The organism is Aliivibrio fischeri, assembly GCF_009727955.1.
GTDB lineage: Bacteria > Pseudomonadota > Gammaproteobacteria > Enterobacterales > Vibrionaceae > Aliivibrio > Aliivibrio fischeri_A.
The window spans coordinates 173,014-230,684 of record NZ_WOBR01000004.1; the positions used below are offsets into that span (position 1 = coordinate 173,014).

Annotated in this window: 51 protein-coding genes and 2 pseudogenes (2 of these 53 only partly in view); 36 read left to right on the forward strand and 17 right to left on the reverse strand. The window is 39.0% G+C overall.

Going from position 1 to position 57,671, the window contains the following annotated elements; all coding sequences use genetic code 11:
* On the reverse strand, nucleotides 1-676 hold the 5' end (the start) of the coding sequence (locus GNP81_RS04290; RefSeq protein ID WP_155673615.1) for a sodium-dependent transporter. It extends 791 nt beyond the left edge of the window; 676 of the gene's 1,467 nt are visible here — the first part of the coding sequence; the start codon lies at nucleotides 674-676; the stop codon falls past the left edge of the window.
* Nucleotides 677-1,047: 371 nt separating this feature from the next.
* Nucleotides 1,048-1,629, reverse strand: a complete 582-nt coding sequence (locus GNP81_RS04295) for an outer membrane beta-barrel protein (RefSeq protein ID WP_155671525.1) — start codon at nucleotides 1,627-1,629, stop codon at nucleotides 1,048-1,050.
* Between the two features lie 196 nt (nucleotides 1,630-1,825).
* On the opposite strand from GNP81_RS04295, the gene cydH reads away from it, so the two are divergent.
* Entirely contained in the window at nucleotides 1,826-1,915 is a 90-nt protein-coding gene (gene cydH, locus GNP81_RS04300; protein WP_005420101.1) for a cytochrome bd-I oxidase subunit CydH, read from the forward strand.
* 68 nt (nucleotides 1,916-1,983) lie between these two features.
* Here the strand turns inward: cydH and GNP81_RS04305 are convergent, their stop codons facing one another.
* A complete protein-coding gene (locus GNP81_RS04305; protein ID WP_155671526.1) occupies nucleotides 1,984-2,754 on the reverse strand; it encodes a phosphoribosylglycinamide formyltransferase in 771 nt (256 codons plus the stop codon).
* Between the two features lie 288 nt (nucleotides 2,755-3,042).
* Here GNP81_RS04305 and tyrS point away from each other — a divergent pair, with 288 nt between their 5' ends.
* Nucleotides 3,043-4,323 carry a tyrosine--tRNA ligase gene (gene tyrS, locus GNP81_RS04310; RefSeq protein WP_072054891.1) on the forward strand — a complete coding sequence of 427 codons (1,281 nt, stop codon included), beginning with the start codon at nucleotides 3,043-3,045 and terminating at the stop codon, nucleotides 4,321-4,323.
* A 133-nt stretch (nucleotides 4,324-4,456) separates the two neighbouring features.
* Here tyrS and GNP81_RS04315 read toward each other — a convergent pair whose 3' ends face one another.
* Nucleotides 4,457-6,787, reverse strand: coding sequence for a YgiQ family radical SAM protein (locus GNP81_RS04315; protein WP_155673616.1), 2,331 nt, complete (start codon nucleotides 6,785-6,787; stop codon nucleotides 4,457-4,459).
* 367 nt (nucleotides 6,788-7,154) lie between these two features.
* Nucleotides 7,155-8,354: pseudogene (dcuC, locus tag GNP81_RS04320) on the reverse strand (anaerobic C4-dicarboxylate transporter DcuC); the annotation flags it as partial.
* A 168-nt stretch (nucleotides 8,355-8,522) separates the two neighbouring features.
* On the opposite strand from dcuC, the gene GNP81_RS04325 reads away from it, so the two are divergent.
* Together GNP81_RS04325 and GNP81_RS04330 are read left to right on the forward strand one after the other, a co-directional pair.
* Complete coding sequence (locus tag GNP81_RS04325) at nucleotides 8,523-9,230, forward strand: hypothetical protein (protein ID WP_065624127.1); 708 nt, start codon at nucleotides 8,523-8,525, stop codon at nucleotides 9,228-9,230.
* Between the two features lie 67 nt (nucleotides 9,231-9,297).
* A complete protein-coding gene (locus tag GNP81_RS04330; protein ID WP_005420090.1) occupies nucleotides 9,298-9,492 on the forward strand; it encodes a DUF4250 domain-containing protein in 195 nt (64 codons plus the stop codon).
* On the opposite strand, the gene GNP81_RS04335 is transcribed toward GNP81_RS04330, so the two are convergent.
* Nucleotides 9,479-10,390, reverse strand: a complete 912-nt coding sequence (locus tag GNP81_RS04335) for a LysR substrate-binding domain-containing protein (RefSeq protein WP_155671532.1) — start codon at nucleotides 10,388-10,390, stop codon at nucleotides 9,479-9,481. The genes GNP81_RS04330 and GNP81_RS04335 overlap by 14 nt on opposite strands.
* 220 nt (nucleotides 10,391-10,610) lie before the next feature.
* Between GNP81_RS04335 and metE the strand changes: the two genes are divergently transcribed.
* Nucleotides 10,611-12,935 carry a 5-methyltetrahydropteroyltriglutamate--homocysteine S-methyltransferase gene (metE, locus tag GNP81_RS04340; RefSeq protein ID WP_155673617.1) on the forward strand — a complete coding sequence of 775 codons (2,325 nt, stop codon included), beginning with the start codon at nucleotides 10,611-10,613 and terminating at the stop codon, nucleotides 12,933-12,935.
* Nucleotides 12,936-12,998: 63 nt separating this feature from the next.
* On the opposite strand, the gene GNP81_RS04345 is transcribed toward metE, so the two are convergent.
* Both GNP81_RS04345 and GNP81_RS04350 read right to left on the reverse strand, forming a co-directional pair.
* Nucleotides 12,999-13,157 carry a YqaE/Pmp3 family membrane protein gene (locus tag GNP81_RS04345; RefSeq protein WP_155671536.1) on the reverse strand — a complete coding sequence of 53 codons (159 nt, stop codon included), beginning with the start codon at nucleotides 13,155-13,157 and terminating at the stop codon, nucleotides 12,999-13,001.
* A 120-nt stretch (nucleotides 13,158-13,277) separates the two neighbouring features.
* Nucleotides 13,278-14,300 (reverse strand): Mal regulon transcriptional regulator MalI, encoded by a 1,023-nt coding sequence (locus tag GNP81_RS04350; RefSeq protein ID WP_017020108.1) that lies wholly within the window; start codon nucleotides 14,298-14,300, stop codon nucleotides 13,278-13,280.
* Between the two features lie 248 nt (nucleotides 14,301-14,548).
* On the opposite strand from GNP81_RS04350, the gene malX reads away from it, so the two are divergent.
* Entirely contained in the window at nucleotides 14,549-16,126 is a 1,578-nt protein-coding gene (gene malX / locus GNP81_RS04355; protein ID WP_155671540.1) for a maltose/glucose-specific PTS transporter subunit IIBC, read from the forward strand.
* Between the two features lie 127 nt (nucleotides 16,127-16,253).
* Complete coding sequence (locus GNP81_RS04360) at nucleotides 16,254-17,426, forward strand: MalY/PatB family protein (protein ID WP_155673618.1); 1,173 nt, start codon at nucleotides 16,254-16,256, stop codon at nucleotides 17,424-17,426.
* A gap of 63 nt (nucleotides 17,427-17,489) precedes the next feature.
* Here GNP81_RS04360 and GNP81_RS04365 read toward each other — a convergent pair whose 3' ends face one another.
* Complete coding sequence (locus GNP81_RS04365) at nucleotides 17,490-18,383, reverse strand: DMT family transporter (RefSeq protein ID WP_155673619.1); 894 nt, start codon at nucleotides 18,381-18,383, stop codon at nucleotides 17,490-17,492.
* 58 nt (nucleotides 18,384-18,441) lie between these two features.
* Here GNP81_RS04365 and GNP81_RS04370 point away from each other — a divergent pair, with 58 nt between their 5' ends.
* Both GNP81_RS04370 and GNP81_RS04375 read left to right on the forward strand, forming a co-directional pair.
* Nucleotides 18,442-19,257, forward strand: a complete 816-nt coding sequence (locus GNP81_RS04370) for an AraC family transcriptional regulator (protein WP_155671546.1) — start codon at nucleotides 18,442-18,444, stop codon at nucleotides 19,255-19,257.
* A 167-nt stretch (nucleotides 19,258-19,424) separates the two neighbouring features.
* On the forward strand, nucleotides 19,425-20,222 hold the full coding sequence (locus GNP81_RS04375; RefSeq protein WP_155671548.1) for an alpha/beta fold hydrolase: 798 nt from the start codon (nucleotides 19,425-19,427) through the stop codon (nucleotides 20,220-20,222).
* Between the two features lie 55 nt (nucleotides 20,223-20,277).
* On the opposite strand, the gene purU is transcribed toward GNP81_RS04375, so the two are convergent.
* Complete coding sequence (purU, locus tag GNP81_RS04380; RefSeq protein ID WP_005420068.1) at nucleotides 20,278-21,111, reverse strand: formyltetrahydrofolate deformylase; 834 nt, start codon at nucleotides 21,109-21,111, stop codon at nucleotides 20,278-20,280.
* A gap of 235 nt (nucleotides 21,112-21,346) precedes the next feature.
* Between purU and GNP81_RS04385 the strand changes: the two genes are divergently transcribed.
* The 7 genes from GNP81_RS04385 (at nucleotide 21,347) to rnd (ending at nucleotide 28,989) form a co-directional block, all read left to right on the forward strand.
* A complete protein-coding gene (locus GNP81_RS04385; RefSeq protein WP_155673620.1) occupies nucleotides 21,347-23,305 on the forward strand; it encodes a DNA repair helicase YoaA in 1,959 nt (652 codons plus the stop codon).
* 7 nt (nucleotides 23,306-23,312) lie between these two features.
* Complete coding sequence (gene tsaB, locus GNP81_RS04390) at nucleotides 23,313-24,014, forward strand: tRNA (adenosine(37)-N6)-threonylcarbamoyltransferase complex dimerization subunit type 1 TsaB (protein WP_065598268.1); 702 nt, start codon at nucleotides 23,313-23,315, stop codon at nucleotides 24,012-24,014.
* A gap of 58 nt (nucleotides 24,015-24,072) precedes the next feature.
* Complete coding sequence (locus GNP81_RS04395) at nucleotides 24,073-24,372, forward strand: chromosome partitioning protein ParA (RefSeq protein WP_155671550.1); 300 nt, start codon at nucleotides 24,073-24,075, stop codon at nucleotides 24,370-24,372.
* Nucleotides 24,373-24,443: 71 nt separating this feature from the next.
* The gene (locus GNP81_RS04400) at nucleotides 24,444-24,995 is read left to right on the forward strand and encodes a Slp family lipoprotein (protein WP_155671552.1); all 552 of its coding nucleotides are present in this window, start codon (nucleotides 24,444-24,446) and stop codon (nucleotides 24,993-24,995) included.
* Nucleotides 24,996-25,001: 6 nt separating this feature from the next.
* Entirely contained in the window at nucleotides 25,002-25,871 is an 870-nt protein-coding gene (locus GNP81_RS04405; RefSeq protein ID WP_155673621.1) for an alpha/beta fold hydrolase, read from the forward strand.
* Between the two features lie 185 nt (nucleotides 25,872-26,056).
* A complete protein-coding gene (fadD, locus tag GNP81_RS04410) occupies nucleotides 26,057-27,739 on the forward strand; it encodes a long-chain-fatty-acid--CoA ligase FadD (protein WP_336495440.1) in 1,683 nt (560 codons plus the stop codon).
* Nucleotides 27,740-27,867: 128 nt separating this feature from the next.
* Complete coding sequence (gene rnd / locus GNP81_RS04415; RefSeq protein ID WP_336495441.1) at nucleotides 27,868-28,989, forward strand: ribonuclease D; 1,122 nt, start codon at nucleotides 27,868-27,870, stop codon at nucleotides 28,987-28,989.
* Nucleotides 28,990-29,060: 71 nt separating this feature from the next.
* On the opposite strand, the gene minE is transcribed toward rnd, so the two are convergent.
* The 3 genes from minE to minC are packed head-to-tail and all read right to left on the reverse strand — an operon-like array spanning nucleotide 29,061 to nucleotide 30,830.
* Entirely contained in the window at nucleotides 29,061-29,324 is a 264-nt protein-coding gene (minE, locus tag GNP81_RS04420; protein ID WP_005420052.1) for a cell division topological specificity factor MinE, read from the reverse strand.
* A 2-nt stretch (nucleotides 29,325-29,326) separates the two neighbouring features.
* Nucleotides 29,327-30,139, reverse strand: a complete 813-nt coding sequence (minD, locus tag GNP81_RS04425; protein WP_005420047.1) for a septum site-determining protein MinD — start codon at nucleotides 30,137-30,139, stop codon at nucleotides 29,327-29,329.
* Nucleotides 30,140-30,164: 25 nt separating this feature from the next.
* Nucleotides 30,165-30,830 (reverse strand): septum site-determining protein MinC, encoded by a 666-nt coding sequence (gene minC / locus GNP81_RS04430; protein ID WP_146861967.1) that lies wholly within the window; start codon nucleotides 30,828-30,830, stop codon nucleotides 30,165-30,167.
* 184 nt (nucleotides 30,831-31,014) lie between these two features.
* Between minC and GNP81_RS04435 the strand changes: the two genes are divergently transcribed.
* Entirely contained in the window at nucleotides 31,015-31,296 is a 282-nt protein-coding gene (locus GNP81_RS04435) for a YcgL domain-containing protein (protein ID WP_005420040.1), read from the forward strand.
* 4 nt (nucleotides 31,297-31,300) lie between these two features.
* Nucleotides 31,301-32,272, forward strand: a complete 972-nt coding sequence (locus tag GNP81_RS04440; RefSeq protein ID WP_155671556.1) for a lytic murein transglycosylase — start codon at nucleotides 31,301-31,303, stop codon at nucleotides 32,270-32,272.
* Nucleotides 32,273-32,402: 130 nt separating this feature from the next.
* On the opposite strand, the gene mnmC is transcribed toward GNP81_RS04440, so the two are convergent.
* On the reverse strand, nucleotides 32,403-34,442 hold the full coding sequence (gene mnmC / locus GNP81_RS04445) for a bifunctional tRNA (5-methylaminomethyl-2-thiouridine)(34)-methyltransferase MnmC2/FAD-dependent 5-carboxymethylaminomethyl-2-thiouridine(34) oxidoreductase MnmC1 (RefSeq protein WP_155673622.1): 2,040 nt from the start codon (nucleotides 34,440-34,442) through the stop codon (nucleotides 32,403-32,405).
* A gap of 120 nt (nucleotides 34,443-34,562) precedes the next feature.
* Between mnmC and fabB the strand changes: the two genes are divergently transcribed.
* From fabB to purF, 11 genes and pseudogenes are all read left to right on the forward strand, one after another.
* Nucleotides 34,563-35,774: a beta-ketoacyl-ACP synthase I gene (fabB, locus tag GNP81_RS04450; RefSeq protein WP_005420034.1), complete on the forward strand. Its 1,212-nt coding sequence runs from the start codon at nucleotides 34,563-34,565 to the stop codon at nucleotides 35,772-35,774.
* A 160-nt stretch (nucleotides 35,775-35,934) separates the two neighbouring features.
* Entirely contained in the window at nucleotides 35,935-37,065 is a 1,131-nt protein-coding gene (locus GNP81_RS04455) for a 4-phosphoerythronate dehydrogenase (protein WP_155673623.1), read from the forward strand.
* Nucleotides 37,065-38,078 carry an aspartate-semialdehyde dehydrogenase gene (locus GNP81_RS04460; protein ID WP_063655663.1) on the forward strand — a complete coding sequence of 338 codons (1,014 nt, stop codon included), beginning with the start codon at nucleotides 37,065-37,067 and terminating at the stop codon, nucleotides 38,076-38,078. Before GNP81_RS04455 ends, GNP81_RS04460 begins: the two co-directional genes overlap by 1 nt.
* A gap of 190 nt (nucleotides 38,079-38,268) precedes the next feature.
* Nucleotides 38,269-38,724: pseudogene (locus GNP81_RS19525) on the forward strand (FimV/HubP family polar landmark protein); the annotation flags it as partial.
* Between the two features lie 3,480 nt (nucleotides 38,725-42,204).
* Entirely contained in the window at nucleotides 42,205-42,393 is a 189-nt protein-coding gene (locus tag GNP81_RS19530; protein WP_371968083.1) for a FimV/HubP family polar landmark protein, read from the forward strand.
* 86 nt (nucleotides 42,394-42,479) lie between these two features.
* Nucleotides 42,480-43,268: a tRNA pseudouridine(38-40) synthase TruA gene (gene truA, locus GNP81_RS04470; RefSeq protein WP_011262251.1), complete on the forward strand. Its 789-nt coding sequence runs from the start codon at nucleotides 42,480-42,482 to the stop codon at nucleotides 43,266-43,268.
* Nucleotides 43,269-43,420: 152 nt separating this feature from the next.
* Nucleotides 43,421-44,305, forward strand: coding sequence for an acetyl-CoA carboxylase, carboxyltransferase subunit beta (gene accD / locus GNP81_RS04480; RefSeq protein WP_005420025.1), 885 nt, complete (start codon nucleotides 43,421-43,423; stop codon nucleotides 44,303-44,305).
* A gap of 100 nt (nucleotides 44,306-44,405) precedes the next feature.
* Nucleotides 44,406-45,686: a bifunctional tetrahydrofolate synthase/dihydrofolate synthase gene (gene folC / locus GNP81_RS04485; RefSeq protein ID WP_155673624.1), complete on the forward strand. Its 1,281-nt coding sequence runs from the start codon at nucleotides 44,406-44,408 to the stop codon at nucleotides 45,684-45,686.
* A gap of 9 nt (nucleotides 45,687-45,695) precedes the next feature.
* The gene (locus tag GNP81_RS04490; RefSeq protein WP_336495443.1) at nucleotides 45,696-46,253 is read left to right on the forward strand and encodes an SPOR domain-containing protein; all 558 of its coding nucleotides are present in this window, start codon (nucleotides 45,696-45,698) and stop codon (nucleotides 46,251-46,253) included.
* Between the two features lie 61 nt (nucleotides 46,254-46,314).
* Nucleotides 46,315-46,806: a colicin V production protein gene (cvpA, locus tag GNP81_RS04495; RefSeq protein ID WP_005420022.1), complete on the forward strand. Its 492-nt coding sequence runs from the start codon at nucleotides 46,315-46,317 to the stop codon at nucleotides 46,804-46,806.
* Between the two features lie 34 nt (nucleotides 46,807-46,840).
* On the forward strand, nucleotides 46,841-48,355 hold the full coding sequence (gene purF / locus GNP81_RS04500) for an amidophosphoribosyltransferase (protein ID WP_155673625.1): 1,515 nt from the start codon (nucleotides 46,841-46,843) through the stop codon (nucleotides 48,353-48,355).
* Between the two features lie 57 nt (nucleotides 48,356-48,412).
* Here the strand turns inward: purF and GNP81_RS04505 are convergent, their stop codons facing one another.
* On the reverse strand, nucleotides 48,413-49,288 hold the full coding sequence (locus GNP81_RS04505) for a LysR family transcriptional regulator (RefSeq protein WP_005420019.1): 876 nt from the start codon (nucleotides 49,286-49,288) through the stop codon (nucleotides 48,413-48,415).
* Nucleotides 49,289-49,529: 241 nt separating this feature from the next.
* Here GNP81_RS04505 and GNP81_RS04510 point away from each other — a divergent pair, with 241 nt between their 5' ends.
* The 6 genes from GNP81_RS04510 (at nucleotide 49,530) to recR (ending at nucleotide 55,123) form a co-directional block, all read left to right on the forward strand.
* The gene (locus GNP81_RS04510) at nucleotides 49,530-50,642 is read left to right on the forward strand and encodes a response regulator (protein WP_155671566.1); all 1,113 of its coding nucleotides are present in this window, start codon (nucleotides 49,530-49,532) and stop codon (nucleotides 50,640-50,642) included.
* Nucleotides 50,643-50,704: 62 nt separating this feature from the next.
* Nucleotides 50,705-51,073, forward strand: coding sequence for a YbaN family protein (locus GNP81_RS04515; RefSeq protein ID WP_155671568.1), 369 nt, complete (start codon nucleotides 50,705-50,707; stop codon nucleotides 51,071-51,073).
* Nucleotides 51,074-51,202: 129 nt separating this feature from the next.
* A complete protein-coding gene (gene apt, locus GNP81_RS04520) occupies nucleotides 51,203-51,748 on the forward strand; it encodes an adenine phosphoribosyltransferase (protein ID WP_155673626.1) in 546 nt (181 codons plus the stop codon).
* 103 nt (nucleotides 51,749-51,851) lie between these two features.
* Nucleotides 51,852-53,978 carry a DNA polymerase III subunit gamma/tau gene (gene dnaX, locus GNP81_RS04525; RefSeq protein ID WP_155673627.1) on the forward strand — a complete coding sequence of 709 codons (2,127 nt, stop codon included), beginning with the start codon at nucleotides 51,852-51,854 and terminating at the stop codon, nucleotides 53,976-53,978.
* 105 nt (nucleotides 53,979-54,083) lie between these two features.
* Complete coding sequence (locus GNP81_RS04530; protein WP_005420010.1) at nucleotides 54,084-54,419, forward strand: YbaB/EbfC family nucleoid-associated protein; 336 nt, start codon at nucleotides 54,084-54,086, stop codon at nucleotides 54,417-54,419.
* Nucleotides 54,420-54,520: 101 nt separating this feature from the next.
* On the forward strand, nucleotides 54,521-55,123 hold the full coding sequence (gene recR / locus GNP81_RS04535) for a recombination mediator RecR (RefSeq protein WP_011262239.1): 603 nt from the start codon (nucleotides 54,521-54,523) through the stop codon (nucleotides 55,121-55,123).
* On the opposite strand, the gene rrtA is transcribed toward recR, so the two are convergent.
* Nucleotides 55,095-55,658, reverse strand: a complete 564-nt coding sequence (gene rrtA / locus GNP81_RS04540) for a rhombosortase (protein ID WP_155673628.1) — start codon at nucleotides 55,656-55,658, stop codon at nucleotides 55,095-55,097. The genes recR and rrtA overlap by 29 nt on opposite strands.
* A gap of 13 nt (nucleotides 55,659-55,671) precedes the next feature.
* Here rrtA and GNP81_RS04545 point away from each other — a divergent pair, with 13 nt between their 5' ends.
* Nucleotides 55,672-56,295 carry a tRNA-uridine aminocarboxypropyltransferase gene (locus GNP81_RS04545; RefSeq protein ID WP_336495444.1) on the forward strand — a complete coding sequence of 208 codons (624 nt, stop codon included), beginning with the start codon at nucleotides 55,672-55,674 and terminating at the stop codon, nucleotides 56,293-56,295.
* Nucleotides 56,296-56,356: 61 nt separating this feature from the next.
* On the opposite strand, the gene GNP81_RS04550 is transcribed toward GNP81_RS04545, so the two are convergent.
* Nucleotides 56,357-57,671, reverse strand: the 3' portion of a protein-coding gene (locus tag GNP81_RS04550; RefSeq protein WP_155673629.1) for an anti-phage deoxyguanosine triphosphatase. Its footprint extends 32 nt past the window's final position; the window shows 1,315 of its 1,347 coding nt (coding positions 33-1,347); the start codon falls outside the window, past its right edge; the stop codon is at nucleotides 56,357-56,359.

Genomic DNA, 57,671 nt, shown 5'->3' on the forward strand with positions numbered 1-57,671 from the left:
CATAAGCAGCTGACCATACTTTTGGATCGGTAATTTTACTAAAGTCCGGTTGGAACAAATAGTTTAGGCCATCCAATGCCCCTGGTAAGAAAACCATTCGGCCAATAAGAGCAATAACCATGATAAACAATAAAGGCATCATAATTTTACTTGCTCGCTCAATACCGCTTTTTACACCACCGAAAATGGCAGCAAAAGTAATGGCCCAAGCAAGAAGCATAGGAATAGCGATATGCCACTGAATACTACCTAGCTTACTTGGCGAGTTGTCGCCTAACTGTAGATATTCACTGAAAAAGTATGCATTAGTATCTTGCCCCCAACTTTGTGAGAAAGACATGCTGAAATAAGAGATTGCCCAGCCAATAACAGCAACATAATAAACGGCGATAACGGCTGCGATCATGACTTGAAACCAACCTAACCATTCATATTTTTGGTTGAGCTTGGCAAAGGTACGTGGTGCTGACCCTCTATATTTATGACCCATACCAAATTCCATGATCATAAATGGAATACCAGCAGTGATCATGGCAAATAAATAAGGAATGAAAAAAGCACCGCCACCATTTTCATATGCCATATATGGAAAGCGCCAGATATTACCTAAACCGATAGCAGATCCTACTGCTGCAAGAATAAATCCTGCACGAGAACCCCATTGTTCACGCTTCATAAATTACTCCTTTAAAAAACTTTTCCCTGAGAATTGAAGCTTAATTGGTATCATTCTCTAATAAGTTGAAATTGATTTTGCTTAAATTGGATGTATTCCCTAAGCATTAAAGTCAGATTACCTATTTATATATGTTAACGCAATATGACAAAAAGGTAGGTTTATATGTTTCAAATAGTGTTTTATTCTGATTTATGAGGTTTTATTGGATATGGTTATTGATGATGAGTAGCTATGCGGGGCTATTTGTTGTTAAATAAAGGTTACATAATCAATTGTGTTATTTATAAAATAGTGATTAAGTGTTGTAAATTTAGGCATTTTCATTGTTTTGAAAATGCCTAATCTTTCTTTTCATAAATAAAGTGGGATTAAAAACTGAATCTGAGTCCTAGATTCGCTTGTAATTGATTGACCCAGCTTCCTTCATATTTAATCGCACAAGAGTTTTTATTTGGTGTAGAAACACAACTGCTGTCAAAGTTGCTATCAACAGATGTGCCTAGCCAGCGCCCTTCTAGTTGTAATGCAAAATTATCAGTAAAGTGATATTGGAAACCACCAAAAGCACCAGCTGAAAATCGAATGTTTTCATCTATCCAATCAACATCAGCATAAGTACCACCAATACTTAAACCGAAAAATGAAGTGATATTTTTAGTTAATTGGTAGTCTAGGGCGCTTTGAAAGTGAAGGTAATGCATGTTTGAGGTTTGGTTAAGACCTTCAATGTCATTGCTCTGATTACTATAAAATAGACCGATACGTCCTGCATCGTAATCGGTTTCAATAGCTAATGAATAAGCGGTATTCCCTTTTAAATCGTATATTTCTCCTTCTGCATCTTCAATCTCACCACCTGAAGCGTAGCCAATTGAAGGAGTAATATGGATTTGGGCGAGAGAGGGTAAGGGAGCTAATATTAACAGCCCTAATAGTGATAAACGCTTCATGTTTTCTCCTAGAATTCCTTTTCATAAAAACCACAAATTTTATTCTATTATGCTGACATTGTGATGCTTATACCAACTTGCTGATTGAATAAGATCAATTCCTTGAAGATACTTCAAATTACTGTTAATTTTTTGTAAACAGATAATGCAATCGTTTTTATTAATTGTCTGTATATGGAAATAACAAGGAGTCGTTATGGATCACGATTTTAAATTTGCTCTTATTACTACCATTGCTGTTTTTTCAGGATTAGCTTTTTTTGGGGCTCTGGTATTAATGGCGTAAGAAAGTGATGAGAGAGTATGAAAAGAAGAGCAATAAGGTTAAGCCTATTGCTCTTTTTAGTATTTATTCTACGCAAAAGCTTGTGTAGGGAGGTAAGACTGCCATGCGTTGGTGTATAAAGATTGAGAAAGACCTCTTAACTTAGTGAATCGAGCTTCTTCAAATTCTGTAAACTCGCGATCTTCGATAAAAGCAAGACGCTCCATACTTTGAATTTCTTCATAAATTTTATGTTCAACACCATTTTTAACATCTGCGATGTCTTTTAAGTGAAGTTGTATTTCTGCAATTAATTTTGTTTTAGGTAATTCAACTAGCAGCTTAATATCTCTGTATCCTGATTTTGCTGGTTGCGAAAAGCGGTTAGTAACACTAACGACAGTTGTTTCTCTATTTAGCGCTTCATAAGCGGTAACTAAATCAGGAATGGAGTCAGCTACAACGGTCGCTCTTGCTATATCTGTCAGTTGATTAACCTGACCATTTAATTCTTGCTCAATTTTAATTTTTGCTCGCTCGTTGTTTTTTACTCCCGCAAATTGAGTCTGGCTATTGGAAATAAGAGCGGTTTGCTTACAGATATTTTCTAACTCATGCTGAGCTTGATGCGCTTTAGAGCTTAAAATATCAAAGTCATTGTAAGGTTGATGCGAGAAATGGTTCCAACTATCAATGGATAGAAGACCATTTAGGCTATGAAGTACATGATGGTGGTCGATCTCAGATTGGTTGGATTCTTGGTAATCTGGCTCTATATGTTCAAGTAAAGAGGCAGCTTGTGCTTGAGGTCGTCCAAAGACTAAAACCATTAAGACTGCAGCACGGGCAAACTTTTTCATTCTGTTTCCTTTATGAAGTAGAAAGAAATAGCAACTAAGAGGACTATATCTTAGCAACACCTACTTAAGAAATATGGGCATAGATAGCAGTTTCAAGGCTGGAAAATTAATGTTGTTCGACTTTGCGCTAACGGTCACAAAAGCCGTTTTTCTGACAATAATTTGATAATTTACTTATTGCGAGGCTAGTTAATTCTTTTTACTCACAAACTCTGTTATTTAGCCGCTAAATGTGTAAAATCGAGTATTCTTTTTTATACCTAAATTTAGAGTACAAGTAGGTTATCTATGACAGCAACAAACGAATTATTGCAAGACTTAAAAGCTCGTGGGCTTATTGCACAGTGCACAGCAGATGAAGAATTAGCTGAGCACCTTTCAACTGACTGTCGTACTCTCTATTGTGGCTTCGATCCGACAGCAGATAGCTTACATATTGGTAGCCTAGTACCACTATTAGTTCTTAAACGTTTCCAACAAGCTGGTCATAAACCATTAGCTCTTGTTGGTGGTGCAACTGGCTTAATTGGTGATCCAAGCTTTAAAGCTGCTGAGCGTCAACTTAACACAAATGAAGTAGTTGGCGATTGGGTTAACAAAATTAAAGCACAGGTTTCTGCTTTTGTTGATTTTACAGAAGAGAAAAATGGTGCAGAAGTAGTAAACAACTTAGATTGGATCGGCCAAATTAACGTAATTGAATTTATGCGTGATGTGGGCAAACACTTCAGTGTAAATGCGATGATCCAAAAAGAATCAGTAAAACAACGTATCGACCGTGAAGGTTCTGGTATTTCGTTTACTGAATTCAGCTATATGCTACTTCAATCATATGACTTTGCTGCATTGAATAAAGCAAAAGAGTGTACATTACAAATTGGTGGCTCAGATCAGTGGGGTAATATCACTGGTGGTATCGATCTTACTCGTCGTATGAACCGCAATAAAGTATTTGGTTTAACACTTCCTTTAGTAACAAAATCAGATGGTACTAAATTCGGTAAAACTGAATCAGGTACAATTTGGTTAGACTCAAGTAAAACATCACCATACGCTTTCTACCAATTCTGGTTAGGTACTGCGGATGCTGACGTATATAACTTCCTACGTTTCTTCACTTTCTTAACAGTAGAAGAAATTGCAGCTATTGAAGAGAGCGATAAGAGTGTTCAAGGCCGTCCTGAAGGTCAAGGCATCCTAGCTCGTGAAGTCACTCGTCTAGTTCACGGTGAAGAAGGTTTAGCGTCTGCTGAACGTATCACTAAAGCGCTTTTCTCTGGTGATCTTTCTTCACTAACAGAAACTGACTTAGCACAACTTGCTTTAGATGGTCTTCCATCAACAGAATTAGACGCTTCTGAACAAACGATTGTTGAAGTTCTAACTCAATCTGAACTAGCTAAATCAAACAAAATGGCGCGTGAATTCATCGGTAACGGTGCAGTATCGGTAAACGGCGAGAAAGTTGCTGATACTGAAGCGGTACTTAAGAAAGAAGATGCACTGTTTGGTAAATACAGCGTAATCAAACGCGGTAAGAAGCTATTTAACCTATACATCTGGAAATAATCATCCCATCGTGGTGGAGTAGGGAAATGATACTCTAGTCCATCATAATATGATTAATATACTAGATAATAAAAAGCGAACCTCATTATTGGGTTCGCTTTTTTTATGTTTGCTACTTTTTCTATTTTAGCCGTTAACGATGTTTTGGTTTACGTTTAGGGCCTGAGCCTGAAGGCTTATTTGCTGATGGTTTATTGCCGCTTGGTTTGCCATTATTGTTAGGCTTTCCATTAGAGTAACCGTTGCGAACCCCATTTTTCTTGCCGCTTGATGTCGGCTTTTCTGAATGTGCGTTCCCATTGCGATTACTATTTCCGTTACGATTGTTATTATTGCTCGTACGCGGATCACCATCAAATTGGCCTTTCGTATGTTTAGTCGCAAAGCGTTTGGCACCATGACGTCCAGTTTGACGACGTTCTGCCGGTGTTTGCGCATCTAAATCTTCTTCAGGAACAAGACAGTTAGGCTTATCACCAATTAAGTGTTTTTTACCCATATTGATAAGCGCTTCACGGATCAATTTCCAGTTTTTAGGATCATGATAACGTAATAACGCTTTATGTAATCGGCGTTGACGTTCACCTTTGGCTACTGGTACATCTTCACGCTTTTTGTATTTTACGCGTTTTAATGGGTTCGTTTCTGAATAATACATGGATGTTGCATTACACATAGGCGATGGATAGAAGTTCTGAACTTGGTCACATTCAAAATTATTCTTCTTAAGCCAAAGAGCAAGGTTAAGCATATCCTCATCTTCTGTTCCCGGGTGAGCTGAGATGAAGTAAGGAATTAAATATTGTTTCTTGCCTGCTTCTTGGCTGTATTTTTCAAACATGGTTTTAAAACGATCGTACGTTCCCATGCCCGGCTTCATCATTAAATCTAATGGGCCTTTTTCGGTGTGCTCTGGTGCAATTTTTAAATAACCACCAACGTGATGTGTCACTAATTCGCGCACGTATTCAGGAGACTCAATCGCTAAATCATAACGTACACCTGATGCGATTAAGACTTTTTTCACGCCTTTTACTTTTCGTGCTTCACGATATAAATCAATTGTATGCTTATGATCAGTATTCAGCTTTTCACAGATCTTAGGGAACACGCATGATGGACGACGACACGTTGCTTCTGCTTTAGGTACCGAACAGCCTAAACGATACATGTTGGCTGTTGGACCACCAAGATCTGAAATCGTGCCCGTAAATCCAGGTACTTTGTCGCGAATTTCTTCTAACTCGTTCAGAATAGATTCTTTTGAACGGTTTTGAATGATACGTCCTTCGTGTTCTGTAATACTACAGAAGGAACAACCACCAAAACAGCCACGCATAATATTGACCGATGTTTTAATCATGTCATATGCAGGGATTTTTGCTTTGCCGTACATTGGATGAGGAACACGAGCAAAAGGCAAATCAAACACAAAATCCATCTCTTCTGTTGTGAGTGGAATAGGTGCTTGGTTTACCCATAATTCACGGTCACCGTGGCGTTGGATAAGCGCACGACCAGAGTATGGGTTAGTTTCTAAATGCATAACACGACTAGCATGAGCATAAAGAATGCGGTCATTATTTAACTTCTCAAATGGAGGAAGTCGAACGGCTGTCGTTTTTGCATCATGTCGTGACGGACGAACGGTAATAACTTGCGGTTTGTCTTCTTTAGCGTCCGCTTTATTGCTCTCGCATTGTTCTTCAGTTTCGTAAGGATTTTGGGGAACAAAGACCGCTTGGCTTGGTTTTTCAATGCGCGATGAATCTATGATTTTAAAACCTTCAGGTTCAGCAGGTAAATTCACTGCGGTACCACGAATGTTTGTCATTGTCTTTACATCTTCGCCATTAGCAAGACGATGAGCAACTTCCACTAATGCACGCTCTGCATTACCAAAAAGAAGAATATCGCCCTTTGCATCAAATAATACAGAGCGACGAACTTTATCAGACCAGTAATCATAGTGTGCTAAACGACGTAAGCTTGCTTCAATACCACCTAAAACGATAGGGGTATCTTTAAAAGCTTCACGACAACGCTGCGAATACACTAGCACAGCACGATCAGGACGTTTTCCGCCTTCGTTATTTGGTGTATAGGCGTCATCGTGGCGAAGTTTTTTATCAGATGTATAGCGGTTGATCATTGAGTCCATGTTGCCAGCAGTAATACCAAAAAATAAATTTGGTTTTCCTAGCTTCATGAAAGCATCTTTATTGTCCCATTTAGGCTGAGCAATAATACCAACACGGAAACCTTGAGACTCAAGTAAGCGTCCAATAATCGCCATACCAAAGCTTGGATGGTCAACATACGCATCTCCGGTAACAATAATGATGTCACAGCTATCCCATCCTAGTTGTTCCATCTCTTTACGAGAGGTAGGTAGAAACGGAGCCGTTCCATAGCATTCTGCCCAGAATTTCGGGTATTGATTAATTGGAGTTACGTTGTGCATTAGTTCACCTCAGAATTTGGAGGCCGAATTATACCGATTTGAGGTGGGATTAACCAGAAAAGAAAGCCCTCATTATAAGTAAGGGAGTTCTCGTGGTCGTTGAACTACATGTATAAACGACATAAATAGGTGATAGAAATGGCTAAAAAGGAAAGTGCGAAAATGATAGCCGTATCTTTAATCATTAGTACGTGTCCGTTTGGTTGCTAATATTGATAAGCTAAATGTATCGTTAATTTATAAGATTTGCGTGAGCATTAGGTAAATTGTTTGTAAGGAAAATGCCTACCAGGTTATTTATCATCAAAGATAAAAAACGCCAGTAACGTGAATTACTGGCGTTTCAATAAGTTATCGATTTAAAGCATTATGCGTACATTGGAACAAGAACCATAGTACCGATAATAACTGTGATTAAACCACAGATAACTGGAACAGATGTACGTTTTACCACTTCAAATGGGCTGATTTTTGCCATACCAGATGTCGCAACGATAACGCCAGATACTGGTGAAATAGTACGACCAAGGTTAGATGCTTGAAGCATTGGAATGATAAGGAATGCAGGGCTAAGACCCATTTTACCAGCAAGCTGAGGAGCAAGCTCTACGAATGCGTAGAAAGGGGCATTACCAGAACCTGTTGCGATAGCAGCAGCAACGGTTAAACCGGTTAGTAGAAGCATTAGAGCCATACCACCCGCGCCTGCTTTATCAGCTAAGTGAAGTAGGTTATCAATTGCGCCAACAGACATTAGGCCTTGAGCAAATACACCAGCAGCAACTAATAGCATAACTACGCCTTTAAATGCATCAGCCATACCTTCATAACAAGATTCTAAATCTTCTAATGTTTTTTTACCGTTCAATTTATTGGTCGTAAAGTTAACTAACGCGCCAATAAAGATAGAACCAACAACGATAGTGTAAATATCTAAAGATAGACCTGGGATTGTCTCGCCGTTAAACAGGAAAACACCTACGATTGGTAGGAAAGGAAGAATCGCGTAGTAAGATGGTGCGTTTACTTCCATTGCAGAAATATCTACTTTCTCCATTGGTGTGTTTTCTTTCTTATCAAGATACTTATTCCAGAAGAAAGCGGCTGCTGCCATCACGATGATTGCACAAATTGATACAGGAAGTACGGTTTCAACTGCGAAAACATGAAGAGGTAAACCTGATTTTTCTGCAGCAACAATGACATCACCTGATGTAGGTGAAAGGATGATTGCTGCTGGTGATGCACACACTGCAACCGCTGCAGGGCGTGAGATACCCATTGCCGTCATCATAGGGAATAGGGTTGCCATTAATAGAACACCAAGGCCTGTTGCAGAACTTACAGCAAGAGACATTAGACACGCTACGATGTATGCAGCAACTAATAGAATGTAAGGTGATTTAATGAATGCCAATGGTTTCGAAAATTGCTTAACAACCACATTATTTGCACCGATGTGAGTCATGTAAGAGGCAAAACCACAAAGTAGCATGATTTGCATACCTAAGCCGCCGCCACGGTATTGAAGCATGTATTTCACATACTCAAGCGCATCTGTTAATAGTGCGATGAATAATTGTTATTTTTATTGTAACAAAAGGATAAGAACTTGAAATTAACCAAGGTGTTTTTGAGATCTTAATAAGAATAGGTTGTTTTTTGACCGTGACTAGACGAAGGGAAAATAGCGTTTATACTAGCCTGATTCAAATTCCGTAAATAGAACTTCATTATGTTATTTCAAACTATGCAATATATCCTTATTCCTGCTTTGCTTGGTGCTCAAATCATTTTGACCATCATTTTGCATAAAGGGGATATTTGTCCTGGTCAACGTGGTCGCGTACATAAGTGGTTACCTGCACTCATTTTAGGTTGGTGTGCGATTGCTGGTTTTGGCATGACTTATGCGCCGATATTTGCAATGAATTTTATTCCTGCAATTGCAATTACTGGTTTTTATTTAAGCGTAAAAACAGGAAAAACACGAGATAAAGGCCCATTAATCGTGTTGGCATTAGCCAATGGTTTTGCTGCTGCAAGTTTTGTTAATTTAGCGCTTGGGTCAGGTTCATTTACGCAATTATTTTATGCGTTAGTTGGTCCATTTATTTTTGGTGCTCTATTTGCTCATCTTCTGTTAACTCTTGCTCGTACTCGCCTACAAGCATTCCATAAAATTTTACCAATTAGTGGTATCGTTGGCGGTATCATTATGGCTGTGATTCTACTTTGCCAAACATTAAGTGTTCATGAGATCTTTCTAGATCGTATGGCTGTGAAGTTAGCGATTGCTTTAGGGTTAATGCTATTAAGTATTGGCTTTTGGACTTATCACCTATTTAAACAGCAAGCGATTAAGTGGCAGTTTCTACTGCTGGCAAATGTGATTATGGCTATTTCTGGTTATTATCAATTTCAGTTGTTTTTTGTGAGATAGAGCAAACATTCTGTTCGAAAATTGGTCTACTCTAAGTTTGTCTCTTAAGCAACATGGAGGGTATAGATTGGATTTAAGCAATGCACATGGCCTAGAAAGTGGAATTCTACTCGGCATCATAAATGAAAAATTGCGCTTGGAATGCCACAGTCTAGAAGAGTTATCCAGCATGTATGAGCTTGATACACAAGGAGTTCAAGACAAGCTCAGTAGTTTGGGTTATCAATATGACCCATTAACAAATCAATTTAAGTCATTTTAATCCCAACTAAATGACTCTGGCTCTGCTGTTTCGCAGTAGAGAAAAATGCTTGTAAATATTTTTTATCGTGTTCGCTGTCTCTAACGGCAGCGAACAATCTTCGCCACAACCCTTTCCCTAATGGTTTACTCTCAATTAACCCTTGTCGTGAAAATTCGCTGATAGCCCAATTTGGTAGTGCGGCAACACCTAAACCTGCTGATACCATTTGAACTAGCATGAGTGTGTTTTCTGCTTGTTTCCATTTTGCAGGCTCTACATGATTAGGTGATAAAAAATGTTTCACAACATCTAATCGTTGCTTTTGCACTGGATAAGTTAACATGGTTTGATCTAATAAATCTTTTGGTTCAATACTGTCTTTATTAGCGAGTGGGTGATTGGTTGCCATGACTAAACGCATCTCAAAATCAAATAATGGTTCATAATGCACTTCACTACGTGGCTGAATATCTGAGGTGATAACTAAGTCTAAATCACCATTAACTAATGCAGGTAGTGGTTCAAAGCCAAAACCCGATGAGAAATCTAATTCTACCTCTGGCCAACTGATTTGATACTCTTTAATTGCTGGCATTAGCCATTGAAAGCAGGAGTGACATTCAATCGCCATATGTAATCGTCCATGTAGATCTTCTTTCAAACTGGCAATTTCGTATTCAGCTTTTGCTAACTTAGGTAACAGATCATCGGCGAGTTTTAATAGGATTTCGCCTTCAGAGGTGAACTTTACTGGGCGTGTTTTTCGTAAAAATACGCTGCTGCCTAAACGAGTTTCAAAATCTTTAAGCTGATGTGATAAAGCTGATTGAGTGAGATGAAGGGAGTTTGCTGTTGCGGTTAACGATCCCGTATCACGCAATGTGGTTAAGGTTTTTAGATGTTTTAATTCAATCATTACTGCTCCTCAAGTTCCGTTTGAGTAAGTTCAATTATCTTCACAGTAAAGTGAAAAGACAACAAAGTAAACATCTAGACGGCTAAATAAAATTAATCGATTTAAATAGAGATTTGTTTAGTTGAATATAATTCATAATCAAAGTGAAAGATTAGAAATTGTACAGTTAGAAAAAAAACGTCATTGTTTAGCCATCCAAACGGCTAAAGGAATTAGACAAATGACAACAGAATTGAAGACAAAAACCGTAACTCATATTTTAGGTTATCCACGAGTTGGTGCTCAGCGAGAATTAAAGTTTGCTCAGGAAAAATATTGGCGTGGTGAGATAGAACAGAAAGAACTTTTGGCCGTAGGCCGTGAATTACGCCAACGTCACTGGAAAGATCAATCCGCTTCAGGACTGGATTTTGTGACTGCAGGTGATTTTGCTTGGTACGATCATGTATTAACCACAAGTTTACTTTTAGGGCATGTGCCAGCTCGTCACAATAACGGTTTCCCAGATTTAGATACGTTATTTAAAGTAGGTCGTGGTCAATCTCAAAACAGCTGTGGTTGTGGTGAAGCCGCATCGGATATGACCAAGTGGTTTAATACCAATTATCACTACATCGTGCCTGAGTTTTCTAAAAACGATAAATTCAATGTGAGTTGGTCACAACTTTTTGATGAGATTGCAGAGGCACAAAAGCAAGGGCATAACGTTAAGCCTGTTTTATTAGGCCCACTTAGTTACCTTTGGTTAGGGAAAGAAGTGAATGATGAAGAGGTTGAACAAGGATTTGATCGCTTGTCATTATTGCCTCGTTTATTGACTGCTTATCAAGCTATTTTCTCTAAGCTTAGTGCGTTAGGTGTTGAGTGGGTTCAAATTGATGAGCCAATCCTGGCACTAGAGTTGCCAAAAGCATGGGCTGATTCTTTTAAATTAGCTTATCAAGTGATTCAAAGTGATGTGAAATTACTATTAACAACGTATTTTGACGGCGTTGAGCATCATTTAGATAAAATTACCCAACTCGCTGTTAATGGTTTACATATTGATGTTTCTGCGGCCCCTGACCAATTAGATGCGATTGTGAATGCATTGCCAAAAGAGTGGGTATTATCCGTCGGTGCCGTTAATGGTCGTAATGTATGGCGTGCTGATTTAGAACGCTTGCATGAAAAACTGCAACCAGTAAAAGATGCGTTGGGTGAGAAGTTATGGATAGCAAGTTCATGTTCATTATTGCATAGCCCTGTCGATTTAGATCAAGAGACGGAATTATCAAAAGAAACGTTGCAATGGTTTGCGTTTGCTAAGCAAAAATTAAGAGAAGTGACCCTGTTAGCAGATGCGTTAGACGGTAACCAAAATGCAATTTTAGCCTGTTATCAATACAGTCAACCACTGCGTGAACGCGAAAGTGCTGATCACATTAATAAGCCTGCGGTACAGCAACGCCTAGCAGCTATCACTCCAGCATTAGCGGAGCGTGCAGAAGCGTATTCTGTTCGAGCGTTACACCAAGCTGAAAAGTTGGGTTTACCATTATTACCAACCACTACGATTGGCTCTTTTCCACAAACGTCAGATATTCGTCAGCAACGCAGTGCATATCGAACGGGTAAGTTGAATGAACAAGATTATGTTACCGCAATGAAGGGGCATATTGCTGATGCGGTAGAACGTCAGGAGCGTTTGGATCTGGATGTGCTGGTACATGGAGAGGCTGAGCGTAATGACATGGTTGAATATTTCGCTGAGAATCTAAATGGATTTCAAGCAACACGATTTGGCTGGGTGCAAAGTTATGGCTCTCGTTGTGTAAAACCAGCAATCGTGGTGGCTGATATTGAGCGTGAAGCTCCTATTACTGTGAGTTGGACGCAATACGCTCAGTCGTTAACGACCAAACAAATGAAAGGAATGTTAACTGGCCCGGTAACCATTCTTGGTTGGACGTTCCCTCGTGAAGACATTACTCGTAAAGAGATTGCACAGCAGTTAGCTTTGGTATTACGAGATGAGGTTTCTGATCTTCAGCAAGCGGGCATTAATATTATTCAAATTGATGAACCTGCGATTCGTGAAGGATTGCCAATTAAGAAAAGCGATCAAAAAGCGTATTTAGATTGGGCAGTAGAAGCGTTTAAGATTTCAGCGGCCAGTGCTAAATCAGAAACACAAATCCATACTCACATGTGTTATAGCGAGTTTAATGAAATCATTGAATCAGTAGCGGCGTTAGATGCGGATGTGATTACGATTGAAACCTCTCGTTCAAATATGGAGTTACTGAAAGCGTTTGAAGATTTTAATTATCCAAATGAAATTGGACCGGGTGTATATGATATTCATTCGCCCAATATTCCAAGCCAAGAATGGATTGTTGACCTCATTGAAACCGCGGCAGCAAAAATACCAGTAGAGCGTTTGTGGGTTAATCCTGATTGCGGTCTGAAAACCCGAAATTGGAAAGAGACAGAAGCGGCGCTTGAAAACATGGTGAATGCGGCAAAAATATTGCGTAAGAAATGGCAATCAAACGCGGCTTAATTTGCAATAATACATTTTTAAGTAAGAGCGAAGCCAATCATAGGCTTCGCTTTTTATTTTGTGTTATCGAGTTGTGACCCACAGTGCGTGGATCATTCCAGGAATCCAGAATAAAAGCGTCAATATGATATTAATAAGAAGATCTTTTCCTACATCTTTGGCAAAGAAAACACCTAGTGGTGGCAGTAATACACATAAAATAATTAAAACCAGTTTGTTCATATATTATCCTTAATAAAATGAAGTTGAGATTTCACGTTAGTTTGTTATTACATTAATATCAATATATTTGTTTGGTTATTAATACTATTCCCATTAATAACCCAAGTTATGCCTTTTTAGTTATGCAGAATTACGAGCAATTAACTCAGGGCTTAAAATTAAGCTTTGAGGCACGCTGTCTTTATCATTGATTTGATTAATTAAACGATGACCTGCTTGGCGTCCAATATCTCGAATTGGAGAAGATACAAAGGTAAGTGATGGTTGAATTAGTTCAGCTTCAGGCACATCATCAAATCCAATAATCGCAACTTGTTGTCCAATGTAGTTATCTTTACCTACACTGCGATTCGCTCGGTTAACGCCATATACTGCACCAAAAGCTGTTGATGAATAATGACAAAGTATAGCGGTAATTTTAGGGTTCTTATTCATTAATTGATTAACGGCTTCTGCTGATGCGGTTTGGCTTTTATCGCATTCAACAACCCATTCTGGTTTAAAAGGTAAACCAAACTGCATTAGGGTGCTGCAATAGCCACCTAAACGCTCGGCACGGCTTAAAGAATCACTTTGTCCACCAACATAAGCAATTTGTCGATGACCTTGTTTAATAAGGTATTCAGTAGCAATTTTAGCCGCTTGCATGTTGTCAGGACCAACGAAATCGATCTGTTGATTTATTTTAGCTCGAGCCACACAAACAATAGGAAGGCCTACGTTTTTAACTTTATCAAGGTTTGGGATCCCTGAATCACGAATAGGGCAGAAGATGATGCCACCAATATCTTGAGCAATCATGGTTGCTAAACATTGGTCAAATTTTTCTTGGCTTGTGCCTGATTGAGCAAGAAAAAGCATATAGCCTTTTTCTTCTAAGACTTCACTTATTCCTGCGGCAACTTCCGCATAATAAGGATCACTGATGTCGCGTAAGATTAAGCCGATTAAAGTCGACTTTTGTGATCGTAGGTTAGAGGCTGTGCGGTTTTTTATATAACCCAAATCTTGTACGGCTTGATTCACTTTATCAATCGTATCAGAAGATATACGTCCTTTTTCGCTTAGTACCATCGAAACAGTGGTTACAGAAACCCCTGCACGTTCAGCGACATCCTTTATATTTGCTTTTTTATTTATCATGATTCTTCTTTTAGTTGTCTTTGATAAAACGTTTCACCTAACAAAACCTTCTTTAGATTCCCCATTCTATAGCATTTATATATAAATTGAAAAATTATATCGATCGTGATCACAGGAAAAGTGGTAAAACGTTTTACCAAGTCTTTATCATGTGTATTGTGTCGATAAATACGAAAGCGTACTCAACAAATTTAAAGCTGTTGAATTACCTCCTGTTGTCTATTTGATTTATTTAATGGAGAAATCCTATGCAACAAAAAGCTAATAAAACTACTCTGTGGGAGTTCTTACAGAGTTTAGGTAAGACCTTTATGGTTCCTGTCGCTTTGCTCGCTTTTTCGGGTATTCTTCTTGGTATCGGGAGCTCTTTTTCTAGTGCAGCGTTAAAAGAGGCAATGCCTTTTTTTGATAACGTTATTCTTCAATATATTTTTATTTGGATGACAAAAATTGGTTTAGTGGCTTTTATCTACTTACCAGTGATGTTTGCTATTGCGATTCCAATGGGATTAGCTCGTGAAGAAAAAGGGGTTGCAGCATTTTCAGGTCTAGTTGGTTACGCCGCGCTTAACCTTTCAATCAATTTCTATTTAACCGTAACAGGAGCGCTAGATAGTGAAGCTCTGCGTCAGTCATACGGCGTAACATCTATTCTTGGTACCGAATCCATTGATACGGGTATTTTAGGTGCCGTTATCGTTGGTATTATTGTTGCTAAACTGCATACTCGTTTCTACACATTTAAAATGCCAGATGCGTTAGCTTTCTTTGGTGGCGCTCGTTTTGTTCCAATTATCTCTTCAATTACACTTGGCGTTGTTGGTCTGCTTGTTCCTTTTATTTGGCCTTATTTTGCAGCTGGCATTAACGGTATTGGTTATGCGATAGCCGGTGCGGGAGATTTCGGACCTTTCTTATTTGGTGCTGGTGAGCGTTTACTACTTCCTATTGGTCTTCATCATATTTTGGTTGCGCTGATTCGATTCACTGAAGCGGGCGGCACGATGGAAGTGTGTGGTGACACGGTATCTGGTGCTCTTAATATTTTCTACTCAGAATTATCTTGTCCAGACACTCAAGGTTTTACGCCATCTGTAACTGCATTCCTATCTCAAGGCAAGATGCCAGCGTTCTTAGGTGGTCTTCCTGGTGCAGCTTTGGCAATGTACCACTGTTCTAAAATTGAAAATCGAAGCAAAATTAAAGCGTTATTAATTTCTGGTGTTGTGGCTTGTATCGTTGGCGGTATTACCGAACCTCTTGAATTCTTATTCCTATTTGTTGCACCTGTGCTGTACTTTATTCATGCGATGCTAACTGGTTTAGGTTTCATGGTAATGGGGATGTTAGATGTCACTATCGGTAATACTGATGGCAACATTATTGATTTCTTAGTCTTTGGTGTACTTCAAGGTACAGCAACGAAATGGTATTTGGTTCCTGTTGTAGCTGGTGTTTGGTTTACTATTTACTACTTCGTATTTAAGTTTGCGATTCTTAAGTTCAACTTGAAAACACCTGGACGTGAAACAAACGAAGTTCCTGTATCGGCTGAAGCTGAAACGATTCTAGCGACTGAAGGTGGTAAAGGGGCGTTAATCCTTGCTGCTCTTGGTGGTGCAGAAAACATTACTTCACTTGATAACTGTATTACACGCTTACGTTTAACCGTTGCTGATATGAGACTGGTAAATGATGCAGAGCTAAAGGCTTACGGTGCTCTTGGTGTTGTGAAACTTGATGAACACAGTTTACAAGTGGTTATTGGTACTCAAGTTCATATGGTTAAAAATGAAATTCAATCACTAATGGCAACACCAGCCTAGTACGATACCAATCTAAATAAGTCGTTAATCTATGTTTAGATTGGTTTTCATTGCGGAGTTTATTTAACTCCGCTTTTTCTTTTCTTTTTGTTTCTATTTCTGGTTTGTTTTTTGGGAGTATTTATCTATGTTCAATTTCTCTGAACAAATTAATCGTAAAGGCAGTTACTGCACTCAATGGGACTATGTTGAGGACCGATTTGGGGAGGCGGATTTGCTTCCATTTACTATTTCGGATATGGATTTTGCCGCACCCCCTGCTGTGATTGAAGCCTTAAACTCTCGTATTAATCACCCTGTGTTTGGCTATAGTCGATGGAATCACAGTGATTTTAAAAATGCGGTTACTCATTGGTTTAAGAGTCGTTTTGATGCTGAATTTAATGATGAGCATCTAGTGTATGGGCCTTCCGTAATTTATATTGTCTCTCAATTAATACGTGAATGGAGTCAACCGAATCAAGGGGTGATTATCCATACTCCTGCTTATGATGCTTTTGACAAAATGATTCTAGGGTTAGGGCGTACAATCGTCGCTAATAAGTTACAAGCTACAGACTCTGGTTATCAGATTAATTGGGAACAATTTGAAGTACAGTTAGCGGATCCAAATAATTCAATTTTGCTTTTATGTAGCCCACATAATCCAACGGGAAGAGTTTGGACACCTACAGAATTAACTCGTATGGCTTCGTTGTGTCAAAAGCATAATGTGGCTGTGATTAGTGATGAGATCCACATGGATGTGTCATTTAAGCCTCATACGCCTTGGCAGGGTTTTAATGCAGGAGAGCGTTGGGCGTTAGTCAGTTCAGCATCAAAATCATTTAATATCCCAGCACTAAATGGGGCTTACGCATTTATTGCAGAAGAGTCAACACGAGATAATTACCTGTTTAATCTTAAACAAGTGGATGGCTTATCATCACCCTCGATTTTAGGTGTTATTGGTTTAATGTCGGCGTATCAAAAAGGAGCACCTTGGCTAGATGAATTAAAAACCTATCTTTATGAGAATCATCATTATGTTCAACAGACATTAGCAGCTCAGTTACCAAGTATTGGTTACCAAATTCCAGATGCAACTTATCTTGCTTGGATTGATCTCTCTTCGCTTTCTATTGATATGGATAAATTAAATCAGTGTCTTATCAAGAAACATAAGGTAGCGATAATGCAAGGGAGTACTTATGGTGAAGTTGGAAAATATTTTGTTCGTTTGAATTTAGGTTGCCCAAGAGAAAAAGTAGAAAAAGGACTGGTGGCGCTGATTTCTGCGGTTAAAGAATTGGCGGAATAAAAGTGATGCACCTCTTGATATAAGAGGTGCATATTTTTTTATGATTGCTTGTGTCATCTGACATTAAATGGTTTTTACTGAGAGTTCTGTTTGCATCGATTTGATTTTTACTTGAGCTACGAGCAAGCCAATTAATACCGCACTTCCTCCTATTAGGTGATACCAAGTAGGAACTTTGCCTAGAAAAATAAAGCTGATTACTACAGTAAATACAGGAACTAAATTCATAAATAATGTGGCTTGGGAAGAACCGATCCTTTGTACTCCTTGCAGCCAACACCAAGGTGCGATAACAGAGGCAAACGCTGCCGCGAATAAAACCATAGGTAGGGCGGAGTGGCTGATCATATAAGAGTCACTTGTTAGCAATAAAGGTAACTGAAGTACAGCACCAATAACGACTTGGCAAAAAACGGAAGTCCAAGGTGCCAACGGTAGTTTCCATTTATTAAGCAAAACGGAATATAAAGCGTAAGCCAAACTTGAGATAAACATTAAGCCATCACCTTGTTTTATTCCATTTGATAATAAGCTCATTGGGTTTCCTTCACTTAGCATATAAATAAGCCCTGAAAACGAAATGATAGCGCCAATTAACGCTTGTTTTTTAAGTTTATTACCTAATAAAGGAACGGCTAGGAATAATCCAAATAAAGGCATCAGTGATAAAAAGACAGCGATGTTGGTTGCGCTTGTTGTATGAGCGGCGTAGTAAGCAAGGCATTGGTTTAGCACCATACCTAATGAAGCCAATATGGTTAACTTACCTAAGTGAGCTTTAATTTGTTGCCTTTGTTGCCATACCGGATTTATACAAAAAGGCAGCAAGATAAATATAGCAAAAAACCAGCGATAGAATGCGATAGCACCAGGTTCGATTGCCTCTGTAGCGAGTTTACTTATCACGGCATTCGTCGCCCAGATAAATACGGCTGTAATAGGGAAGAAGATAGTCATAAAAACCTCTATCAGAAATAATTGATAGAATTATCACATCAATAGCGAGCAGAGTTGTATGCCATTTAGGACACCTAACATAGCGAACATGACAGATAAAAAATTCCTGCCTCAATTAGATGAAAGCCTGCCGACGGATGTGTTTTTTCATTATTTTTTTCTTGAGGCAAAAACAGAAACGTTATCGCATTCACACCCTTGGGGTCAGTTACATTTGATTAAGCAAGGACGACTTGAAATGGAAGTGGATAAGCAAAAAATGTTTTGTCCTGCTAATTATGCGATTTGGACGCCAGCGCATTTATCGCATCGTGCGTTTAATCATAATGATGTTGAATACTGTGCGATAAATATTGAGTTTGAGTTAAGTCAGAAACTGCCTGCGAATGCCTGTATGTTTCCTTTAACGCCATTATTAAGAGCAATCATTGATGATCTTGTCGCGCGTCAAACCACAGAAGTTCTTAGCACAGAAGATAAATATTTAAGTCATGTTCTGATAGAGCGTTTATCAAAAACCAATCCAATAGAAAATTACCTTCCTTTTACGGATGATAAGTTATTGGTTCCAATTTTAATGCAGTTACAAGATAACCCTGCAGATGATTCAAGTTTAGAGGTATGGGCTAAGCGAGTGTTTAGTACCGAAAGAACATTAGCAAGACGTTTTCAAAAAGAGTTGAAAATGAGTTTTAATGATTGGCGCCAGAGGGCTAAATTGGCTAAGGCTATGGTTTTGTTAAAAGATGCTATATCAATCAATGAAATTGCATATCAATTAGGCTATAGCCAAGGTTCCTCTTTTATTAAAATGTTTCGTAAACATACGGGAGTAACTCCTGAACAGTTTAGAAAAGAGCAGCAGGGTAAATAGGTAAACGATAGAGTAATTACTCTTTTTTGGGGTTTTAAAATCAGATGGTTAGATTATTTTTGTATGAATATATTAATGCTGTGATGGGAAATGCAGTGTGAAGTATTCATCTTCTATTTGAAATGCTATAGTCAATGTTAATGTAAATTTTGAATGAAGTTGAAAGGATGTCTGAGTCTTTATTATTCCATAGAACCTATGAGCATGAATCGAGCGCTAAATGGGTAGTATTTGTTCATGGTGCGGGTGGAAGCTCAACAACATGGTTTAAGCAAATTGCTGCTTTTAGAAAGAACTTTAATGTATTGCTCATTGATTTACGTGGTCATGGACGTTCGAACCACTTCTCTCAGATCAAAGAATTCATCAATAAACAGTACTCTTTTAAAGTGGTGAGTCAGGATATTCTAGATGTACTTGATCATCTTAATATCAAATCTGCGCACTTTGTTGGTATGTCTCTTGGTACGATTATTATCCGAAACTTGGCTGAATTAGCACAAGATCGTGTGAGTTCTATGGTGTTAGCTGGAGCGATTACTCGTTTTAATTTCCGTTCTCAGTTTTTGATTAAAATGGGTGATATGACAAAGAATATCATGCCTTATATGTGGCTTTATAAGTTGTTTTCTTATGTGGTGATGCCGCAAAAAAGCCAAAAAGAATCTCGACATGTGTTTACTCGTGAAGCTAAAAAATTGTGTCAAAAAGAGTTTAAGCGTTGGTTTAAATTAGCTGCTGATGTCAATCCGCTCATGCGTTACTTCAAAGATAAAGAGTTAGCGATCCCAACACTTTATTTGATGGGGGCAAATGATTATTTGTTTATGAAACCAGTGGAAGAGATGGTGGCAGTACATCAACACAGCCAGCTATTACAAATCCCTGAATGTGGACATGTATGTAATATTGATAGGCCAAAAGAATTTAATAAATACGCAATAGAGTTTATTGCGGCTCAATAACAATGAACTAAAAATAAAACGGCGATCATCATGATCGCCGTTTTTATTTTAGTCGTTAAAGAATAACGGTTTTATTGCCGTAAACAAAAACGTGATCGTTCAGTACTTTTGTTAGCGCTTTACTTAATACCGATTTTTCTACGTCACGACCAGCCATTGCCATATCTTCAGCACTAAAGTTGTGATCTACAGGAATAACGTCTTGTTTAATGATTGGGCCTTCATCTAAATCATTTGTCACAAAGTGTGCGGTAGCACCAATGATTTTTACGCCGCGGTCATACGCTTGTTGGTAAGGTTTTGCACCAATGAAAGCAGGTAAGAAACTGTGATGAATATTAATGATTTTCTTAGGGAATTGAGCAACAAAATTGGGCGTTAATACACGCATATATTTTGCTAATACAACGTATTCTGGTTCATAAGAGTTAATCACTTCAAGCATTTTTTCTTCATGCTCTTCGCGTGATAGTCCTTCATGAGAGACATAATGAAAAGGGATATCGAACTTTTCAATGAGTCCGCCTAAGACATCGTGATTACCTACAACTGCTGCGATATCGATATTCATAGCACCAGAGTAGGCCTTTATAAGAATATCACCAATGCAGTGTGCTTCTTTAGTAACGAGAATAACCACTTTTTTGCGTGGTTCAGTCACCAATTTACGATGACTTCCTGTTGGAAGTGCTTCATCAATATCAGCTAGAAAAGTGACATCATTAAAAATGCCCTCTAGCTCAGTTCTCATAAAAAACTGACCTGTTACGTTATCAACGTATTCATTGTTATGAACAATGTTTAGCTGATGTTTGTAACAAATGTTGGTGATTTTTGCTATTAGCCCACGAGAATCAGGGCAATCCGTTAATAGTATTTTCTTTTCCATTTTATCTCTCGTGCTTACATAGTGTAATTATTAATTTTATTCACCTTATTCTTTTACCGATAAAAGAAGGGAGCGTAAAGGAGTTTTTACCATATCAAATCAAAACGCTAAGTGAATTTAGTATTATTAGGAGGAGCCAATTAGCTTCGATTCAATACAAACTTCCCGTTTAGTTTCTTCTGGTTTCTTGGCATAATCTCTTTCTCTTTTTTATTCACGATGGATATCGGTTGATATGATTGCCAAGATTTTTTCGTCATCAGGTGCATTAGGTAAAGCCATTCCCGGTTTTCAACCTCGTCAACCCCAGTTGGATATGGCTCATGCTGTTCATGATGCAATTAAAAATGGTACTCAATTAGTCGTTGAAGCTGGAACGGGGACGGGTAAAACGTTCGCTTATCTTGCGCCTGCTCTGGTTAGTGGTAAAAAAACCATCATTAGTACTGGATCTAAAAACCTTCAAGAACAACTTTTCCATCGTGATTTACCCTTAATGGTGTCATCGCTTGGTTTTTATGGTCAAGTGGCTTTGCTAAAAGGTCGTTCAAACTATTTATGTCCTGAACGATTGAATCGCCAATTAATTGAAAGTCATACCCCTCAAGCGGATCCAGGGTTACTGACGCAATTAGTTAAAGTGAGAACTTGGTCTTCTGAAACCAAGACGGGAGATTTAGGTGATTGTGAAGCGATTGCCGAAGATAGCCCAATCATTCCTTCTATCACATCAACTAACGATAACTGTTTAGGTAAAGAGTGCCCAAGTTTTGAAGAGTGCTTTGTTGTTAAAGCGCGTAAAAAAGCCCTTGATGCGGATGTCGTGGTCGTTAACCATCATTTATTTCTTGCTGATTTAGCAATTAAAGAAACAGGGTTTGGTGAGTTGATCCCCGAGGCGGATATTTTTATTTTTGATGAGGCCCATCAGTTACCTGATATTGCGAGTCAATATTTTGGGCAAAGTTTATCAAGTCGCCAATTAACGGAATTAGCAAAAGACATTGAAATAGGTTATCGCACTGAAGCGAGAGATATGCGTCAATTGCAAAAAGTGGCAGAACGCTTAGCTGGTTCAGCAATGGATTTGCGTATTATTTTAGGGGATACCAGCTTTAGAGGTAATTGGCGAGAGGCAATAAAATCACAAGCGGTTCAACGTGAAATTTTGCGCATCAATGATGCCTTTGAACTTGCTTATGATGTATTAAAATTGGCCTTAGGTCGCAGTCAATTATTGGATGCTGCTTTTGAGCGATGCACGTTATTGAAAAATCGTTTAGAGCGTGTATGTGATACGACAATAAGTGGCTACTCATATTGGTATGAATGTACCCCAAGACATTTTAGTTTACATATAACACCACTGTCGGTTGCAGATAAGTTCAAAGAGCAAGTGGCAGAAAAAGAGGGCGCGTGGATTTTTACGTCGGCAACGTTAGCGGTTAATGATGATTTCTCACATTTTACGCAACGTTTGGGGTTAGAGCCGACAAAACAGTTTTCGCTACCAAGCCCATTTGATTATCAATCTCAGGCTTTATTGTGCGTACCACGATTTTTACCTGAGCCAAATAGCTATGGTGTTGCTCCTAAGTTGGTTGAATTAGTGGAACCCGTTATTAAGCAAAACCAAGGTCGCTGTTTCTTTTTATGTACATCACATCAAATGATGAGAGACTTAGCTGAACTCTTTAGGCAAACACTTGATTTACCAGTATTAGTTCAAGGTGAAACCACTAAGCAAAAGTTACTTACAGAGTTTATGGAACTGGGTAATGCATTGTTGGTTGCGACTGGGGCTTTCTGGGAAGGTATTGATGTTAGAGGTGATGCCTTAAGCTGTGTTATCATTGATAAATTACCTTTTACGGCACCGGACGATCCGCTATTAAAAGCGCGTATTGAAGATTGTCAATTAAGCGGTGGGGATGCCTTTTCTCAGGTGCAGATCCCTGATGCGGTGATAACCTTAAAACAGGGTGTTGGGCGTCTTATTCGAGATACCAAAGATAAAGGGGTATTGGTGATTTGTGACAATCGTTTAGTAACTCGTCCTTATGGTTCGACTTTTTTACAAAGTTTGCCACCAATACCAAGAACACGAGATTTGAAAAAAGTGTCTGAATTTTTAGCACAAACGAATCAGACAGAAATAGAACAAGTAGAACAAAAAGCCATTTTAGAAAATTGAGGCATTAATGAGCGCAAAAATTTTAGCGGTTGATACCGCCACTGAAAACTGTTCTGTCGCACTGATTGTTGACGGAAAAGTCTATTCTCGACGTGCAGTGGCACCGCGTGAACACACCATTAAAATTCTTCCTTTTGTGGATGAAGTATTAAAAGAAGCGGGTGTGCGCTTACAAGATTTAGATGCATTAGCATTTGGCCAGGGCCCTGGTAGTTTTACTGGTGTGCGTATTGGTATCGGTATTGCTCAAGGTTTAGCGTTTGGTGCCGATTTACCTATGGTAGGCATTTCAACACTAGAAGCAATGGCACAAGCGGGTTACCGATTACACGGAGCTACTCAAGTTGCAGCTTCAATTGATGCGCGAATGGGTGAAGTGTACTTTGGTATGTACCAACGTAATCAAGATGGTACTTGGACTTATGAAGTTGCTGAAACTGTGTCTGCACCAGAGGCATTATCAACGTATTTACCAGAACAATCAGGTGAATGGTTAACGGTTGGTACAGGTTGGGATGCTTATACAGAAGCGTTGGCAACATTACCTTTAGAGCGTAAAGCCTCTGATGTGCTTTATCCTGATGCTGAAGATATGGCATTACTTGCACAGCAAAAATTTGAACAAGGCTTGGCGCTTCCTGCGGAAGAATCGAGTCCTGTTTATGTTCGTGATACGGTGACGTGGAAAAAATTACCGGGACGCGAATAGTTTTTAATATCCAAGCGAGGAGTAAAGCCTCGCTTAGTTGTTTATTCAAAAGGTCATTATGGTATCGATTCAAGGGTTGCCACCTGCGCTGGTGCAAAAACAGCAAGCAGTAGGTAAAAAGAGCCAAGTTAAAAAGACGACTGGAAGTAAATCTCTAGTTGCTCAGCCATCAAAAGTGGCGACTGCTGTAACGACACAAGTTAAACAACTGAATGCATCTGAATATGCGAACTCTCGTGTTCAGTATGACTTACCTGAAGGGCGTAATCGTCATGCCATGGAAGAATATATGGAAGTCATGCTTCAAAAGCGTAGAGAGGAACTTGCTCAATTAGTCGGTGTCGATCTCTATATATAACGCTAACCCATACCTTTATGTAGTTCACTACTTATCTTAATTGGTATGATTTCAATCGTGAGAGGTTCAATATGAAACAAGTTATTTTTTTTCTTTCTGCATTATTACTTGTAGGGTGCAGCTCTCTTCCTCAAGAACTTAAATCAACTCAAGCAACGACTCTGGTTGAATATAGTGCTTTCTCTGATGCGGCAAATGCAGGGGAAAAAGCAGAAGTACGATTAGGTGGTGTGATTGCTCGCCTTGATAACTTGTCGGATCAAACTCGAATTGAAATTGTAAATCTTCCAATTTCTTCTGTTGGAAAGCCAGATATTTCCGAAGAACCTAATGGTCGTTTTGTTGTGTATGTAAAAGGGTTTATTGATCCTGTTACCTATGCCAATGGTCGACTAATTACAGTAATTGGCGATGCTGACGGTATTGAAAAAGCCAATGTTGGTGAGTTTGTCTATCCATTCCCTGTTATTCAAGCATCGGCTATTCATTTATGGCAAGTGCAAGAGTATGTAGTGACTAATGATTTAGATATGAGCTACATGCCATGTACAGGAGCTCGTTGTTTGCATCAACGAAGTCATCTTGAAACTCGTCGTGGAAAAGTTGTGCAGGAAGTGAAGTAACCTCTGATGTCATTGTTTCATGAAAGATCACTGCCTCTTTATCATGGTGAAATAGCCTTACTTGAAGTTAAACCAGAACAGGTCGAACAAACGATTCTGTTTTTACATGGTTGGCAAGATAATGCAGCGACGTTTCTTACCACAATGGAATCGTACACAAAGGCGAATCCAACCCACCATTTGATTGCGTTTGACTGGTTTGGGCATGGGTTATCCTCTCATAAAGGCGGGGATAATTTTTATCACTTTTTTGATTATATTGATGATCTTCACCAAGTTATCCTACATTTAAATCAACAATCCGTTATTTTGGTTGGACACTCTTTAGGTGGCTTAATTGCTAGTGCTTATTGTGCTGCTTTCCCCGAAAAAGTATCAGCTCTAATGATGATAGAAGCGTTAGGGCCTTTGAGTGAAGATGAGAGCCAAATAACAGATAGATTGCGTCAAGGTATATTAAGTCGTCAGCGTTACCGAAATAAACCGCAAAGAAGATTAAAAGACGCTCAATCAGCTTTAGAACTAAGAGCCAAAGTCAATCAGTTGCCTCAGTCTCTTATTGAGCCAATGGTTTTACGTTCATTAAGAGCAGAACCTGAACATGTTCAATGGACCACAGATGCAAAAGTAAAGTGTGATTCTTTATATCGAATGTCGGAAACACACGCTTTAGCACTATTAGATAAAATTGAATGTCCAGTGTTTGCAGTAGTTGGGCAGAATGGTTATGGTCATTTAAAACAGAAAGAACACAGATATAAATTTATTTCGGATTTTACCTGTTATTACATTAAAGGTGGTCACCATTGTCATTTGGAAAACCCAAATTTAATAAGTGAGCACTTAACCACATTAATTAACACTATTACTACATAAATACTTCACATCTTTAAAAAAAGCCCTCATTCTTGTTTAAAAAAACATCGAATGAATAATTGTGAATAAAAATAGTTGACTAAAATTGTAGAGTAAATAGTCTACACCACAAAAGTGATAGTGATCACTGTCATAGAGTTATTGTCGTACTAGCAATAAGTCACATATAAGAATAGGAGAAAAGCGTGGATAAAGTTTGGCTTTCACGTTACCCAAAAGACGTACCAGCAGAAATTAACCCAGATGAATACACCTCATTAGTGGATATGTTTGAGAAATCGGTTCATAAATATGCCGATCAACCAGCATTCATTAATATGGGTTCAGTAATGACATTCCGTAAGCTAGAAGAGCGTAGCCGTGCTTTTGCTGCCTACTTACAAAATGAACTGAAGCTTAAAAAAGGTGATCGTGTTGCGTTAATGATGCCAAACTTACTGCAATACCCAATTGCATTATTTGGTGTACTTCGTGCAGGTATGGTTGCGGTGAACGTTAACCCACTTTACACACCACGTGAATTAGAGCATCAACTGAATGATTCAGGCGCTGCTGCTATTGTTATCGTTTCAAACTTCGCTAGTACGCTAGAAGAGGTGGTTGATAACACACCTGTTAAACACGTTATTTTAACGAATTTAGGTGAGCAACTTCCTCGAGCGAAAGGCACCATCGTTAACTTCGTTGTTAAGTACGTGAAGAAGATGGTACCAAAGTACGATCTTCCACATGCGACATCTATGCGTAATGCACTGCGTAAAGGTCGTAGAATGCAGTACATTAAGCCATTTATTGAAAGTGAAGACTTAGCTTTCCTACAATACACTGGCGGTACTACAGGCGTTGCAAAAGGCGCAATGCTAACTCACCGCAATATGATCGCAAACGTAATGCAAGCAAAAGGCGCTTATGGCCCTGTATTGACAGAAGGCCGTGAACTGATTGTTACTGCGCTTCCTCTTTACCATGTATTTGCGTTAACGGTTAACTGTTTACTGTTTATTGAAATGGGTGGCCGTAACCTACTTATCACTAACCCTCGTGATATCCCAGGTTTCATTAAAGAGCTTCAAAAATACCCATTCACGGCGATTACTGGTGTAAATACATTATTCAATGCATTAGTAAATAATGAAGATTTCCATGAGTTAGACTTTAGTAATTTACGTCTGGCTGTTGGTGGTGGTATGGCTGTGCAACGTGCTGTTGCAGAAAAATGGCAACAACACACAGGTTGTTACTTATTAGAAGGCTACGGTTTAACTGAGTGTTCACCACTGGTAGCGGCATACCCACATGATTTAACGTCATACAATGGTTCAATTGGTTTACCAGTTCCATCAACAGAAGTTCGTATGATTGATGATGAAGGTAACGTACTAGCTAACGATCAAGTTGGTGAGCTTCAAGTTCGTGGACCACAAGTCATGAAAGGCTACTGGAACCGTGCAGAAGCAACAAAAGATATGATTTGTGAAGACGGTTGGGTGAGTACGGGTGATATCGTTAAATTTGACGATGAAGGTTTCTTACATATCGTTGATCGTAAAAAAGACATGATTCTAGTATCTGGCTTTAACGTTTATCCAAATGAAATTGAAGATGTTGTAGCGCTTCATGGAAAAGTTCTAGAAGTGGCGGCGGTAGGTAAACCGCATCCAACTTCAGGTGAAGTGGTTCGTATTTGTGTGGTTAAACGCGATCCTAGCTTAACTAAAGATGAGTTAGTGGCACACTGTCGTAAACACCTTACAGGTTACAAAATCCCTCGTATTGTTGAGTTCAGAGATGATCTACCAAAAACAAACGTAGGTAAGATTTTGCGTCGTGAACTGCGTGATGAATATAAAGCAGAAGAAAACGCATAATTTAGGTACAATATAGAAATACGATAATGCCAGCCTAATCGCTGGCATTATTTTTATTTATAGAGACAAGATAGCTTAGTTTTACTGAAATTAAGCTATCTTGCCTTGGCATCAATTAAGGAAATACTGTGGAATTTGAAATCGTTACCCAGAGTCAGCGCTTAGCTGAGATCTGTCAGCAGGCAAGCACTAAACCATTTTTAATGTTGGATACTGAGTTTGTAAGAACCCGAACGTTATATGCACGTTTAGGTTTAATTCAAATGTTTGATGGTGAGACATTAGCGCTTGTTGATCCGGTTGAGATTGATGATCTAACGCCTCTTTGGGATTTATTGAAAAACGAATCAGTGACGAAAGTGCTTCATGCTTGTGGTGAAGATTTAGAGGTCTTCCAACATTACGCGGGTTGTATGCCAACACCTATGATTGATACACAAATTATGGCGGCATTTTTAGGTTATGGACTTTCCACAGGGTTTGCTAAGCTGGTTTCTGATTACTTAGGTATTGAATTAGATAAAGGCGAAGCAAGAACGGATTGGATGGCTCGTCCATTATCAGATAAACAACTTCACTATGCAGCGGCAGATGTGCATTATTTATTGCCATTATTTGAAAAGCTTCAAGCTGAGTTATCTCAAACTCAATGGGAAGATGCGGCTTATCAAGAATCAGCACTTGCTGTTAAAAAGCGTGAAAAGCAACCTGATGCAGAGAAGGCCTATTTAGATATTAAAAATGCGTGGCAGCTCAACCCTAAACAGTTAGCTATTTTAAAAATGGCTGCAAAGTGGCGTTTAGAAGAAGCGAGAAAGCGTGATTTAGCGGTTAACTTTGTTGTAAAAGAGCTGAGTCTTTGGAAACTGGCTCGTTTTGGGCTTCGTAGCAAAGAGCAGATGCTTAAAGAAGAATTTGATCCAAGAGAAGTTCAACGTCATGGTGGTAAATTATTGCGTTTTACTTATTTAGCCGATGATTTAAATCCAAACGAATACCCAGAGCAAGTAACACGATTAATGGATTATCCAGGCTATAAACAAATCTTTAAATTATTAAAAGATGAAGTGAAAGTCGCTTCGGATAAATCTGGTTTAATGCCTGAGTTTTTAGCATCGAAAAAACAGCTAAATCAATTGTTATCTTGGAAATGGAAAAAGAACGCAGCACCAGAGCTAAAACCTGATGTATTAAAAGGTTGGCGTGGTGAACTATTAGAAGCGCGTTTTATGTCTGTGATAGAGAAATAACAGCCTAAAAATAAAAAAAGGTGACTCATGAGTCACCTTTTTTAATGCGCGTTTAAAACTGTATTTTCAGTTTAATGATCGTCTTCGTCAGGAAGAGTGACATTCAATTCTAAAACAGATAAATCTTCTTCTTTTTGTTCTAAAGAAACAGTAACCATATCAGGATTTACTTCAACATATTTGCTGATCACTTTAAGAATATCTTCTTTAAGTTGAGGCAAATACGATGGTGCAGGGCCGCCATTTCGACGTTCTGCAACAATAATCTGTAGCCTTTCCTTAGCTATGTTAGCAGTGGCTTTTTTCTGTGGTCTAAAAAACTCAAGCAATGCCATGCTTAACCTCCAAATAGTCGTTTAAAGATGCCTTTTTTCTCTTCTTCTAAGAAACGGAATGATACTTCTTTACCTAATAAGCGATCGACAGCATCTTGATATGCTGCACCAGCGTTAGACTCTTCATCAAAAATTACTGGAACACCTTTGTTTGATGCATTTAGTACTGATTGACTCTCTGGAATTACACCTAAAAGTGGAATGTTTAAAATTTCTTCAACATCACCCACACTTAACATCTCGCCTTGGTTTACTCGAGCAGGGCAGTAGCGTGTTAGTAGTAGATGTTGTTTTACAGGTTCTAATGAGTCTTCAGCTCGGCGTGATTTAGAATCTAAAATGCCAAGAATTCGGTCAGAGTCACGAACTGAAGAAACTTCAGGGTTCGTGGTAATAATCGCTTCATCTGCAAAGTACAGTGCCATTAAAGCACCCGCTTCGATACCCGCTGGAGAATCACAAATAATGAAATCAAAGTTCATTTCGATCAGTTCATCAAGAACGCGACGAACACCATCTTTGGTTAGTGCATCTTTATCACGAGTTTGAGAAGCCGGTAGGATAAATAGATTACCTACACGCTTATCTTTAATTAACGCTTGGTTTAGAGTTGCTTCGCCGTTAATAACGTTTACAAAATCGTAAACAACACGACGCTCACAACCCATAATTAGGTCAAGGTTACGTAAACCAATATCAAAATCGATTACCGCAGTTTTTTTGCCAGCCAGTGCAAGACCCGATGCAATTGCAGAGCTAGAAGTAGTCTTACCTACGCCACCTTTGCCTGAAGTCACAACGACAATACGTGCCATTTTTATTATTCCTTTTTCTATTGTGCTATAACGTTAGGGTATCGATCTGAATACGGTCTTCAACCATAGTGATCATGACATTTTGATGCCAATACTCTTTGTCAATTTGATCGCTTAGCCAATAATTACCTGCGATGGAAATTAGCTCAGCTTGTAAGTTTTTACAGAAGACTTTTGCTTCCGCTTGGCCACTCGCACCAGCAATTGCTCTGCCGCGTAATGTGCCATGAATATGTATACTGCCATCTGCTATCACTTCAGCACCTGGACTTACATGATTTAAGATCACAAGATCCGCATCTTTTGCATATATTTGTTGGCCTGAACGAATGGGTGTTTTTACCACTTTCGTTGGCTGCATATTTGCTTTTTGCGTTACTTGTTGAGGTGTAAAAGACGTCATTACTGCAAAGCCAGCAGCAGTTGCTTGAGCTTGCTTTTCTTTATCTTTACAACCTGTGATTCCAACAGGAATCATGCCGGTACGTTCGACACCAGATTTTAGCTCAACAAAGTTAATTTCATTCGATACATTTTCAATGTTAACGACAACGGGAGCTGAAGCAAAAAAAGAAGGCGCTTGTGCCACTTTTTGCTCAAGCATACTTAATGCTAAGGCAACGTCATCATTAGGCAAATGTAATACTGAAAGGGTGAAATTACTGCCCTTTAAATCGGCTGTTTTTGTCATACTATTCTGTATCTTGATAATTTTAATACCACAAATCTGATACCATGTTATAGTCACTTCGACTGTACAGCAAGTTATCTTATTGTCAGAAGTCTACTTTTTAGCAAGCCTCTCACCAAATAGACATTAATCATTTGAAATAAGTTGAGAGCAAGATCAATCCTTTCAAAAAATAGGTTATAAAATGTTCTGTTCTATTTATAAAAGCACGAAAAAACAAGGTGCTTATCTTTATATTGAGAAAAAAGATGATTTTGCCCCTGTACCGCAAGAACTTATGTCGATGTTCGGTACTCCAACCATGGTAATGGTGGTAAATTTAGAAGGCAGAAAACTGGCTTCAGTTGATGTAGAAAAAGTAAAAACAGCAATAAAAGAAAATGGATTCTTTTTGCAGTTACCACCACCACCAGAAAACCTGCTTGAAAAATACAAAAAAGATAAAGCAGCAAGAGAAGAGAATTAATTTTATGAAGAGAAAATTACTGCTAGGGATAGTCAGTTTATTTTTGGCAACATCAGCATCAGCAACTCCTGAAGGAGATTTTCAAGATTACATTGTTGGGTTGAAAAATGAGGCGCGGGAAATTGGGATCTCAGAACCGATTTTAGAACGTGCATTTAAAAACGTTGCATTTAAAGAGAAAGCAGTAAAATCAGATCGTAATCAACCAGAGAAGAAATTAACTCTGGATGAGTATATTCCACGAGCTGTGCCAAAATGGAAAATTAAGCAAGCGAACGATTTATATAAAAAGCACTATAAAGAGTTAAATCGAATTGGTGAAGAGTATGGTGTTCAACCACGATTTATTGTCGCGTTATGGGGTGTTGAAAGTAACTTTGGTAAATTAACCGGTGGTTATAACGTTATTGAAGCATTAACAACGTTGGCTTATGACGGTCGTCGTGAAGCGTTCTTCAAAAAACAAACCATGGCAGCATTAACCATTTTACAGCAAGGTCACATTACACCTGAAAACATGAAAGGTTCATGGGCTGGTGCAATGGGTCAGTGCCAATTTATGCCAACATCATTTTTATCTTATGCGGTTGATGGAAATGGTGACGGAAGAAAAGACATTTGGAATACGCATGCCGATGTATTTGCTTCAGCCGCTAACTACCTAAAACAAGTGGGTTGGGACGATACCTATACGTGGGGACGTCAAGTGCAATTACCTGAATCTTTGGATACAGAGAGCCTAAAAGGGTTGTCTGAAGAAAAAGGTAAGACGTTAGCTCAATGGCAAGAACTTGGTGTTCGTCGTTTGACTGGTAAAGCGTTACCTGATGCAGATATTAAAGCATGGTTAGTTCAACCTGATGATAAAGATGGTCGAGCGTACCTTGTATATAATAACTACCAAGTATTAATGGATTGGAACCGTTCACATTACTTTGCGTTAGCGGTAAGTCACTTAGCTGATTCGATTAAGTAACCGAGCAGGGTTCAGATCGCTTTGCTCAAAGGATTCAGGGGAGTTTGTTGTGAGTTAATCGCTTACAACGAGCCCCCTGAAACCTGAGAAGGGAGCTGGCGACCGACCTAGTCCCTGCTCTTACTTTTTCTTAAATATCCAACGGTTTTCCTTTCAACAATCTTCTCACCCATAATCTTCCAGGATGTAACCCTTCAAGCACTGAATTTGGTAATGGAATTGGATCACCCATAATTTGTGATGCTAAGGTCTCAGCCAATAATGGTGCTGAGCTTAATCCTCTTGATCCCAGTGTTAACATGCAGAACAAGCCATCATAAACAGGGATATCTTTAGCTTCACGCAACCAGTGGCGCTTCTTATAGATGTTTTTGTATTCTTCTTGCACCTCTTCAAAACGCACCACATTTCCGATAAATGGTAGGTGATCACGACTAGCACATCGAATGCCTACACGAGCTTGGTTATCGCTAGTATCAATGTCGTTTGGCCACGCTTCGTTTGGAATACATTTTCGTAATCTCTCGCCATTTTCGATTTGATCTGACTCTTTAAATGCGAGATCCAAATCACGACGATCATAACTCGCCCCAATACAATGAGTTTGATGTTTGCTATTTTCAGGTGTTAAGTAACCGTCATAACATAATACGGTTTTCAGATTTTTTAGTGATTCTGTCGTTGGAACATGACTGACTTGTCCACGAACAGGGGTCGCTGGAATGTCTTTAGTTTGCTCAAAATCAGTAAACCTGTGCCCATTTGCAACCACAACGGCTTGATGTTGGTAAGCGTTGCTATCTGTTGATAGAAGCCATTGTTGTTCGTTCTGTGTTAATGCGGTTATTTCTGAATCACAATGTAGAGTGAACAGTGGATTATTTGATAAATGTTGAAATAATCCACGAGTTAATTGTTTTGGACATAACCAGCCACCTAATGGATAGTGGACGCTTTCCATATTAATCGGTAAGCCAACCATTTGATTGGTTTTATCAATATCAAAAGAAGAAACAAGCTCATCAGGGAAATTCCCCTCAAGCATTTTATTGAGCTTGTTAGCGGATTTTTCATCCCATTTTAACTGGGTAACACCACACCAATCATGATCAAATTCTACGTGTTTAGCGGCTTGGTCGATAAACTGACGAGCAAAAATAAATCCTGGAGCAAAAAAACGAGAAAGGGAATTGAATTTCTCATTAAGCAGTGGATATACAGCACCTTGTTTATTACCTGATGCCCCTTGTGCGGATTTCTCATCTTTGCAGTAAACACTTACTTTTACGCCACGTCTAATTAAGGTTGTCGCTAATGCAGCACTAGCAACACCTCCCCCGATAATAGCAACGTCAGTGATGTTTTCTTTGGTTGAGCGGGCATACCATACTTCGTGGTTTGCTTTGGTTGTACGCTCCGTTAATGTGCCTGCAATCATTTCGCGTTTATGCCCAAAGCCTTTGACTTTCTTCATATCAAAGCCAGCTTCAATTAGGCCTCTACGAACAAATCCCGCTGCAGTAAACGTTGCACAGGTGCAGCCTTTTTTAGCTAGGCTTGCCATGTTATTAAACAGAGTTTGATTCCACATCTCAGGGTTTTTACTTGGTGCAAAACCATCGAGGAACCATGCATCAATTAACCCTTTATCGTCCATCCAGATCTGAGGCATGCAATCTTTTATGTCACCAAACCAGAGATCAAGTGTTATCATGCCGTCTTCTAGTACTAAACGATGGCAATCAGGTACGGCAGCTGGATAGTGTTCTTGTAACTGTTCAGCAAATTGAGCCAATTCTGGCCACGCTTGATGAGCTTTAATTAAATCAGATTTAGTAACTGGGAATTTTTCAAAGCTAACAAAGTGAAGCTCTTTTAAAGGAGCATCAGGATATTGTGAGCGGAATTCTTTGAACCATTGCCATACAGCAAGAAAGTTTAATCCAGTCCCAAATCCTGTTTCACCAATCACAAAACGACGCTGGTCATATTCTTGCCATCTTTGTGGAAGATGATTTTGTTGTAAGAAAACATAACGTGTTTCTTCTAACCCATTATCGTTAGAAAAATACACGTCATCAAAATCATTTGAGACGGGTGTTCCAGACTCATTCCATTCAAGGACTGCATTAGTGATGCTGTTTTGTGGTAAAATGTGGTTTTGTGACATAAATTTGTACCATTAAAGATAATCTACGTCGGATTTTAACGACTTATAGGAAAGCTGACCACTTTGTTGTGCTATCTTCGCTATTATCTACCAAGATTTATGACTTATTAGGAAAGAATCATGAAAAGAGCCGTAATTACAGGCATGGGCATTGTTTCAAGTATCGGTAACAATGCAGAAGAAGTATTAGAGTCTCTGAAAGCTGGTAAATCAGGCATTAACTTCTCTGAGCAGTTTGCTGAAAAAGGTCTGCGCAGTAATGTTTGGGGCGATTTGAAAATGAACCCTGCTGATCACATTGATCGCAAAAAAATGCGTTTCATGGGTGATGCGGCTGCATTTGCTTACATCTCAATGGAGCAAGCAGTAGCGGATTCTGGCTTAACAGAAGATCAAGTTTCAAATGAACGTACAGGTATTGTTGCAGGTTCTGGTGGTGCATCATCACTAAACCAAGTAAATGCAGTTGATATCTTGCGTGAGAAAGGCGTTAAGCGTGTTGGTCCTTACATGGTTCCACGTACAATGGCGTCAACGGTTTCTGCATGTCTTGCAACACCGTTTAAAATTAAAGGCGTGAACTACTCAATGAGTTCAGCTTGTGCAACATCTGCACACTGTATTGGCCACGCAGTAGAGCTTATCCAACTAGGTAAACAAGACGTAATGTTTGCTGGTGGTGGTGAAGAGCTAGATTGGTCTCTTACTATGATGTTTGATGCAATGGGTGCATTATCATCTAAGTATAACGATACTCCAGAAAAAGCATCACGTACTTATGATGCAGACCGCGATGGTTTCGTAATTTCTGGTGGCGGCGGTATGCTAGTTATCGAAGAACTTGAGCACGCACTTGCTCGTGGCGCTAAAATTTACGGTGAAATCGTAGGTTACGGTGCAACATCTGATGGCTACGACATGGTTGCTCCATCAGGCGAAGGCGCAGTTCGTTGTATGAAGATGGCGATGCAAAACGTAGACAGCGTTGATTACGTGAACACTCACGGCACATCAACACCTGTAGGTGATGCAAAAGAGCTAGGTGCAATCCAAGAAGTATTTGGTGCTAACAGCCCTGCAATTTCTGCAACTAAAGCAATGACAGGTCACGCACTAGGCGCGGCTGGTGTTCATGAAGCTATTTACTCTACTCTAATGTTAGAGCATGGTTTCATCGCACCAAGCATCAACGTTGAAACGCTAGACCCTGCAGCTGAAGGTCTTGATATCGTAACTGAAAAACGTGATCAAGCACTGAACACTGTAATGTCAAACAGCTTCGGTTTTGGTGGTACAAACGCAACGCTAGTTATTAAGAAATACGAAGCGTAATAGTGTAATCACTGAAAACAAATAATAAAAACCCAGTCATTTAAATTGGCTGGGTTTTTTTATACCTGTTTTCTGTTATGGAAGTGATGATACCAATTCCATTAATTAGTTACATTGGTATAAACTCAAGCCATAAGTCAAAAGGATAGATGAGTAAGAGATGAAAATACTGATTGATGAAAATATGCCTTATGCTGCTGAACTGTTTAGTGGGTTAGGCGAAGTTATTGCTAAATCAGGCAGAACATTAACCGCTGACGATCTGATTGATGTGGATGCATTAATGATTCGTTCAGTAACGAAAGTGAATTCAGATTTGCTCTCAAAAGCCAATAAACTGAAATTTGTCGGTACGGCAACCGCTGGCATGGATCATGTTGATCAAGCATTGTTGAAAGAGAAGGGCATTTTCTTTACCGCCGCGCCGGGCTGTAACAAAGTGGGTGTGGCGGAGTACGTATTAAGTTGTTTAATGGTATTAGCTCAACAACACGGTTTTTCTATTTTCGATAAAACGTTTGGTATTGTTGGTGCTGGGCAGGTTGGATCTTATCTAGCTCAGTGTTTAGATGCATTGAATATTTCTTATCTTTTAAATGACCCAATTAAAGAGCAAGAGGGCGATTCTCGCTCATTTGTAGCATTAGATGAATTGCTAGAAAAATCAGATGTTATCACTCTTCATACACCGATTACTCGTGATGGTGAATACCCTACTCATCACCTTATCGGACAAAAGGTATTATCAAAATTACGTAATGACCAAATATTAATTAACGCTGCTCGTGGTCCTGTGGTAGATAATCAAGCCTTAAAACAACGTTTATTAAAACAAGATGGTTTTAAAGCGGTATTAGATGTTTTTGAGTTTGAACCAGACGTTGATATGGAATTATTACCGTTATTATCTTTTGCTACTCCTCATATTGCAGGGTACGGATTAGAAGGTAAAGCGCGTGGTACGACAATGATATTTAACTCTTACTGTGAGTTTTTAAAACGCAGTGAAAGAGCCGACCCTCAAACATTATTACCGATAGCCCCGATTCCTAACGTGAGATTAAATCAACAATGGGATCATTCAACACTGCACAATTTGATTCAGTTAGTCTATGATGTGCGAAAAGATGATGCCGTATTTCGAAAAGAAATCACAACCGTCGGAGCATTTGATAAAATGCGTAAAGATTATTGGGATAGAAGAGAATACAGTGCTATCACGATCACAGGGACTCAATGCTGTGATCTTACTCCGTTACAACAACTTGGATTTACAATCGAGGAAGTCTAATGACTCAAGAATTTGATGTTGCCATTCTTGGCGCAACTGGTGCCGTTGGCGAAGCAATCGTAGAAGTATTACAAGATCGTAATTTTCCGGTTCGCAATTTATACCTTTTAGCGTCTGAGCGCAGTGAAGGTAAAACAGTTCGTTTTAATGGTAAAACATTAACCGTTGAGAACGTAGAAGAGTTTGATTGGAGCCAAGTACAAATCGGTCTATTTTCTGCGGGCGGTGAATTATCTGCTAAATGGGCACCAATTGCTGCTGATTCAGGCGTAGTCGTTATTGATAACACATCACACTTCCGTTATGACCACGACATTCCATTGGTTATTCCTGAAGTAAACCCTGAAGCGTTAGCTGATTTCCGTAATCGTAATATTATTGCGAACCCTAACTGCTCAACTATCCAAATGTTGGTTGCTTTAAAACCGATTCATGATGCTGTTGGTATCGATCGTATTAATGTATCAACTTACCAATCAGTGTCTGGTTCAGGTAAAGCAGGGATTGATGAGTTAGCAGGCCAAACCGCTAAATTACTAAATGGTTTACCTGCTGAGAATAAAGCATACGATAAACAAATTGCGTTTAACTGCTTACCTCATATTGATGAGTTTATGGATAACGGTTACACCAAAGAAGAAATGAAAATGGTGTGGGAAACGCAAAAAATCTTTGCTGATGATACCATCACAGTAAACCCAACATGTGTACGTGTGCCTGTATTCTACGGTCACGCAGAAGCGGTTCATATTGAGACTCGTGCACCAATCGATGCAGCTGAAGCAACGCGTTTACTTGAAGAAACCGATGGTATTGAAGTATTCCACGGTAATGATTACCCAACACAAGTAAGTGATGCTACGGGTAAAGACCATGTAATGGTTGCTCGTATTCGTGAAGATATCAGCCATTCAATGGGCTTAAATATGTGGGTAGTTGCAGATAATGTGCGTAAAGGCGCAGCAACAAACGCAGTTCAAATTGCTGAAGTGTTAATCCGAGATTACTACTAATAATAATGCGTTAACTTGTTTTTTATAAAATAAAGAGCGTTATTTACTTTAAATTAAAAGCCTTAGTGAAAACTAAGGCTTTTTTCTTCCATAAAGCACACAGTTTTTGCTTAAAAACTACAGTTTTTTTATTATTATCCGATATAGTTACACAGGTATTGATTTTTCATTTTATTAAGAGGCATCTCTAGTGTCTGACGCATCACAAAAAATATTTAAAACGCTGACACCTTTAGCGTTATTCGTTGCCGCACAGTGCTCACAAGCGCACGCCGCGAGCACTATTCAAATCGTTGGTCCTGAAGGTAAGGATCAAACCGTCAGCTCACAGGTTGTAACTGAAGCACAACCGGCTAAGGTATATACCAAATCAGTACCCGCTGAAAAAGCACCACAAGCAAAAGCATCAACCCGAATTTATGGGCCGACGAGAGAAGACGAAACATTATGGTCTATCGCTAGTCGTGTAAATCCATCAAACACAACATCTGTTCAGCAAACACTGCTTGCTATTTATCGTTTGAACCCACAAGCATTTGAAAATAATAATATTCATGGGTTAGAGCCAAATAGCCGATTACGTTTACCGACACTAGAGCAAGTTCGACGTGAAAATACTGATGATGCTAAACAATTATTACAGGCGCACAGTAAAAAATTAGCTGCACAAAAAGCGTCTGAGGCTCAAGTTAAAAGAACCGTTAAGACTGAAAAACCAGCACCTACGCCAAAACCTGCGGTAGTTCCAGTTAAGACTGAAGCTAAGGTCCAAGAGCCAAAGCCGGCTAAAGAAGTGATTAAATCAGTTGCTCCAGTTGCTGAACCAACGGCCTCTGTTGTTGCTTTAAAAACTGAATTAGATACAACGGAACAAGAGTTCACCGCACTTCAAGAAAACAATCACCAATTACGAGTGCGATTAGCACAAGTTCAAAATGAAGTTGATAACTTAAAGAGTGAATTAGGCGATGAAGATCGTATTCGCAATGAAGTAGAAAAATTCATTAATGAACAAAAACAACTTGCAGCTGCTGAGAAAAAAGTTGAGCCAACAGCAATGGATAAGTTGGCATCAAGCCCTGGTTTAATTGCTTCTTTAGCGTTAATCCCAGGAGCTCTTATTGCAGGTTTAATTGCATTCTTCTTATTCCGTCGTAAAAAAGAGGAAGAAGAAGGCGAAGGTGAAGCTCAATCAGAGCAACAACCTGCACCGTTAGTTATGCCAGAAGACAATTTCAATATGGATGATGATATCCCTGAAATTAGCTTGGATGACGATGATGATATTCTTAGCGATTTAAATAATGATGAATTTATCTTTGATGAACAGTCAGATTCAAATGATGACCTATTTGCTGAGTTTGAAACAGACAACGACAACACAGATGAAGACCCATTTGCTGAGTTAGAATCAGATTCTGATTTGGACTCTCTGAGTTTAGAAGATGAGGGTGATCTTGATTTAGAACTTGGTGGGTTAGATGACCTTGATGATGACTTAGATATGTCATCGAGTGCTTTGACCGTAGCTGCCGAAGAGAAAGCGCTCGGTCTTGAAGAGATGGAAAAAGCGCTGAATGATTTTGATAGTGACTTATTCTCAGAAAGTGATTTAGAAGCAGAAGATGATGATTTTGACTTATCACTAATTGATGATTCAGATTCAGAAAAAACATCATCAATTCCAGAGCTTGAAGAAACTGAAGAACTGGAAGGTGGCGAACTTGATCAATCGATGCTAGATGATTTATTTGCTTCAGTTGACGATGAAGATGAAGACGAATCAGTTCTAGACCAAGGTTGGGATCTTGATGAAAATGAAGAGACTAAGCTTGTATTAGAAACTGAAGAAGTAGAAGCAAAAACTGACTCACTTGAAGATGAGTTGGATTTTGATGAACTACTTTCTGGTATGGCAGATGAAGAGTCAGAAAAAGAATCAGCTGTTGAAGATGATATTGATTTAGACTTAGAAGATGAAAGTACGGCATTACTTGATGAACTATTAGACGAATCTGATGATGAAACAGAAGATGAGTTCGATTTAGAAGATAACAGTACCGCTTTATTAGATGAGTTAATTGATGAATCTGATGAAGATCAAGACGATGATCTAGATATTGATGCTGATAGCACGGCTTTACTTGATGAGCTGTTAGATGATGAAAAACTTGATGATGAAGATGACATCACATTAGAAGAAGATAGCACAGCTCTACTGGATGAGTTATTAGCTGATGATGATGAAAAGAATGATAACTTTGAGCTAGATGAAGACAGTACCGCTCTTTTAGATGAACTTATTGGTGATGACACTGATGAGGAAAATGAAACTCTGGGAAAGACTGGCGTTGATGCTGAAGTTAACGGTGTAGCAGCATCAGAAGCGCTTTCTGAAGACACCCCTAGAGATGAAGATTGGCTAATTGAAGATGATGAAGAAGACGAAGATGATATTCCTTTGTTTGAATCAGAACCAAAAAATGAGCATCTTTCTGAGCTAGATTCAGAAGAGGATGAGATTGCATTTGAAGCTGATTTATTAGAATCAACAGAGCCTCAAGTACAGGAAGATGAATTAGCAGAACCTGTATCTGAGTCTGAAATTTTAAATGAGTTTGAAGAAGATGATCTTGATTCATTGTTAGCGGATGATGAAAGTCTACTTGATTTAGAGGAAGAGTCTGTTGATCTTGACGCATTAAATGAAGATGAAGCGCTGAATGAAGAAAGTGAAGACGCATTCTCATTTGACGAAGAACTTGAGTCTGAAATAGAAGAAACAGACGTTTCTAAACTTGCTGAGCCAACAGAACCTGAAGTGATAGCAGAAGATGTTACTGAAGAAACAGTAACTCCTGAAGTTGAAAGCACAGAAGCTCTTGAAGAGGACGATCTTGATGAAGCAACGCTTGATTCGCTATTAGCTGGTGATGAAAGCCTACTTGATTTAGACGAAGAGTCAGTTGATCTTGAAGCATTAAATGAAGATGAAGCGTTAAATGAAAACAGTGAAGACGAATTCTCATTTGATGAAGAGCTTGAGTCAGAAGCAGAAGAGACAGAAGTTTCTGAACTTGCAGAGCCAACAGAACTTGAAGTGATGGCAGAAGATGTTACTGAAGAAACAGTAACTCCTGAAGTTGAAAGCACAGAAGCTCTTGAAGAAGACGATCTTGATGAAGCAACGCTTGATTCGCTATTAGCTGGTGATGAAAGCCTACTTGATTTAGAGGAAGAGTCAGTTGATCTTGAAGTATTAAATGAAGATGAAGCGCTGAATGAAGAAAGCAAAGACGCATTCTCATTTGATGAAGAGCTTGAGTCAGAAGCAGAAGAGACAGAAGTTTCTGAACTTGAAGAGCCAACAGAATCTGAAGTAATAGCAGAAGATACTCTTGAAGAAGCAGTGGCATCTGACGTTGAAAGTACAGAAGCTCTTGAAGAAGATACGCTTGATGAAGATGATCTTGATTCACTGCTAGCTGATGATGAAAGCCTGCTTGATTTAGAGGAAGATCCAGTTGAACTTACAGAATTAACTGACGATGAAGATGATAATGATTTCTCTCTAGATGATTTTGTAGAACAAAACGCAACGGACTTTAGCCAAAAGAGTGAAGAAGAAAGTTCTGTATCTGAATTGGATTTAGATAGCGACGAAGAAGAGCAAGATACAAAGTTTGATGGATTATCTATTGAAGATGCATTAGCGGCTCTAGGTGATGATGACAATGAAATCGATGATTCTGCGTTTAACCTTGATTCAACTGAGGAAGAAACAGAAATCGCTCCATCTCGTGAAGAGTTTAATTTTACTTCGCAAGTATCTGATGAAGAGAAAGAAGCATTAACTCATTTAGATAGCGCTGGCTTAGATATCGACAGTATGCTTGAGGATGGTGGTAGTGATTGGAGTGGTTTCAGTCTTGATGGGCACTCTAATACAGAATCAGATCTTGAAGATGAAGATTGGTCAGAGCAACCTAATGTTGAAAATGACCCTCATGGCGAGAATCGTTTTTTAAGTATTGAAGCATTGATTGCTGAAACTGAAAAGGGCGATAAAAATGACTTTGAAGAAGAAGATTTAAATCTAGATGTAGGTTTGGATGAATTTCCAGACATGCTAGGCAACGTTGCAGAACATGATGTGGATGTAAACAGCGATGCTCAAAGTAAACTAGATTTAGCAAAAGCATATATTGAAATGTCTGATGATAAAGGCGCTTTAGAGTTGCTTGAGGACGTTCTTCGTAGTGATGATGTTTCCTTAAAAATCGAAGCTGAAAAATTAATGAAACAAATCGGCTAACTTAAGAAACAATATTAAAAAGGCGGTGGCAGTGAGCTCCGCCTTTTTTTATAATGATGTCTAATTGAATTAAAAGAAAAGAAATCATGCGAATAGCTCTATGTATTGAATATGATGGTGCCGAATATTACGGTTGGCAACGTCAAAGAGATGTAAACAGTGTCCAAGAAGAACTGGAAAAAGCATTAACTATCGTTGCTAATGAGCCTATTGAAGTTCATTGTGCAGGTCGAACGGATGCTGGTGTTCACGGTACAGGACAAGTCGTGCACTTTGATACAACAAGTTCTCGCAAATTAGCAGCGTGGATGATGGGGGCGAATGCGAACTTACCAAAGAACATCGCAGTTCGTTGGGCCAAAGAGGTAAATGAGGATTTTCATGCTCGTTTTACCGCTACTGCTCGTCGTTATCGCTATATCATCTATAATAATCGTTTGCGTCCAGCAATTTTAGGGCATGGTGTAAGCCATTATCATGATGCGTTAGATGCGAATTTAATGCATGAAGCTGGTCAATATTTATTAGGCGAAAATGATTTTACGTCATTTCGTGCCGTTCACTGTCAATCACGTTCACCATGGCGCAACTTAATGCACTTAAAAGTCACTCGTCATGGTGATTTTATTGTTATTGATATTAAAGCAAACGCTTTTGTTCACCATATGGTTCGTAACATTACCGGTAGCTTAATCGAAGTAGGCAAAGGAAAGCAAAAACCAGAATGGATTAAATGGTTATTAGAAGCTAAAGACCGAAAACTGGCTGGAGCTACGGCTAAAGCCGAAGGTTTGTATCTTGTGGATGTAGATTACCCGCTAGAATGGGAATTACCGCGAGTACCACTAGGTCCTTTATTTCTAGATAATGATTGATTTATCACTACGAAAAGTAGAGATGGATTCAATATTGAAAATAGGTACAACCAGTTTTTTATCTACACTGGCGGATATTTATGGTTTAATCTATTTAATTGAATTTTATTCTCTTGCGATGGTGCGAGAGATCACTAATAGAAAGGTCGTCCATGAGTTGGCTTGAAAAGATTTTTAATACAAGCAATATTGTTAGTTCACGTAAAGCATCGATCCCTGAAGGGGTTTGGACGAAATGTACGTCATGTGAACAAGTTCTTTATTCTGCAGAATTAGAGCGTAACCTAGAAGTGTGTCCAAAATGTGACCATCATATGCGAATGAAAGCTCGTAAGCGTCTTGAAACATTCTTAGATGCAGAAGGTCGTGTTGAAATTGGTGCTGAATTAGAACCAAAAGATGTTTTAAAGTTTAAAGATTCAAAGCGTTATAAAGATCGTATCTCTGCTGCACAAAAATCAAGTGATGAAACAGATGCTCTAGTGGTAATGAAAGGTACTCTATTAGAATTACCGGTTGTTGCATGTGCATTTGAATTCTCATTTATGGGTGGTTCAATGGGTTCTGTTGTTGGCGCTCGCTTTGTTAAAGCGGTAGATGCTGCAATTGAAAATAACTGTCCTCTTGTATGTTTCTCTGCAAGTGGTGGCGCACGTATGCAAGAGGCGCTTATGTCTCTAATGCAAATGGCAAAAACAAGTGCAGCTCTAGCTCGTTTGTCTCGTAAAGGCCTACCATTTTTCTCTGTACTAACTGACCCAACAATGGGTGGTGTATCAGCAAGTTTAGCAATGCTAGGTGATATCAATATCGGTGAACCAAAAGCGTTAATCGGCTTTGCTGGTCGTCGTGTTATTGAGCAAACTGTGCGTGAAGATCTTCCTGAAGGTTTCCAACGTAGTGAATTCTTGCTTGAGCATGGTGCGATTGACATGATTGTTGACCGTCGTGAAATGCGTCAACGTATCGGTGGGTTAATGGCTAAAATGACGAATCAAGAGTCACCATTAGTTGTTCCTGTTGATGGTTCACACTAAGAATTAAATCAAATGGGACCAAGGTTGTTAGTTCTTACTTTAAAACAGCAACCTAAGTCATATATACTGTCACTATATTCGTTAGTGAAGTAGTTGAATTATGACAACATTTGATTCTCCGAAAGCCACATCTGATTTATCGGTGTGGCTTCGTTATTTAGAAAGCATTCATACTAGTGCAATAGATTTGGGTTTAGACCGTGTTCAGCGTGTTGCACAACGAGCAAAATTAACTAAACCAGCACCAACGGTAATCACAGTTGCAGGAACAAACGGTAAAGGTTCAACCTGTGCATTAATGGAATCTATTTTAATCAATGCTGGTTATCGTGTTGGTGTTTATAGTTCTCCTCATCTTATTCGTTACAACGAACGTATTCGTATTAATGGTAACGACTTATCTGATTCTCTTATTTCTCAGTCTTTTGCTGCTATTGAAGCGTGGCGTAAAGATATTTCACTTAGTCTTTTTGAATTCGGAACGCTTTCTGCTCTTTGGGCTTTTAAAGCGCATCAAGTTGATGTGGTTTTGCTTGAAGTTGGCCTTGGTGGACGTTTAGATGCGACGAATGTTGTTGATCATGATGTATCAATTATTACAAGCTTAGCTGTTGATCATGTTGATTGGTTAGGTGACGATATTGAAGTCATTGGTTTTGAAAAGGCGGGCATTTTTCGTTCAGAAAAACCAGCTATTTGTGGTCAACCTAATCCACCTTCAAGTGTTGCAGCTCATGCAGATGATATTAATGCTGATTTATATCAGGTTGGTTATCAATTTGATTATAACGTGCATGCAGATACTCAAACGTGGTCGTGGAAGAGTGGAGCATTTGATCTAGATAACTTACCATTACCTAATTTACCACTAGCGAATGCAGCGACGGCCATTATGGCTTTAGGTGTTTCAGGATTAGAATTGAGTGATATTAATATTGTTGAAGGTTTAAAATCAGCAACGTTACCTGGAAGAATGCAGCGATTGACTCGTGGCAACTCTGAATTTGAGCCTACGATTATACTTGATGTTGCGCACAACCCACATTCGGCGCACTATCTTGTACAGCAAGTAAGACAGCGTTTCCCAAATAAGAAAATCCATGCAGTAGTAGGGATGTTACATGATAAAGACATTAAATCTACTTTAGGTGAGTTCACGGGAGTGATTGATGTTTGGTATCCTGCATCGTTATCAGGACCAAGAGCGGCTAACGCAAGTGAATTAACCGCTGTTTTATCAAAAGAAATAACAGAATATTCATCACCTGTTGATGCTTTTAAAGTAGCATTACAACAGGCTGAAAATGAAGATTTAATTTTAGTCTTCGGATCATTCCATACGGTCGGTGAAGTATGGGATTACTGGAAAAAAGAAGCATGAGGAACATGAGTGTCTAGTCCATTTCAACGACGTTTAGTCGGAACCATAATATTGGTTGCTATTGGGGTAATTGTTTTACCTGATCTATTTGATGGTAAGAAAAAGCATTACCAAGAAGAGTTTGCAAGTATTCCAATTAAGCCTGAGCTTTCTAAAGATGTAGAGCAATTTGAGATTCAAGAGCCGGTTGATTTTGATGCGGAACTTCCAGATGAACCTGTCGAAGTAACTATTGAATCTTCACCTACTGAGCCTGAAAAAGAAACGTTGACGATTGTTGAGAAAAAACAATCACAGCCTTCTAAAGTGGATTATGCAAAAAGCGCATGGATCATTCAGCTTGGTGTATTTAGAAATGCAGACAACGCAAAAAATCTTGCTCTTAAGCTACGTAAGCAAGGTTACCAAGCGCATACTTTCCCTAAAGATCCACAATCTGGTGATTTAGTTCGAGTTGCTGTTGGTCCAGATGTTTCTAAACCTGATCTAGAAAAGCAACTGCCAAAATTAAAAGAAATAACTGGCTTAAATGGTCAATTGCTCAAATTTACACCACTAAACCCATAAGAAAACGTTTGCGTAGCGGATTTTTCTGTTAAAATGCGCAGCAACAGAGAAAAGATAAATTATGATTTGGATCGATTTTGTCATTTTAGGCGTTATTAGCCTGTCAGCTTTAATCAGTTTGATTAGAGGTTTTGTAAAAGAAGCGTTGTCTTTGGTTATTTGGTTTGGTGCATTTTTTATTGCCAGCAACTTTTATCCAAAGCTAGCGGTTTACTTTACAAATATTCATGACGAAATGATAAGAAATGGCAGTGCGATAGCTGCCTTGTTTGTGGCAACCTTAATTGTTGGTGCGGTTGTTAACTACGTAGTAGGTCAATTAGTACAAAAAACAGGGTTGTCAGGAACCGATAGGATTTTAGGAATTGTCTTTGGAGGCTTAAGAGGCGTGCTAATCATAGCAGCTGTTTTATTCTTCATTGATGCCTTTACTTCTTTATCAGATTCAGAGTGGTGGAAGCAATCACAATTAATACCGCAATTTTCGGTAGTAATTGAGTGGTTCTTCGATTACTTAAAGGATACATCAAGTTTTCTTCCTGGCGCTAAATAGCGCCAGTTTTTTAGCAAATTGAGGACTCTAGGACATGTGCGGTATTGTTGGAATCGTGGGCGCAACACCAGTAAACCAGTCAATCTATGACGCTTTAACAGTGCTACAACATCGTGGCCAAGATGCTGCTGGTATTATTACCATAGAAAGCAATCGTTTCCGTCTGAGAAAGGCGAACGGTTTGGTGAAGGATGTATTTGAAACAAAACACATGCAACGCCTACAAGGTAACGTTGGTATTGGCCATGTTCGATACCCTACAGCAGGCAGTTCTAGTGCGTCAGAAGCGCAACCTTTCTATGTTAACTCTCCATTTGGTATCACCCTCGCGCATAACGGTAACTTAACCAATGCGAACGAAATCCGTGAGACTTTATTTGAACAAGAACGTCGTCATGTTAATACAACTTCAGATTCAGAAGTGTTATTAAATATTTTTGCGCACCATCTTGATGAATCAAAAAATTACCCATTAACTCAAGAAGATATTTTTAAAACAGTCACTAAAGTTCACGAGCAAATTCGTGGTGCTTATGCGGTAACCGCAATGATTATTGGACACGGTATGGTTGCCTTCCGAGATCCAAATGGTATTCGTCCATTATGTCTAGGTAAACGCAAAGTTGAAGGCCGTACAGAATATATGGTGGCTTCAGAGTCTGTAGCTTTAGATGCTGTCGGTTTTGATTTTGTTCGTGATGTTGCACCAGGTGAAGCGATTTATGCTCCATTTGAAGGTGGGCTATATACACAACAATGTGCACATGAACCTAAACTAAACCCATGTATTTTTGAGTTTGTTTACTTTGCTCGCCCTGATTCTTTTATCGATAAAATTTCGGTATACAGTGCTCGAGTTGAAATGGGTAAGCGTTTGGGTGAAAAAATTAAGCGTGAATGGGAAGATCTTGATATTGATGTTGTATTGCCTATTCCTGAAACATCATGTGACATCGCATTAGAAATCGCACAAATTATTAATAAACCTTACCGTCAAGGTTTTGTTAAGAATCGTTATGTTGGCCGTACCTTTATTATGCCAGGACAACAAGAGCGTAAGAAATCTGTACGTCGCAAGCTAAACGCGATTCGTTCTGAATTTAAAGATAAAAATGTTTTATTGGTTGATGACTCTATTGTGCGTGGAACAACCTCAGAGCAGATTATTGAAATGGCTCGTGATTCTGGTGCTAAGAACGTTTATATGGTGTCAGCGGCTCCTGAAATTCGTTTCCCTAACGTATATGGCATCGATATGCCAAGTGCAAATGAATTGATCGCACATGGTCGTGAAGTGGATGAGATCTGTAAGGCGATTGGTGCTGATGCCCTTATTTTCCAAGATCTTTCGGACTTAGTTGATGCGGTTGGTTGCGGTAACAGAGAGATTGAGAAATTTGAAACATCGGTTTTCAATGCGCATTATGTTACGGGTGATGTTGATCAAAATTACTTAGAGTATTTAGAAAGCCTACGTAATGATGATGCAAAACAAGATAACGAAGCACAGAATGTAGCAAGTCTCGATATTTATAACGAAGAGATTTAATTTTCGTTCAGAATAAAAAAAGCCTGTGATTTCACAGGCTTTTTTATATGTAATACATTAATCAGGAATGTGATTACTTACAAAATCAATAAACAAACGTACTTTTTCAGGTTGATGATCTTTGTAGTTGTATATCATGTAAATATCACGAGGGTTAGCAGACCAATCACTTAGAACTCGAATAAGCGAACCTTCCTCTAGATATTGGCTGATCATGATATCTGGCATTAAGGTAATCCCCAATCCATTTGAACACGCCATACGAATTACATTTAGTTCACTTGCTTCAAAACGTCCAGCATCGGTAATTGTAACTGATTCACCATCTCTGTTGGTTAAGCGCCAACGCATTAAAGGGTTGCCTTTCAATAGACTGTGTTTATGCAGTTCTTGCGCATGAGTTGGTTCAGAGTTTTTTTCTAAGTAAGTTGGGCTCGCAACTAAAATATCTTCCAAAGAGCCAATTTGACGAGCAATAAGAGAGGAATCTCGTTGCTTACCAACGCGGAAAATAATATCCCAATCAGTAGGGTCAAGCTGCTCGGGTTGATTGCTCATGGTTAAGTTGATGCTAATATCAGGATAAAGCAGCATAAACTTATTCAAAATGGGTTGGATCATGCGTTTAGTTAGGTTTGAAGGCGCTGCAATCTTTAGCTTTCCTGCTGCACCACGACATTCTTCACCTAGATATTCACTGGTGTTTACCAATGTCGCTAGAATAGGGGCACATTCATCGTAAAACTTTTGACCAGCTTCAGTAAGAGATAATTTCCTAGCATGACGGTTGAGTAAGCGAATATCTAAAGAATCTTCTAAAGCTTGAATCCGACGAGTAATTGTCGCAACAGGAATTAGGGTTTTTCTTGAAGCTGCAGTGTAGCTGCCATTTTCAACCACTTGTCGAAACAAATTCAAATCATCTAATTTCATTATATTAAGATACTCTCCGTTTTTTAGAGCGCTAAAGTGTAACAAAAATGCGTGAATTGGTGTTGTTATAAGTCAACTAAAATGAAAATCTGTAAATAAAAGTCCAAATTCACGGCTAATTTAGCATTTTATTAATAATGATAGCTAAAATAATTTGTGCTCGCTTGGATCTCGAACTAAATTTATTTTAGATAATAAAAATAATAGGTATTGAATTTGGGTGCGTGCAGAGGGTAGTCGTATGTCAGTGTCAGTAGAGCAGGCAACAAGAAGAAAGGAAGGAGAGGGGAACACTCCTGTAGAAGATCTATTAAGAAACAAAGATATTTTGATTGTTGATGATGATCCAATCTTTCGTTCAATGATAAGAGCGGTCTTAGAAACATATTCGTGCAATGTTAAAGAAGCGAACAACGGCCTTGAAGGTTTACAAATGCTTAAGCATTCTTTACCTGATGTATTGCTGTGTGATTTAGCCATGCCTATTTTGAACGGCATCGAATTTGTAGAGGAAGCGGTATTGGAATACCCAATGCTTCCAATTATTGTTATTTCAGGTAGCGGTGATATGCAAGATGTCGCTAAGGTGTTGCGTCTTGGAGCAAAAGATTTTCTAGTTAAACCAATTAGCGATGTATCAATTTTAATTAAATCGCTCTCTTCTGCATTAAAGCTAAGTGAAGAAAGCTCATTAAGAATGCAAGATTTTTCTAGTCAGTGGTTTAGAACATCTGAGTTGGATAAAAGTTGTAATGATGAACTACATTGGCATTTAGAGTATTTACAAGAAGAGCCTAATGTTGGTCGAGAATTATTGTTTGAGTTATTGCCAGAGAGTGAAGCTCAGCATGCTAACTGGAAATTAAGTTATCGTTTATTGCAATCAACCGATGGTATGCCTTTAATCTTTGATTATGAATGGTTATTGGATGGTCGTTTATTTTTCTATCTTGTCGATTCCGACTCAGGTGGGGAAAACGGTGTTATTTCTTGTTTATTAATCAGAGCCTTCTTTAATGATTTTATTCGAGACCAACAGATGTCCACTAATACGATTTCTGCAATGGTCGCATCAATAGAAAAAGGCATGAGTACAATGGATAATAGCCAAGCTATGTCGGGCGTTTTTGGGTATGTTGATTTGTCCGAGCAAGCGGTTTTTATTTTATCAGCTGGTCTTGATGCTATCTGGGAAAGTAATAATCAACGTAATGTGCTCCGAGCAAATAATCAATTAACGATTAATGCGTCAAATAACCAAGTTCATCGTTTTTCAGTGAAAGAAGGTGCGAATAGCCTTTCATTAAATAACGTAGGGTGCAGCAGCTTTAAGTTGGAATTGACATCGTTTTAGAATTGATTAAAGTCGAGGTTTGTTTACATTCTGGTTAACTTTTTGATTCTTTAGAGGCTGATTTGCATTTTACCCGTAGAGTATTTTGGTTCGTTACTGGATTAACATCGCTTATTTTAGGTTTAATCGGTGTTATTCTGCCTCTTTTACCAACTACACCTTTCCTGTTATTAGCTAGCGCATGTTTTATGAAAGCATCGCCGCGAGTTAACCATTGGTTGATTACTCATCCATTTTTAGGTCCTCCGATTGTTGAGTGGCAAGAGAAAAAAACGATTAAAAAATCAATAAAGAAAAAAGCCTTTCTTTTGATAATACTAAGTTTTGTAATTTCAATTATTCTTGCACCACTATTATGGGTAAAACTAGGCCTATTTTGTTTTGCTATTGTGCTTTTGGTCGGTTTTTCAAGGATTCCTACATCGGAGTAGGTTTATATTAACTCTTTGATCAACTACGCACCTTGCTTGGTAATACTTGCTCATGGATGAGAAAGTGAATACCATTGCTCGGTTAATTTATTTTTATGCCCGAATAGAGGCAAAGCAGGTCAAATAACCATGTCTACAGAAACACTAGCACTGATTAAAAGCAGCATTAAATCAATTCCTGATTACCCTAAAGCTGGCATTATGTTCCGTGATGTAACAAGCTTAATGGAAGACCCAAAAGCATACCAAGCAACGATTCAACTATTAGTTGAAAAGTATAAGCAAGGCGGCTTTACAAAAATCGTTGGTACTGAAGCTCGTGGTTTCTTATTTGGTGCACCGTTAGCATTAGAATTAGGTGTTGGTTTTGTTCCTGTTCGTAAACCGGGTAAATTGCCTCGTCCAACTATCGCACAAACTTACGACTTAGAGTACGGTACAGATACATTAGAAATTCATACTGATGCGATTATTGAAGGGGACAAAGTACTTGTTGTTGATGATCTATTAGCAACGGGTGGAACGATTGAAGCAACAGTAAAACTGATCCGCCAACTTGGTGGTGAGGTTGAGCATGCCGCATTTGTTATTAATCTTCCAGAAATTGGTGGCGAAGCACGTTTAGAAGGCCTAGGTCTAAACGTATACAGCATTTGTGAGTTTGCTGGTCACTAATTCTTCATATACACAGTTAATTACGTGAGATCTCTCTATCAAGGAAGATCTCATTTTTTTGCTGTGCTACGATTTAGATCTATTTTATTTTGGGCTGTATTCTATGAGCTATCAAGTATTGGCGCGGAAGTGGCGACCACATCATTTTAAAGATGTTGTAGGCCAACCTCATGTGCTTACTGCGTTGGAAAACGCACTTGACCATAATCGACTTCATCACGCTTATCTATTTAGCGGAACTCGTGGTGTGGGTAAAACCACGATTGCGCGTTTATTTGCTAAAGGATTGAACTGTGAAGAAGGGATCACATCAACACCGTGTGGTGTGTGTTCAACATGTAAAGAAATCGACGAAGGGCGTTTTGTTGATTTACTTGAAATCGATGCAGCTTCTAGAACGAAAGTGGAAGATACACGTGAACTATTAGATAACGTTCAATATAAGCCTGCGCGTGGTCGCTTTAAGGTTTATTTGATCGATGAAGTTCATATGTTATCTCGTCACAGTTTCAATGCGCTATTAAAGACATTGGAAGAGCCGCCTGAATATGTGAAATTCTTATTAGCTACAACGGATCCACAAAAGCTACCTGTAACGATTCTTTCTCGTTGCTTGCAGTTTCATCTTAAGCACATCAGTGTTGATCAAATTCATGAGCAGTTAGATTTTGTTCTTGATAAAGAAGAAGTATCAAAAGAAGCTCGAGCTCTTGGGCTTATTGCTCATGCTGCTGATGGCAGTATGCGTGATGCATTAAGTTTAACGGATCAAGCTATTGCTCTTGGTAACGGTTCAGTGACGGCTGAAATTGTATCGGCAATGCTCGGAACCTTAGATACTGATCAAGCGATTCGCATTTTAGAGGCGATCAGCACTAAAAATATGCAGACATTGATGAATTGCGTAAATGATCTTGCTGATATTGGTGTTGAATGGGATGGATTAGCGAAAGAGTTAGCTAATCAGCTTCATAAATTAGCTATGTATCAAGCATTACCAGCCACTCTAGATAAAACACAACCAGATGCTGAACGTATTGAGCTATTAAGTACGCAGTTGTCGCCTCAAGAAGTGCAATTGTTTTATCAAATCGTACTGCAAAGCCGTAAAGATTTACCGTTAGCACCAAGTGAGCGAACGGGTGCAGAGATGATGCTATTGAGAATGGTAGCATTTCGTCCTGTACATGCTCAGGCACTAGAAGCGCAGCCAATTGCGGTGCCATCAACAGAGCCTCAAGCAATCAATACAGCACCAAGAGTGCAGCAACAAGCTCCTTCTGCTCCTGTTAATGTTGCGCCTCAAGCACAAAGACCAATGGCGTCTCAACAGCGTCCTACAATGCCACAGCAAACACAGCAAGGTTATGCACCAGCGACTGTGCCACCGCAAACTGAGCAGCCACCAATGTATGATGCTCCTCCTATGGGGAATCAATCAGCTGAAGCTGCGGCACCAGCACCTCAACACCCTTCTTCTACGCAGGCACCTATGCAAGAGACGCCAGCACCACGAAGTGGGATATTAGGTGTTCGTAACCAACTGCGTAGTGCAAAAAATAATTTAACCAATACAGGTACTGGCTCAAAAAAGGCTAGTGCGACATCCGATAAGAAAAAAACGAGTTCAGTGTTAGAGCGTATTGCTGAAAAGCAGCATTTAGCGCCTCGTGCTCAGGTGTCGCAAATTGGAAATTCAGCAACACAAGAGAAAAAGCCAGAAGAGCCGTATCGTTGGAAATCGACCCAACCAGAAATTAAAAAAGTGGTTAGCGATGTTACTCCAACGAAACTAAAACAAGCGCTAGAGCATGAAAAAACGCCTGAAATGGTGAAATTGCTTGTTGAAGAGTCATCAAAACAAGATACTTGGTCAGCCTTGGCAATGTCATTAACATTACCAAAGTTAGTACAGCAGCTTGTTTTAAATTCAGCATTTGTTGAGCAAGATAACCAAATTAAGCTACATTTACGAGCAGCTCAATCGCATTTAAATGGCGACAAAGCCAATGAGCTGATCACTCAAGCGTTAACGCAAACATTAAATCGAGAAGTGACGGTAACCATCGATATTAGTGATGAAGGAACAACACCTTTAGAGCTGCGTGAGCAAATGTATCAAACTAAATTGCAAACGGCTTATCAGAGTTTGCAGCAAGATCCACACGTCAATTTCTTTATTCAGAGATTTGGGGCAGAGATGGATCAAGAAAGTGTGAGACCTATTTAACATAAGCGTTCATACAATCTAATTTAAAATTTAGAGTGGGTTGAAAACAAAAATTTAACCCCCATTTTTTTAGTAACAAAGAAGTAAACTTAAGAGAGAATAATTATGTTCGGTGGTAAAGGCGGCATGGGCAACTTGATGAAGCAAGCCCAGCAAATGCAAGATCGCATGCAGAAGATGCAAGAAGAAATCGCAAACATGGAAGTAACTGGTGAGTCAGGTGCTGGTCTAGTTAAAGTAACTATCACTGGTTCTCATAGTGTTCGTCGTGTTGAAATCGATCCAAGCCTAATGGAAGAAGACGAAAAAGAAATGCTAGAAGATTTGATCGCAGCTGCGTTCAATGATGCATCTCGTCGCATTGAAGAAACACAAAAAGAAAAAATGGCAAGTGTAACTGGTGGAATGCAAATGCCACCGGGCTTTAAAATGCCATTCTAATTTATCTTTATGATAAAGCTGAGATTAATAACGCATTATTAGTCTTGGAATAATTAGGCGGCTCAGTGGCTGCCTTTTTCTTTTTAGGAATATAAGAAACTATGCGAACCAGTGGTTTACTAGAACAATTAATGGAATCATTACGATGCTTACCTGGTGTCGGCCCAAAATCAGCTCAGCGAATGGCTTTCCACTTACTTCAGCGTAATCGCCAAGGTGGAATGCAACTAGCTGACGCACTTTCTCAAGCGATGTCAGAGATTGGTCACTGTTCGGAATGTCGAACATTTACTGAGGAAGATACTTGCGCAATTTGTTTGAATCCAAAGCGTCAAGCAAGTGGTGAAATGTGTATTGTGGAAAGTCCTGCAGATATTGTTGCAGTAGAAGCAACAGGGCAGTTTTCTGGGCGTTACTTTGTGCTAATGGGACATTTATCGCCACTGGATGGTATTGGTCCAAGCGATATTGGTTTAGATTTATTAGATCATCGTTTGAACCGTGGTGATATCAAGGAAGTGATTCTTGCAACTAACCCAACAGTTGAAGGTGAAGCAACGGCGCATTATATTGCAGAGCTTTGCCAAGAACACCAAGTACCAGCTAGTCGAATAGCTCATGGTGTTCCAATGGGCGGTGAATTAGAATTAGTTGATGGTACAACGTTATCTCACTCTATTCTTGGTCGTCAGAAGCTTTATTAGTTTTTAAAAATAGAGCTGGAGTTTGGAGTAGTCCGCCTGCGATTGCTCCAAATAAATGTGCCTCTGTAGCTACTTTCGCATTTATTAATGAGATGGTCGATGCACTGGCTCCAAAATAGTGTTCCCAACTGATTTTAGCAATAACACCCAGTAGCAATAACCATCCGGTTTGGCGTTTATTTTTTATATCTTCAATGGCAGCCCAAACAAATAACCCATGTAATACGCCTGACAGTCCAACATAAGCTTGTATTGGCGTAAAGAGTAACGCTAATCCAGTTAATAAGCTGATAGAAAATAGTAAAATCGATAATTTTTTAAGGGTAAGTAGTTCCTTAAAAATATAGCCAAAAATGACGAGAGCAGCAGCATTCATTACTAAATGTGCTAGATTGGTATGGGTAAAGTTCCCTGTTACTATGCGCCAAAGCTCACCATGCTCTATCAGATTGCGATTCCATGCCAATATATCCGATACCATACTAAATTGAGCAATACCAAGCCCAATCAGAATGGGAAGTAATAATTTAAACAAGTAAAGGTTCCTTGTGATTCGATTTTGTCTTCAATGCTTAAAAACAAAAAAAGCCTGTATATGTGAGTGGATCACACCCATTAGTACGGATATTGAATTAATCATACTACAGCATCCAACAGAAGCTAAGCGCCCATTAGGAACGGCGAAAATTTTATCGTTAAGTTTGGCAAATTGTCGTACTTTTATTGGCGAGAATTTTTCAGAACATTCTGAGTTAAATCAATTATTAGCTGATGATAGTTATCATCATCAAGTTTTATTTTTAGATAATGAAAGCCAAGCTATTGGTACAGATAAAACCCTTCTTCAAAAGAAACAACGCGTTATTCTATTAGATGGTACGTGGAAAAAAGCATATAAAATGTGGCAGTTGTCCACTAATTTGCATTCCTTACCTAAGGTGCATCTAAATACGAATTTATCTGGTAATTACCGAGTACGTAAAGCGCCAAAAGATAATGCATTATCAACAGCGGAAGCGGGATACCACATTTTAACTCAGCTAGATAATGACTGTGTAGTATCAGGTAATAGTGCAAAGTTTGATTCTATTTTAACGGCATTTGATAACATGATTGAGTTTCACATTAGTCAAATGCCGGAAGGGGTATTTGAGAAGAACTACCGTTCATAGTTTGCTATATACCAATCCAAGTAAGTACATAATTGATACTTATATGAATTGGCATTGATTTTTAAATAGGAACAAAAAGTTGATTATATAAACGCTGAGCATAGCCATCGGTCATGCCAGCGATATAATCCGCAATTACCCGATGTGCATTAGCGCCTGACTCTTTCGCCTCTCTCCATTCTCTTTTGTCATTTTCTGGTAATAAGCGTTCGGGATCGGAATTGAGCGCATCAAATATCTCCATGACTATTTGTTGACCCTTATATTCAATACGCTGCATTTCAGAATTGTGAATTACGAATTGGCCGACAAACTTTTTCAATACTTCTAAAGCATAACTCATAGAAGGGCTTAAAAAAGCATTCCAACGCAGTAATTCAGACTCAAATTCTGGTTCATTATTAAAGGTGGTAGGTTTAATAGTAATCGAGGTTAATAGAGCATTTACGATACTACCAATGCCGTCTTTACGCTGATACTGTAAGCCTGAAAATAGTTTATCGCTGATGGTTTCAATATTTGCTTCAAACCACTCATCACCGCATTCGGCCAATTTACTTGCGACCGATTCCTGCCACTGATTACGAGTAACAATTCCCATCACAATGGCATCTTCTAAGTCATGAACGCCATAAGCAATATCGTCAGCCAATTCCATGATGGAACAATCGATGGATTTAAAGCGAGTTTTACGGTGTGTGTGTTGACTCTCTTGCTGAAAGCGGAAAGTAGAAAATAGCGCTTTATCGACGTCCGATAGCGGTTTTAAAATCCAATTTAAAATATCTGCGTCATCACGATAAACCCCTTTTGGTGGATGCCAATCAATGGATTTTAGATGACGTACATTACTTACTTCTTGTGGTCGCTCTGTCGAATGAACTTGATCGAGAAATGCTGGATATTTTAAAACGCCCAACAAGGTTCTTCTGGCTAAATTCATACCGAAATGCTCAGTATAAGGTTCTAATTTGCTTAAAATCCGTAGAGTTTGACCATTACCTTCAAAACCACCGTGATCACGCATCATATAATTTAGAGCGATTTCACCACCATGACCAAAAGGGGGGTGGCCGATGTCATGAGCCAAGCAGATGCTTTCCATTAAGCTGGTTGATGTCAAAAGGGCGCGAAACTCAGGCTGTCTAAGCTTTAACTGCGCAACAACACCCGTTCCTATTTGAGATACTTCTAAAGAATGCGTTAATCGAGTGCGATAAAAGTCATTGGCACTACCAGGGCCGTGCACTTGAGTTTTAGCTTGAAGACGGCGAAAAGCAGCAGAGTGAAGAATACGAGCACGATCTCGTTGAAAAACGCTGCGCTGATCATTACGACGTAACTTTTGTTCGTTACTGATACGATCTTCCCAGTGA

Bases quoted from the DNA above. Each gene is read 5' to 3' on its own strand.
- GNP81_RS04295 (WP_155671525.1), bottom strand. From the start codon at position 1,629: ATGAAGCGTTTATCACTATTAGGGCTGTTAATATTAGCTCCCTTACCC.
- cydH (WP_005420101.1), top strand. From the start codon at position 1,826: ATGGATCACGATTTTAAATTTGCTCTTATTACTACCATTGCTGTTTTT.
- GNP81_RS04305 (WP_155671526.1), bottom strand. From the start codon at position 2,754: ATGAAAAAGTTTGCCCGTGCTGCAGTCTTAATGGTTTTAGTCTTTGGA.
- tyrS (WP_072054891.1), top strand. From the start codon at position 3,043: ATGACAGCAACAAACGAATTATTGCAAGACTTAAAAGCTCGTGGGCTT.
- GNP81_RS04315 (WP_155673616.1), bottom strand. From the start codon at position 6,787: ATGCACAACGTAACTCCAATTAATCAATACCCGAAATTCTGGGCAGAA.
- GNP81_RS04325 (WP_065624127.1), top strand. From the start codon at position 8,523: ATGTTATTTCAAACTATGCAATATATCCTTATTCCTGCTTTGCTTGGT.
- GNP81_RS04335 (WP_155671532.1), bottom strand. From the start codon at position 10,390: ATGATTGAATTAAAACATCTAAAAACCTTAACCACATTGCGTGATACG.
- metE (WP_155673617.1), top strand. From the start codon at position 10,611: ATGACAACAGAATTGAAGACAAAAACCGTAACTCATATTTTAGGTTAT.
- GNP81_RS04345 (WP_155671536.1), bottom strand. From the start codon at position 13,157: ATGAACAAACTGGTTTTAATTATTTTATGTGTATTACTGCCACCACTA.
- GNP81_RS04350 (WP_017020108.1), bottom strand. From the start codon at position 14,300: ATGATAAATAAAAAAGCAAATATAAAGGATGTCGCTGAACGTGCAGGG.
- malX (WP_155671540.1), top strand. From the start codon at position 14,549: ATGCAACAAAAAGCTAATAAAACTACTCTGTGGGAGTTCTTACAGAGT.
- GNP81_RS04360 (WP_155673618.1), top strand. From the start codon at position 16,254: ATGTTCAATTTCTCTGAACAAATTAATCGTAAAGGCAGTTACTGCACT.
- GNP81_RS04365 (WP_155673619.1), bottom strand. From the start codon at position 18,383: ATGACTATCTTCTTCCCTATTACAGCCGTATTTATCTGGGCGACGAAT.
- GNP81_RS04370 (WP_155671546.1), top strand. From the start codon at position 18,442: ATGCCATTTAGGACACCTAACATAGCGAACATGACAGATAAAAAATTC.
- GNP81_RS04375 (WP_155671548.1), top strand. From the start codon at position 19,425: ATGTCTGAGTCTTTATTATTCCATAGAACCTATGAGCATGAATCGAGC.
- purU (WP_005420068.1), bottom strand. From the start codon at position 21,111: ATGGAAAAGAAAATACTATTAACGGATTGCCCTGATTCTCGTGGGCTA.
- GNP81_RS04385 (WP_155673620.1), top strand. From the start codon at position 21,347: ATGATTGCCAAGATTTTTTCGTCATCAGGTGCATTAGGTAAAGCCATT.
- tsaB (WP_065598268.1), top strand. From the start codon at position 23,313: ATGAGCGCAAAAATTTTAGCGGTTGATACCGCCACTGAAAACTGTTCT.
- GNP81_RS04395 (WP_155671550.1), top strand. From the start codon at position 24,073: ATGGTATCGATTCAAGGGTTGCCACCTGCGCTGGTGCAAAAACAGCAA.
- GNP81_RS04400 (WP_155671552.1), top strand. From the start codon at position 24,444: ATGAAACAAGTTATTTTTTTTCTTTCTGCATTATTACTTGTAGGGTGC.
- GNP81_RS04405 (WP_155673621.1), top strand. From the start codon at position 25,002: ATGTCATTGTTTCATGAAAGATCACTGCCTCTTTATCATGGTGAAATA.
- minE (WP_005420052.1), bottom strand. From the start codon at position 29,324: ATGGCATTGCTTGAGTTTTTTAGACCACAGAAAAAAGCCACTGCTAAC.
- minD (WP_005420047.1), bottom strand. From the start codon at position 30,139: ATGGCACGTATTGTCGTTGTGACTTCAGGCAAAGGTGGCGTAGGTAAG.
- minC (WP_146861967.1), bottom strand. From the start codon at position 30,830: ATGACAAAAACAGCCGATTTAAAGGGCAGTAATTTCACCCTTTCAGTA.
- GNP81_RS04435 (WP_005420040.1), top strand. From the start codon at position 31,015: ATGTTCTGTTCTATTTATAAAAGCACGAAAAAACAAGGTGCTTATCTT.
- GNP81_RS04440 (WP_155671556.1), top strand. From the start codon at position 31,301: ATGAAGAGAAAATTACTGCTAGGGATAGTCAGTTTATTTTTGGCAACA.
- mnmC (WP_155673622.1), bottom strand. From the start codon at position 34,442: ATGTCACAAAACCACATTTTACCACAAAACAGCATCACTAATGCAGTC.
- fabB (WP_005420034.1), top strand. From the start codon at position 34,563: ATGAAAAGAGCCGTAATTACAGGCATGGGCATTGTTTCAAGTATCGGT.
- GNP81_RS04455 (WP_155673623.1), top strand. From the start codon at position 35,935: ATGAAAATACTGATTGATGAAAATATGCCTTATGCTGCTGAACTGTTT.
- GNP81_RS04460 (WP_063655663.1), top strand. From the start codon at position 37,065: ATGACTCAAGAATTTGATGTTGCCATTCTTGGCGCAACTGGTGCCGTT.
- GNP81_RS19530 (WP_371968083.1), top strand. From the start codon at position 42,205: ATGCTAGGCAACGTTGCAGAACATGATGTGGATGTAAACAGCGATGCT.
- truA (WP_011262251.1), top strand. From the start codon at position 42,480: ATGCGAATAGCTCTATGTATTGAATATGATGGTGCCGAATATTACGGT.
- accD (WP_005420025.1), top strand. From the start codon at position 43,421: ATGAGTTGGCTTGAAAAGATTTTTAATACAAGCAATATTGTTAGTTCA.
- folC (WP_155673624.1), top strand. From the start codon at position 44,406: ATGACAACATTTGATTCTCCGAAAGCCACATCTGATTTATCGGTGTGG.
- cvpA (WP_005420022.1), top strand. From the start codon at position 46,315: ATGATTTGGATCGATTTTGTCATTTTAGGCGTTATTAGCCTGTCAGCT.
- purF (WP_155673625.1), top strand. From the start codon at position 46,841: ATGTGCGGTATTGTTGGAATCGTGGGCGCAACACCAGTAAACCAGTCA.
- GNP81_RS04505 (WP_005420019.1), bottom strand. From the start codon at position 49,288: ATGAAATTAGATGATTTGAATTTGTTTCGACAAGTGGTTGAAAATGGC.
- GNP81_RS04510 (WP_155671566.1), top strand. From the start codon at position 49,530: ATGTCAGTGTCAGTAGAGCAGGCAACAAGAAGAAAGGAAGGAGAGGGG.
- apt (WP_155673626.1), top strand. From the start codon at position 51,203: ATGTCTACAGAAACACTAGCACTGATTAAAAGCAGCATTAAATCAATT.
- dnaX (WP_155673627.1), top strand. From the start codon at position 51,852: ATGAGCTATCAAGTATTGGCGCGGAAGTGGCGACCACATCATTTTAAA.
- GNP81_RS04530 (WP_005420010.1), top strand. From the start codon at position 54,084: ATGTTCGGTGGTAAAGGCGGCATGGGCAACTTGATGAAGCAAGCCCAG.
- recR (WP_011262239.1), top strand. From the start codon at position 54,521: ATGCGAACCAGTGGTTTACTAGAACAATTAATGGAATCATTACGATGC.